This window comes from Streptomyces sp. LX-29 (assembly GCF_029541745.1).
GTDB lineage: Bacteria > Actinomycetota > Actinomycetes > Streptomycetales > Streptomycetaceae > Streptomyces.
The window spans coordinates 7350747-7408417 of the sequence record NZ_CP089746.1; the positions used below are offsets into that span (position 1 = coordinate 7350747).

Annotated in this window: 48 protein-coding genes and 4 pseudogenes (1 of these 52 only partly in view); 29 read left to right on the plus strand and 23 right to left on the minus strand. The window is 71.2% G+C overall.

Translation table 11 applies throughout. From position 1 onward, the window contains the following. From LRS74_RS30515 to LRS74_RS30535, 5 genes are all read left to right on the plus strand, one after another. A protein-coding gene (locus LRS74_RS30515; RefSeq protein ID WP_277744996.1) for an ABC transporter substrate-binding protein crosses the window boundary here: on the plus strand, nt 1-1379 show its 3' portion. It extends 175 nt beyond the left edge of the window; only the last 1379 of its 1554 coding nucleotides appear in the window; the start codon falls outside the window, past its left edge; the stop codon is at nt 1377-1379. Beyond that, on the plus strand, nt 1364-2437 hold the full coding sequence (locus LRS74_RS30520; RefSeq protein WP_277744038.1) for an ABC transporter permease: 1074 nt from the start codon (nt 1364-1366) through the stop codon (nt 2435-2437). The genes LRS74_RS30515 and LRS74_RS30520 overlap by 16 nt, the downstream gene beginning before the upstream one ends. Beyond that, complete coding sequence (locus tag LRS74_RS33695; RefSeq protein ID WP_347178173.1) at nt 2434-4017, plus strand: ABC transporter permease subunit; 1584 nt, start codon at nt 2434-2436, stop codon at nt 4015-4017. Before LRS74_RS30520 ends, LRS74_RS33695 begins: the two co-directional genes overlap by 4 nt. Then, on the plus strand, nt 4014-5684 hold the full coding sequence (locus tag LRS74_RS30530) for an ATP-binding cassette domain-containing protein (protein ID WP_277744039.1): 1671 nt from the start codon (nt 4014-4016) through the stop codon (nt 5682-5684). The genes LRS74_RS33695 and LRS74_RS30530 overlap by 4 nt, the downstream gene beginning before the upstream one ends. A gap of 150 nt (nt 5685-5834) precedes the next feature. Further along, nucleotides 5835-6257, plus strand: coding sequence for a gamma-glutamylcyclotransferase family protein (locus tag LRS74_RS30535; RefSeq protein ID WP_277744040.1), 423 nt, complete (start codon nt 5835-5837; stop codon nt 6255-6257). Here LRS74_RS30535 and LRS74_RS30540 read toward each other — a convergent pair. After that, the gene (locus LRS74_RS30540) at nt 6254-6739 is read right to left on the minus strand and encodes a zinc ribbon domain-containing protein (RefSeq protein WP_277744041.1); all 486 of its coding nucleotides are present in this window, start codon (nt 6737-6739) and stop codon (nt 6254-6256) included. The genes LRS74_RS30535 and LRS74_RS30540 overlap by 4 nt on opposite strands. Before the next feature lie 176 nt (nt 6740-6915). Next, nucleotides 6916-7626 (minus strand): TetR family transcriptional regulator, encoded by a 711-nt coding sequence (locus tag LRS74_RS30545; RefSeq protein WP_277744998.1) that lies wholly within the window; start codon nt 7624-7626, stop codon nt 6916-6918. A 187-nt stretch (nt 7627-7813) separates the two neighbouring features. Here LRS74_RS30545 and LRS74_RS30550 point away from each other — a divergent pair, with 187 nt between their 5' ends. Continuing rightward, entirely contained in the window at nt 7814-8965 is a 1152-nt protein-coding gene (locus tag LRS74_RS30550; protein ID WP_277744999.1) for an acyl-CoA dehydrogenase, read from the plus strand. Nucleotides 8966-9034: 69 nt separating this feature from the next. On the opposite strand, the gene LRS74_RS30555 is transcribed toward LRS74_RS30550, so the two are convergent. Together LRS74_RS30555 and LRS74_RS30560 are read right to left on the minus strand one after the other, a co-directional pair. Beyond that, a complete protein-coding gene (locus tag LRS74_RS30555) occupies nt 9035-9256 on the minus strand; it encodes a DUF397 domain-containing protein (protein WP_277744042.1) in 222 nt (73 codons plus the stop codon). After that, nucleotides 9253-10086: a helix-turn-helix transcriptional regulator gene (locus LRS74_RS30560; protein WP_277744043.1), complete on the minus strand. Its 834-nt coding sequence runs from the start codon at nt 10084-10086 to the stop codon at nt 9253-9255. The genes LRS74_RS30555 and LRS74_RS30560 overlap by 4 nt, the downstream gene beginning before the upstream one ends. Before the next feature lie 242 nt (nt 10087-10328). Between LRS74_RS30560 and LRS74_RS30565 the strand changes: the two genes are divergently transcribed. From LRS74_RS30565 to LRS74_RS30585, 5 genes and pseudogenes are all read left to right on the plus strand, one after another. Continuing rightward, entirely contained in the window at nt 10329-10805 is a 477-nt protein-coding gene (locus LRS74_RS30565; protein WP_277744044.1) for a hypothetical protein, read from the plus strand. A 329-nt stretch (nt 10806-11134) separates the two neighbouring features. Then, a protein-coding gene (locus LRS74_RS30570; RefSeq protein ID WP_277745000.1) for an IS5 family transposase occupies nt 11135-11928 on the plus strand; the annotation gives its coding sequence in 2 pieces (ribosomal slippage) (nt 11135-11453 and nt 11453-11928; 795 coding nt in all). 23 nt (nt 11929-11951) lie between these two features. Beyond that, a pseudogene (locus tag LRS74_RS30575) lies at nt 11952-12331 on the plus strand (transposase); the annotation flags it as partial. 376 nt (nt 12332-12707) lie between these two features. Next, on the plus strand, nt 12708-13046 hold the full coding sequence (locus LRS74_RS30580; RefSeq protein ID WP_277744045.1) for a hypothetical protein: 339 nt from the start codon (nt 12708-12710) through the stop codon (nt 13044-13046). A 92-nt stretch (nt 13047-13138) separates the two neighbouring features. After that, a complete protein-coding gene (locus LRS74_RS30585) occupies nt 13139-14527 on the plus strand; it encodes a DUF455 family protein (RefSeq protein ID WP_277744046.1) in 1389 nt (462 codons plus the stop codon). A 33-nt stretch (nt 14528-14560) separates the two neighbouring features. Here the strand turns inward: LRS74_RS30585 and LRS74_RS30590 are convergent. Further along, nucleotides 14561-14686 (minus strand): annotated as a pseudogene (locus tag LRS74_RS30590) (IS630 family transposase); the annotation flags it as partial. A gap of 487 nt (nt 14687-15173) precedes the next feature. On the opposite strand from LRS74_RS30590, the gene LRS74_RS30595 reads away from it, so the two are divergent. Beyond that, nucleotides 15174-16220, plus strand: coding sequence for a ferritin-like protein (locus LRS74_RS30595; protein ID WP_277744047.1), 1047 nt, complete (start codon nt 15174-15176; stop codon nt 16218-16220). 99 nt (nt 16221-16319) lie between these two features. On the opposite strand, the gene LRS74_RS30600 is transcribed toward LRS74_RS30595, so the two are convergent. The 4 genes and pseudogenes from LRS74_RS30600 to LRS74_RS30615 form a co-directional block, all read right to left on the minus strand. Then, nucleotides 16320-18284, minus strand: a complete 1965-nt coding sequence (locus LRS74_RS30600) for a hypothetical protein (protein ID WP_277744048.1) — start codon at nt 18282-18284, stop codon at nt 16320-16322. 52 nt (nt 18285-18336) lie between these two features. After that, complete coding sequence (locus tag LRS74_RS30605; RefSeq protein ID WP_046930121.1) at nt 18337-18588, minus strand: hypothetical protein; 252 nt, start codon at nt 18586-18588, stop codon at nt 18337-18339. 35 nt (nt 18589-18623) lie between these two features. Further along, nucleotides 18624-19001: an SCP2 sterol-binding domain-containing protein gene (locus tag LRS74_RS30610; RefSeq protein WP_277744049.1), complete on the minus strand. Its 378-nt coding sequence runs from the start codon at nt 18999-19001 to the stop codon at nt 18624-18626. A gap of 375 nt (nt 19002-19376) precedes the next feature. Then, nucleotides 19377-19541 (minus strand): annotated as a pseudogene (locus LRS74_RS30615) (IS5/IS1182 family transposase); the annotation flags it as partial. A gap of 223 nt (nt 19542-19764) precedes the next feature. Between LRS74_RS30615 and LRS74_RS30620 the strand changes: the two are divergent. Then, complete coding sequence (locus LRS74_RS30620; protein WP_277744050.1) at nt 19765-20199, plus strand: phosphotransferase; 435 nt, start codon at nt 19765-19767, stop codon at nt 20197-20199. 208 nt (nt 20200-20407) lie between these two features. Further along, nucleotides 20408-22297: pseudogene (locus LRS74_RS30625) on the plus strand (propionyl-CoA synthetase); the annotation flags it as partial. 213 nt (nt 22298-22510) lie between these two features. On the opposite strand, the gene LRS74_RS30630 reads toward LRS74_RS30625, so the two are convergent. Together LRS74_RS30630 and LRS74_RS30635 are read right to left on the minus strand one after the other, a co-directional pair. Next, nucleotides 22511-23002: a hypothetical protein gene (locus LRS74_RS30630; RefSeq protein ID WP_277744052.1), complete on the minus strand. Its 492-nt coding sequence runs from the start codon at nt 23000-23002 to the stop codon at nt 22511-22513. A gap of 189 nt (nt 23003-23191) precedes the next feature. Further along, the gene (locus LRS74_RS30635; RefSeq protein WP_347178174.1) at nt 23192-25156 is read right to left on the minus strand and encodes a TIGR03086 family metal-binding protein; all 1965 of its coding nucleotides are present in this window, start codon (nt 25154-25156) and stop codon (nt 23192-23194) included. A 152-nt stretch (nt 25157-25308) separates the two neighbouring features. On the opposite strand from LRS74_RS30635, the gene LRS74_RS30645 reads away from it, so the two are divergent. After that, entirely contained in the window at nt 25309-26436 is a 1128-nt protein-coding gene (locus LRS74_RS30645; RefSeq protein WP_277744053.1) for a WYL domain-containing protein, read from the plus strand. 91 nt (nt 26437-26527) lie between these two features. Here the strand turns inward: LRS74_RS30645 and LRS74_RS30650 are convergent, their stop codons facing one another. The 3 genes from LRS74_RS30650 to LRS74_RS30660 all read right to left on the minus strand — a co-directional run bounded on the left by LRS74_RS30650 (nt 26528) and on the right by LRS74_RS30660 (nt 30158). Continuing rightward, nucleotides 26528-27163 (minus strand): peptide deformylase, encoded by a 636-nt coding sequence (locus LRS74_RS30650; protein ID WP_277744054.1) that lies wholly within the window; start codon nt 27161-27163, stop codon nt 26528-26530. 388 nt (nt 27164-27551) lie between these two features. After that, nucleotides 27552-28757 (minus strand): hypothetical protein, encoded by a 1206-nt coding sequence (locus LRS74_RS30655; protein WP_277744055.1) that lies wholly within the window; start codon nt 28755-28757, stop codon nt 27552-27554. A gap of 75 nt (nt 28758-28832) precedes the next feature. Next, nucleotides 28833-30158: a 6-phospho-beta-glucosidase gene (locus tag LRS74_RS30660; protein WP_277744056.1), complete on the minus strand. Its 1326-nt coding sequence runs from the start codon at nt 30156-30158 to the stop codon at nt 28833-28835. A gap of 215 nt (nt 30159-30373) precedes the next feature. Here LRS74_RS30660 and LRS74_RS30665 point away from each other — a divergent pair, with 215 nt between their 5' ends. From LRS74_RS30665 to LRS74_RS30695, 7 genes are all read left to right on the plus strand, one after another. Beyond that, on the plus strand, nt 30374-31771 hold the full coding sequence (locus LRS74_RS30665; protein WP_277744057.1) for an extracellular solute-binding protein: 1398 nt from the start codon (nt 30374-30376) through the stop codon (nt 31769-31771). Then, nucleotides 31768-32676: a sugar ABC transporter permease gene (locus tag LRS74_RS30670; RefSeq protein ID WP_277744058.1), complete on the plus strand. Its 909-nt coding sequence runs from the start codon at nt 31768-31770 to the stop codon at nt 32674-32676. Before LRS74_RS30665 ends, LRS74_RS30670 begins: the two co-directional genes overlap by 4 nt. Before the next feature lie 50 nt (nt 32677-32726). Beyond that, the gene (locus LRS74_RS30675; RefSeq protein WP_277745002.1) at nt 32727-33551 is read left to right on the plus strand and encodes a carbohydrate ABC transporter permease; all 825 of its coding nucleotides are present in this window, start codon (nt 32727-32729) and stop codon (nt 33549-33551) included. A 64-nt stretch (nt 33552-33615) separates the two neighbouring features. Beyond that, nucleotides 33616-35709: a SpoIIE family protein phosphatase gene (locus tag LRS74_RS30680; protein WP_277744059.1), complete on the plus strand. Its 2094-nt coding sequence runs from the start codon at nt 33616-33618 to the stop codon at nt 35707-35709. A 105-nt stretch (nt 35710-35814) separates the two neighbouring features. Next, on the plus strand, nt 35815-36633 hold the full coding sequence (locus tag LRS74_RS30685) for an NAD(P)H-binding protein (RefSeq protein WP_277744060.1): 819 nt from the start codon (nt 35815-35817) through the stop codon (nt 36631-36633). A gap of 346 nt (nt 36634-36979) precedes the next feature. Then, nucleotides 36980-37657, plus strand: coding sequence for a DUF4142 domain-containing protein (locus tag LRS74_RS30690; protein WP_277744061.1), 678 nt, complete (start codon nt 36980-36982; stop codon nt 37655-37657). A 17-nt stretch (nt 37658-37674) separates the two neighbouring features. Beyond that, nucleotides 37675-39117 carry a DUF1996 domain-containing protein gene (locus tag LRS74_RS30695; RefSeq protein WP_277744062.1) on the plus strand — a complete coding sequence of 481 codons (1443 nt, stop codon included), beginning with the start codon at nt 37675-37677 and terminating at the stop codon, nt 39115-39117. Between the two features lie 111 nt (nt 39118-39228). Here the strand turns inward: LRS74_RS30695 and LRS74_RS30700 are convergent, their stop codons facing one another. After that, on the minus strand, nt 39229-40140 hold the full coding sequence (locus LRS74_RS30700) for a helix-turn-helix domain-containing protein (protein WP_277744063.1): 912 nt from the start codon (nt 40138-40140) through the stop codon (nt 39229-39231). A gap of 743 nt (nt 40141-40883) precedes the next feature. Here LRS74_RS30700 and LRS74_RS30705 point away from each other — a divergent pair. The 6 genes from LRS74_RS30705 (at nt 40884) to LRS74_RS30730 (ending at nt 46983) form a co-directional block, all read left to right on the plus strand. Then, a complete protein-coding gene (locus LRS74_RS30705) occupies nt 40884-41711 on the plus strand; it encodes a hypothetical protein (RefSeq protein WP_277744064.1) in 828 nt (275 codons plus the stop codon). Then, nucleotides 41708-43201, plus strand: a complete 1494-nt coding sequence (locus LRS74_RS30710; protein ID WP_277744065.1) for an NADH-quinone oxidoreductase subunit NuoF family protein — start codon at nt 41708-41710, stop codon at nt 43199-43201. Before LRS74_RS30705 ends, LRS74_RS30710 begins: the two co-directional genes overlap by 4 nt. A gap of 165 nt (nt 43202-43366) precedes the next feature. Continuing rightward, complete coding sequence (locus LRS74_RS30715) at nt 43367-44404, plus strand: SCO0930 family lipoprotein (protein ID WP_347178175.1); 1038 nt, start codon at nt 43367-43369, stop codon at nt 44402-44404. A gap of 2 nt (nt 44405-44406) precedes the next feature. Then, nucleotides 44407-44829 (plus strand): hypothetical protein, encoded by a 423-nt coding sequence (locus LRS74_RS30720; RefSeq protein WP_277744066.1) that lies wholly within the window; start codon nt 44407-44409, stop codon nt 44827-44829. Between the two features lie 151 nt (nt 44830-44980). Next, complete coding sequence (locus LRS74_RS30725; RefSeq protein ID WP_277744067.1) at nt 44981-46501, plus strand: MFS transporter; 1521 nt, start codon at nt 44981-44983, stop codon at nt 46499-46501. After that, entirely contained in the window at nt 46498-46983 is a 486-nt protein-coding gene (locus LRS74_RS30730) for a MarR family winged helix-turn-helix transcriptional regulator (RefSeq protein WP_277744068.1), read from the plus strand. The genes LRS74_RS30725 and LRS74_RS30730 overlap by 4 nt, the downstream gene beginning before the upstream one ends. A gap of 37 nt (nt 46984-47020) precedes the next feature. On the opposite strand, the gene LRS74_RS30735 is transcribed toward LRS74_RS30730, so the two are convergent. From LRS74_RS30735 to LRS74_RS30770, 8 genes are all read right to left on the minus strand, one after another. Continuing rightward, nucleotides 47021-47926 (minus strand): UbiA family prenyltransferase, encoded by a 906-nt coding sequence (locus LRS74_RS30735; protein ID WP_277744069.1) that lies wholly within the window; start codon nt 47924-47926, stop codon nt 47021-47023. Between the two features lie 59 nt (nt 47927-47985). Beyond that, nucleotides 47986-49767 (minus strand): NAD(P)/FAD-dependent oxidoreductase, encoded by a 1782-nt coding sequence (locus LRS74_RS30740; RefSeq protein ID WP_277744070.1) that lies wholly within the window; start codon nt 49765-49767, stop codon nt 47986-47988. 50 nt (nt 49768-49817) lie between these two features. Then, complete coding sequence (locus tag LRS74_RS30745) at nt 49818-50630, minus strand: TauD/TfdA family dioxygenase (protein ID WP_277744071.1); 813 nt, start codon at nt 50628-50630, stop codon at nt 49818-49820. Continuing rightward, nucleotides 50611-51585 carry an isocyanide synthase family protein gene (locus LRS74_RS30750; protein WP_277744072.1) on the minus strand — a complete coding sequence of 325 codons (975 nt, stop codon included), beginning with the start codon at nt 51583-51585 and terminating at the stop codon, nt 50611-50613. Before LRS74_RS30750 ends, LRS74_RS30745 begins: the two co-directional genes overlap by 20 nt. A 157-nt stretch (nt 51586-51742) precedes the next feature. Continuing rightward, nucleotides 51743-53110, minus strand: coding sequence for a cytochrome P450 (locus tag LRS74_RS30755; protein WP_277744073.1), 1368 nt, complete (start codon nt 53108-53110; stop codon nt 51743-51745). Between the two features lie 170 nt (nt 53111-53280). Beyond that, complete coding sequence (locus tag LRS74_RS30760) at nt 53281-54540, minus strand: hypothetical protein (protein WP_277744074.1); 1260 nt, start codon at nt 54538-54540, stop codon at nt 53281-53283. 34 nt (nt 54541-54574) lie between these two features. Continuing rightward, the gene (locus LRS74_RS30765) at nt 54575-55102 is read right to left on the minus strand and encodes a hypothetical protein (RefSeq protein ID WP_277745004.1); all 528 of its coding nucleotides are present in this window, start codon (nt 55100-55102) and stop codon (nt 54575-54577) included. A 77-nt stretch (nt 55103-55179) separates the two neighbouring features. Further along, nucleotides 55180-56961, minus strand: a complete 1782-nt coding sequence (locus tag LRS74_RS30770; RefSeq protein ID WP_277744075.1) for a hypothetical protein — start codon at nt 56959-56961, stop codon at nt 55180-55182. Nucleotides 56962-57129: 168 nt separating this feature from the next. On the opposite strand from LRS74_RS30770, the gene LRS74_RS30775 reads away from it, so the two are divergent. Then, the gene (locus LRS74_RS30775; RefSeq protein WP_277744076.1) at nt 57130-57618 is read left to right on the plus strand and encodes a glutathione peroxidase; all 489 of its coding nucleotides are present in this window, start codon (nt 57130-57132) and stop codon (nt 57616-57618) included. Nucleotides 57619-57671: the final 53 nt, after the last annotated feature.

Below are 57671 nucleotides of genomic sequence, written 5' to 3' on the forward strand. Positions count from 1 at the left end.
GCGATCCGCACGGCGTGCAGTCCAACGAGAGCGACTACCTCGTCATCAGCCTGATCTACGACACCCTCACTACCCCCGGCGCCGGCCGCCGGAACACCGTGGCCCGGCTCGCCACCGACTGGCGCGCCGACAAGGACCTCAGGACCTGGCGGTTCACCCTCGCCGACGGCGCCACCTTCCACGACGGCACCCCGGTCACCGCGGAGGACGTGGTCTGGTCGCTGCGCCGACTGCGCGGCACCCCCGCCGGCGCCTCCCGGCTCCCCGGCGTCAAGGCCGCCGGCATCACCGCGGACGGCCGCCGCACGGTCGTGCTCAGGTCCGACTACGCCAACGCCGAACTGCCGCTGCTCACCCGCCTCACCACCTTCGTGCTCAAGCGCGACACCGACGCGAAGGAACTGGCCAAGGCGCCCGGCACCGGACCCTTCCGGCTCGACTGGTACCGCGCCGGCAACGCCCGGCTGGTCCGCAACGACGACTGGTACGGCGGCGAGGTCCGCCTCGACGCCATCGAGGTGAAGATCTTCGAGAGCCCGCAGGCCATGGCCAGCGCGCTGCTCGCCGGCCAGCTCGATCTCGCCTCCAACGCGGGCGCGGTCGCCGCCCGTACGGTCGCGGGGCGCAAGGACATCCAGGTGGTGCGCCGCCCGAACGACCTGGCGCTGCCCATCGTCATGCGCACCGCCGACGGCAGCCCGTTCGCCGACCCCAGGGTTCGCCAGGCGCTGCGGCTGGCCGTCGACCGCGAGGCCATGGTCAAGCAGGTCCTCAGCGGCTACGGCAGGGTCGGCAACGACGTGCTGGGCACCGGCGACCCGGCCTACGACACGGGACTTCCGCAACGCACCCGGGACCTGGACCGGGCCCGACAGCTGCTGAAGGAGGCCGACTTCGACCTGTCCCGGACCTACCGCCTGCACACCACCGAGGACGTCGCCGGCCTCGCCGAGTCCGCCACGCTCTTCACCACCCAGGTGCGCGAGGCCGGAGTCAAGGTGGAGGTGGTCAAGCAGGAGTCCGCCAAGTTCTGGGACCAGACCTGGCTCAAGGGCGACCTCTACACCACCTACTGGGGCACCAACGACTCCGTCGTCTTCTTCGCCAGCAAGACCATGGTCTCCGAGTCCGCGACGAACGAGGCCGGCTGGCGCGACGCCGAGTTCGACCGCACGTACCAGAAGGCGGTCGCCACCGCCGACGCGGGCGCCCGCGGCAAGGTGCTCGACCGGCTCCAACGGATCGAGTACGAGCGCTCGGGCTATCTGCTCTGGGGTATGGCCGACGGCATCGACCTGGCCGCCGCCCCCGTGCGTGACCTGCCCGAACTGCCCGGCTACGGGCGGGTCCAGCTTGAGCGGGCATGGCTGGCCCGCTGAATCCGGCGAAGGCGGCGGCGCACCGGCAGCGCCGCCGCCCCGCGAACGACCGGCACGACACGGACCGGGAGGCCAGCCCCCGCACGCCGCCGCGCGGCGCGCGCCTGGCCGCCCGGCTCGTCCGCGGGGCGCTGCGCTGTGGCGCCCTGCTGGCACGGCGGGCCCTGCTGCTCGCCGCGCTGCTCGCGCTGGTCTTCGCCGCCGTCGAACTGCTGCCGGGAGACGCGGCGGACGCCACCTCCGGCCACGGCGAGAGCGCGGCCGAGATCGCGGAGCGGCGCGCCCTGCTCGGGCTCGACCGGCCGGTGACCGAACGGTTCCTGGACTGGATGACCGCCCTGCCGACCGGGGACTTCGGCACCTCGGCCCGCGGCGAGCCGGTGCGCGCCCTGCTGTCCGGCCCGTTCCCCAACACCCTGCTGCTGGGCGGACTGGCACTGCTGCTCACCGTCCTCGTCTCGGTCGCCCTGGGCTGCTGGGCCGCGCTGCGCCCGCACGGCGCGGTGGACCGCACGATCTCGGCCACCGCCACCGCCGTGCTCGCGCTGCCCGAGTTCGTGGTCGCCGTCGGCCTGGTCCTCGTCCTCGCCCTCTGGACCGACCTGCTGCCCGCCGTCACCACGGCGAACGCGGAGGGTCGCCCCGCCTCCTGGGAGATGTTGGTGCTGCCGGTGCTCGCGCTGTCCATCCCACAGATCGGCTGGAACACCCGGATCGTCCGCGCGGCGCTCGCCGACGAGGCCAAGGCCCCGCATGTGGAGACCGCCGTCCTCGACGGCCTCCCGGCGCGTCGCGTCCTCACCCGCCATGTCCTCCCCGGCGCCCTCCCCGCGATCGCGGCCGGCGCCGCCACCTCCACCGGCATGCTCCTGGGCGGTGCGGTGGTCGTGGAGACCGTCTTCAACTACCCCGGCGTCGGCGGCGTCCTGGCCTCGGCCGTCACCGACCGGGACACCCCTGTCATCGCGGCGGTGGTGATGCTGACCGGCGCGGTCATCAGCGGAGTGCTGCTGATCGCGGACCTCATTCGGGACCGAGCCGCGGGAGGCCGTTTATGACCCGCCGAACACAGCCACCCGCCGCCGGCGACCCCGGCGGTCCGATACCCGCCGCCGGCGACCCCGGCGGTCCGATACCCGCCGCCGGCGACCCCGGCGGTCCGGTACCCGCCTCGGCGTCCCCGGCCCGCGACGCCCCGGCCGGACACCCCGGCCGCCCGGGGGGCGCGGCCGAGCCGGGCGAAGGTCCCCACCAGGAGGACACGGACACGGAGAGCACCGACGACCGCGCCATCGGGGCACCCGGGAGCGGGTCCGAGCGGGCCGACGGAGGGAGCGCGCCCGGCACGGCCGACGACCTCGCGCCTCATCCCGGCGGGACTCCGGCGCTCGACGTCGACGGTGTGCCCCGTCCGGGTGCCTCCGGCGACGGAGCGGGACCCTCCACGGGCGACGGCGAGGCGGGCGGCGGCGCGGACGTGCGCCCGGCCTCCGGCGGGGCCGGGACGGAGGAGGGCCGAGCGGCGGGCGAACCCACGGCCACCGGTCGGCGGCCCGTCCGGCCCCAGGGGCGGCGGACCCGGCCCCCGGCGCCCGGAGGCGGTGCCCGCGACGTGTGGACGAAGACAGCGGTCGCCGAGGCCCTCGCCCCCGGGACGGCCGACGCCGCGGCCGTGCTGGCCGGAGGGGCCGGGGCGCGAGGCGCCGACGGTACGGCGGTGCCCGGCCGGCCCCTGGCCGGTGCGGCCGGCGGGCCCGGGGCGGAGGCCGGCCGTCGGCGGTTCGGCCGGGCCCGGGGCCGGCGCGCCGGGGAGGGGCCCGCGCGTCGTCGCGGGGTGCGGGCGCTGCTCGGCGTCGCGCCCGCGCTGGTGTTCGTGGCGGTGGCGCTGGCCGGGCCGTGGCTGGCGCCGGAGGCCATCGACCAGCCGGTCGTCGTGCCGTACGGGGAGGCGGGGGCCGACGGGGCGCCGCTCGGCGGCGACCAGCTCGGCCGGGACGTGTGGTCCCGACTGCTGGCCGGCGGGCGGGAGCTGATCGTCACCTCGCTGGTGGTCGCCTTGGCGGTCACCGCGCTCGGCGCGGTCCTCGGCACGGTCGGGGCGCTGCGCCCACGGCTCGGGCGACTCCTGGAGCGGGCCGCGGACGTGCTGATGCTGCTCCCCGCCGTGTTGGGCATCCTGCTGCTCACGCTGTCCTGGCCGGACGGCGGCCGGTTCGCGGTGATCGTGGCGGCGGTGTGCTTCGGCACCCCGTACGCCGTCCGGTTCGTGGCCGCCGCGGCCGCGCCGGTGGCCACCACGGGCTATGTCGAGGCGGCGGTGGCGGGCGGCGAGCGGCTGTGGCACCTCGTGGTGCGGGAGGTGCTGCCCAATCTGCGCGCCACCGTGCTCGCCCTCTTCGGGCTGCGCTTCGTGGCCGCCGTCCATGTCGTCGCCACCGCCGGCTTCCTCCAGGTCGGCCCGCACCCCCCGGCCGCCGACTGGGCGCTGATGATCCGGGAGAACGCGCCCGGCATCCTGCTCAACCCCTGGGCCGTCGTGGCCCCCAGCATCGCCATCGGGCTGCTGGCGATGAGTGTCAACCTCACCGCGGACGCCCTGGCGCCGCGGGCCGGCCGGAAGGCGGCGGTGGTCCGGTGAGCCACGAGAAGGACTCGACGTCGGCGTATCCGACGGCGGACCCGGGCGGGGCCGACCCGCTGGTGCGGGTGGCGGGGCTGACCGTCACGGCCGCCGACGGCGGCGTCCTGCTGGCGGACGGCGCGCTGACCGCGTGGGCCGGGCGGGTGACCGCGCTCGTCGGCCCCTCCGGATCCGGCAAGACGACCCTGCTGCGGGCCCTCGTCGGGCGGCTGCCCGACGGCACCACCCGGACGGCCGGGACCGCCCGCGTACTGGGCCGGGACGTGCTCGACTGCGCCCCCGCCGAGCTGCGGGAGCTGCGCCGGCACCAGCTCGCCTACCTCGGCCAGGACCCCGGTTCGGGCCTCCACCCGCGGATGCGGGTGGGCCGGATGCTCGCCGAGACGGCCCGCGACCCCTCGAAGCCGGCCCTGCTGCGCCTGCTGACGGAGGTACGGCTGCCCGGCACCCCGGAGCTGCTGCGGCGCCGTCGCGGTGAGCTGTCCGGGGGCCAGCAGCGGCGGGTGGCGCTGGCACGTGCGCTGGCCCGCGGGCCGCGGGTGCTGCTGCTGGACGAGCCCACCGCCGGCCTGGACGCCGCGCTCCGCGACGAGGTGGGCGACCTGCTGCGGCAGCTGGCGGCCGAGCACCGGCTCGCGGTGCTCCTCTCCTGCCACGACCCGGAGTTCGTGGGACGGCTGGCGGACGAGGTGGTGGACCTGGGCGCGGGTCCGGGGCCGGCCGCGGGCTCGCCGGTCAGCGGCTCGGCGGCCGGGGGCGCCCCGGCGGGTGGAGGCTCGGAGGTCGGGGGCTCGGCGAGCGCGGGCCGTGCCCGCGTACCCTCAGCGGTCGCCCCGCCCGACCCGTCCGGATCGCCCGACCCGTCCGGAGCGTCCGACGCGTCGGGTGCCCCGGGGGGCGGCGAGGCGGACGCGGCCGAAGGGGCCGCGGCCTCGCCGGCCCTCGCGCGCGGCCTGTCCGCGCGGGGGCTCACCGCCCACGTCGGGCGGCGCCGGGAGATCGCGGTGCTGCACGGGGTCGATCTCGACGTGGAGGCCGGGGCGTCGGTCGGGGTCGTGGGCGCCTCGGGGGCGGGGAAGACGACGCTGCTGCGCGCGCTGGTGGGACTGCAGCGGCCCTCCGGCGGCTCGGTGTCACTCGACGGCGTGGCGCTGAAGCCGGGGGTCGGGCGGCGCAGCCGCGAGCAGCGGCGCCGGGTCCAACTCGTGCCGCAGGACCCGCTGGGCGCGCTCAATCCGGCCCTGCGCGTCTCCGCGGCCCTGGGGCGCCCGCTGCGGTTGCACCGCCGCTGCGAGCGGGGCTCGGTGCCCGGCCGGGTCGCCGCTCTCCTGGAGCGGGTCGGTCTCTCGGCCGAGCACGCCGACCGCTTCCCGCACGAGCTGTCCGGCGGGCAGCGTCAGCGGGTCTCCATCGCCCGCGCCCTCGCCGCCGACCCGGACGTCCTCGTCTGCGACGAGGTGACCTCGGCGCTCGACCGGGAGACGGCGGACGCGGTGATGGATCTGTTGCTGGAGCTGCGCGCGTCGCAGGGCCTCGCGCTGGTGCTGGTCAGCCACGATCTGCGGCTGGTGGCGGAGCGCACCGAGACCGTGTTGGTGCTGCACGACGGGCGGGTGGTCCGGCGGGGGGCGACGTCCCGCGTGCTGGGCTGCCGGCCGTCCTGACCCTCGTCGGGGCCGCGGCGAGGCGGGGCCGTCGACGCGACGGGGCGAGGACGGCCCTCGGCGGAACCATCCGCCACCCGGCGCCGTTCGGCGGGTGAACCGTGCCGCCGCGAGCGCGGCAGAGTGGAGTCGGAGAGGGGAGAAGGGCACGTGACGGAGGATTCGCGTCGAGCGTCGGAGCCCGCGGACGCACTGTTCGCCTACGGGACGCTGCAGTTCCCCGAGGTCCTCACCGCCCTGTTGGGACGGGTGCCGGAGCACGGCCCGGCAGAGGCCCCGGGGTGGCGGGCCGCGGCCCTGGGCCGCCGGCTCTATCCGGGGCTGATACCGGACGCCGACCGCTCCGCCCCGGGGGTGCTGCTGACGGGCCTCACCCCGGCCGAGTGGCGGATCCTCGACGCCTTCGAGGCCGACGAGTACGAGCTGCGCTCGGTGCGGCTCGCCGATGGGCGAGAGGTCCCCAGCTATGTCTGGCGAGGCGGTGAGGAGCTCCGGGAGACCTGGGACGCGACCCGTTTCCGCACCGCGTACCTGGCGGACTTCCTCGCCCGCGAGGGGCTGCCGAGCTGCTAGGCGGCCATCCGGAAGACCAGCTCGCCCGGCTCGGCCTGGGGGAGGAGGCCCTCCGCGTCGAGCCGGACCAGCGTGCCCGGGCGCACCGTGTCGGGGAAGACCCCGGCGAGGGTGGCGCGCAGTCGGAAGCCCTCCGCCATGTCGATGGTGGCCACCGTGCGCAGGCTGCCGGTGCGGCGGCGGACGACGGAGGTGTGGCGGACGGCCCCGGTGCCGGCGCTGTGCTCCCACGTCAGGTCGGTGGAGGCGCAGATCGGGCACAGCAGGCGGTGGAAACAGGCGGTCCGGCACCAGCGGCAGCGCTGGAAGTACAGCTCGCCGCGGCGCAGCCCGTCCAGGTAGACCTGGCCCGGCCAGCCGCCGTCGGCGGGCGGTGCCACGGGGGCGTCGGCGGTCGCCTCCAGGACCGGGGGTGCGTCCGGGGCGAGCCGAACGGCTGGGGCGGGGGCAAGCTCGGTGATCTCGGCCACGGTGTGGAACACGGTGTCATCTCCCTGCGCTGGGCCGGAGGACGGAAGAGAAACGGACGCTCACCGCGAGCGTATGGCACTGAGTGTCAACTGTAAAGGCACTCAGTACCCACTGAGTGGCTCAAGGGGCCCGATCGGTGCGGTCATCGGCGCTCCGGAGGGGTCCCCGGGCGCCGCGGGGCACGTCTTCAGCCGTTCGCCCCGCCTGTGCCGTCGAGTCCGGACTCGATCCCGCGGACCACCTGCCACAGGGGTGTCCCGCGCTTGGTGATCACCACCACGACGTCCTCGTCCTCGGCCTCGGCCGCGTCCCCGGCCGGGGACGCGGCGGCGGGGCCCTCGCCCGCCGCTCCCCAGGAGTGCTGGACGAACTCCAGCGCGTGGTCCACTCCCGCCTCCGCGTCGTCCTGCCCGCCCGAGCGCAGCCAGGACCGCAGCGCGTTGTTGTGCGCCGCGACCACCGCCGCCGCGATCACGTCGGCGTGCAGATCGCCGTCGGAGCGGCCCGCGAAGCGCCGGCGGAGATAGTCGGCGAGGGCGCGCTCGTAGCGCCAGACCACCGACAGTTCATAGGTGCGCAGCCCCGGCACGCTCTTGGTGAGCCGGTACCGCTGCACGGAGAAGGTGGGGTTCTCCGCGTACATCCGGAGCACCAGCCGGGCGGCGTCGCAGACCCGCGCCACCGGCTCGGGGTCCTCCTCCGCCCCGTCCAGGAAGGCCGTGAGATCGGCGAGGCAACCCTCGTGGTCGGGGAAGACCACGCCCTCCTTGGAGGGAAAATAGCGGAAGAAGGAGCGGCGCCCGACGCCGGCCAGCGCGACGATGTCGTCGACCGTGGTCGCCTCGTAGCCCCGCTCCAGGAAGAGCTGGAAGGCGGCGGCGATCAGCGCGTCCCGCATCGACGGCCTGGTGGCCGAACTCCCTGGTCCCTGGCCTGCGCCGCGCTCCTCGCCCATGCCGGGAACATAGCACCCGAAATGCCGGCCGCATTGTCGGATGGCACTGAGTGTGCATACTTGAGGGTACTGAGTGCCGTAATGTCGTGGACTTGACGTCGTCCACCGCGAGGAACCGGGGTTGCGCAGCATGAACAAGGACTTCGACCTGTACCGGCCGTTGGAGGAGCACGAGATGCTCCGGGAGACGGTGCGTGCGCTGGCTGAGGCGAAGATCGCGCCGTTTGCGGCGGAGGTCGACGAGGAGGGTCGGTTCCCGCAGGAGGCGCTGGACGCGTTGGTCGCCAGTGAGCTGCACGCGGTGCATGTGCCGGAGTCGTACGGGGGTGCGGGGGCGGATGCGCTGGCGACGGTGATCGTGATCGAGGAGGTCGCGCGGGTGTGCGCGTCGTCCTCGTTGATTCCGGCGGTGAACAAGCTGGGGTCGCTGCCGGTGATCCTGTCGGGTTCGGAGGAGCTGAAGAAGCGGTATCTGGGTCCGTTGGCCAAGGGCGATGCGATGTTCTCGTACTGCCTGTCGGAGCCGGAGGCGGGTTCGGACGCGGCGGGGATGAAGACGCGTGCGGTGCGTGACGGTGATCATTGGGTGCTCAACGGTGTGAAGCGGTGGATCACCAATGCCGGGGTGTCGGAGTACTACACGGTGATGGCGGTCACCGACCCGGAGAAGCGGTCGAAGGGGATCTCCGCCTTCGTGGTGGAGAAGTCGGACGAGGGTGTGTCGTTCGGGGCGCCGGAGAAGAAGCTCGGGATCAAGGGTTCTCCGACGCGTGAGGTGTATCTGGACAATGTGCGGATTCCGGCGGATCGGATGATCGGTGCGGAGGGCACGGGGTTCGCGACGGCGATGAAGACGCTGGACCACACGCGGGTCACGATCGCGGCGCAGGCGTTGGGGATCGCGCAGGGGGCGCTGGACTACGCGAAGGGGTATGTCCAGGAGCGGAAGCAGTTCGGGAAGGCGATCGCGGACTTCCAGGGGATTCAGTTCATGTTGGCGGACATGGCGATGAAGCTGGAGGCGGCCCGGCAGCTGACGTACGCGGCCGCGGCGCGGTCGGAGCGGGTGGATGGCGATCTGACGTTCTACGGTGCGGCGGCGAAGTGTTTCGCGTCGGATGTGGCGATGGAGGTCACCACGGACGCGGTGCAGTTGCTGGGTGGGTACGGCTACACGCGGGACTACCCGGTGGAGCGGATGATGCGGGACGCGAAGATCACGCAGATCTACGAGGGGACCAACCAGGTCCAGCGCATCGTCATGGCGAGGAACCTTCCCTAGCGGTTTTTTTGGCCCTCTCGGCACAAAGACGCCCCGGCCGGATCGGCCGGGGCGTTTCTTGCTTGGGGCTCAGGCGTCCGGGAACTCTCCCGCCTTCACGCCCTTGATGAACGCGCCCCAGGCGGTTATGGGGAAGGTCAGGGCGGGGCCCTCGGGGTTCTTGCTGTCACGGACGGGAACGGCGCCGGTGGCTGCGAATACGGGGGCCCATTCTAGGCAATTTGCGCCCCCGTTACCGCTATAGGTTGACTTGACCCACTCTGGGCGTGAGAGGTCGAGAGTGGCGCTCATGTCGGCATTGCCTCCATAACGGACCTGATGAACGTCGCCGATTCCTTCGGCGACAGAGCGTATGCCCTAAGGCGATCGTAGGCCCGCTGGTGATCTCTCACGCTCCTCGCGTCTTCGATCAGTGTTCTGGTTGAGATGCTCTCCTCCCAGGAGACTTGCGTCCCGTTGTCCAGGGTGAGCAGCGCCAGCGAGCCCCCTACGAACGCATGTCCCCCGTGTGCGAACGGTAGAACCTGAACGATGCTGGTCGGCATCAGCGCCAAGTCCGCCAGGGTGGACAACTGGGCCCGCATGACCGCCGCGCCTCCAAAAGGACGGCGAAGGACAGCCTCATCGAGAATGATCGAATGGTCTGGCGCGGCGTCCGCCCGTAACAGCGACTGACGAGCCATTCGGGCTGTAACCAGCTCTTCGATCTCGTCCGACGTAGCCCGGGGGTTATAGGTCCTGAACAGTGCGCGGGCGTAGTCCTCCGTCTGCACAGTGCCTGGCACGATCTGGCCGCTGTACTCCTGTATGGCTTGGGCCGTCGCCTCAAGTTCCATGCGACGTCGGAACTGATCGGGATGAACTTCTTTGCAGGCGAGCCGGTAAAGCTCCTGGAAGATCCCGTCTGTGCCAAAGGCGGCATCCAGCATGGCCGGTAGGTGGGGAGGTGGCATGCGCTCCGCCATCTCGATGCGTTGCAAGTGGCTCTTGCTGACCTTGACCACGCTGGCCAGGGCGTCGAGAGTCATCCCGTCGGACCGCTCTCGGTATGCACGCATCTTGGCCCCGAACAAGTGTCGGGCGGACCGATCCGGTGTCAGCTCACGTGGCCTGGCAGGCATCCCAACTCCCATCTCCCCACTTGGCATTGGGGACATCGATGGCTTTCCAGAGTACGCGCGCGCCGCAATGCTAGCGCCACAAAGAGTCACGATCGCCTCGCGTGGCCACACACGTGAGACCCCCGCGACGCGGCGAACGTCCGGGGGCGTGGCCACCAACCAAGCGGAGTTGATGACATGAGCAAACGTACCGTGCTGGTCTTCGAATCGTGCGCGGGCTGCGGGTACACGGAGGTGTCCGGGTGACTCTCCGGCAACTGCCCCCGGACGAACACGGCCGGTCGGCGTTCGTGATCACTGACAACCCCGACAGCCCGCTCAGCCGCATGGCCGACGAGTTCGACTCGGTGGCAGAAGACGAGAAAGTGTTCATGTGCAGTCAGCTCCTGGGGCACGCCCGTGACTTGCTCAAGCAGCCGAAGGTGACCGTGGAAGAACTGCGGTTCCTCGCTGAAAGGCTTGTTGAGGGGCTGCTCATGGCCATCAACGTGGCCGAGAGCCGAGACTCCCGCTCGGCGCCGATCACCCCCATGCCCATGATCGGTGATCCGGTGATGGACACGGTGACCGGCAAGGTGGGTCTGATGATGGGCTGGGAGGGCCCTCAGCAGGTACGGGTGACCCTGTATCCGCCGAATGGGAAGGGCACGCCCTGGGACACCGCCGGCTTCCGTCAGCCGACGCGGGAGGAGTGGCCCGCCTCGATCTTCGGACCGTAGAAGACTCCTGGTCCCCGCCGTCCTCGGCTACCTCGGCGGGGACCAGGTTCAACGCCCGTCCCTACCGTGTGCCAGTCACCCCCCGAAGGCGACACCGGTAGGGGCGGGTACAAGTGCACCACAGATGGATATCACGAGGTTGGAAGTGCGCACCGACTGGATGAGCCTCCCCGCAGCCGTCAGGGACACTGTGGAGTCGCGTACGGGCCCAGTGCTCTCGACGGCGACCATCGAAGAGGGGCTGAACTGCTCTCTCGCTGTCATTAAGACCGTGTCCTATGTGGTGAGGCGGGCGTTGACCGGTCACGGGGCGGGGTACGTGGGACTGGATCGTGCCGGATGGGCTGTGGGAGATCGCGAAGCCGCTGATCCCACCGTCGAAGGTTCGGCCACAGGGCGGTGGGACGCAGGACACGCCTGACGAGACGGTGTTCGCCGCGATCATCTACGTGCTGGTCAGCGGCTGTGCCTGGCGGACTCTGCCGCCGTGCTTCGGCATATCGAAGTCGACCGCTCATCGCCGGTTCCTGATCTGGTCGCGCGCTGGCGTGTGGGGAAGGCTGCACGAGGCGTTCCTGCACCGGCTCGACGACGCGGGTCTGATTGACGTGACCCGCGTCGTCCTGGACTCCGCCCATGTACGGGCGGAAAAGGGGGCGAACTCACAGGCCCGTCGCCCGTGGATCGGGGTAAGCCGGGTTCTAAGATGCACGTCCTGTCGGACCAGAACGGGCTGCCCCTCGTCGTCGGCATCTCCGCCGCCAACACCCACGACAGCGAAGCCCTGAAACCCATGGTGACCGGTCACCAAACGAGACACGATCCCCACCGCGGCCGCCACTTCAAACCCCAGCGCCTGCACGCGGACAAGGCATACGACGTTCCCCATCTGCGGAAATGGCTCCGCGGCAAGCGCATCGGCGTCCGCATTGCACGCAAGGGCATCGAGTCCAGCGAACGCCTCGGCCGCCGCAGGTGGGTGATCGAGCGCACCATGTGGTGGCTGACCGGCTACCGCCGACTCTCGCCCCGCTACGAACGCGATCCCCGCAACTACCTGGCATTCCTCGGACTTGCCGCCGCAATCTGCTGCTACAAGCGACTCGTCCGCCTCACCACATAGGACACGGTCTAAAAGGGGGCCACACGGGCCCGTCGCCGGTCGACCGGGGCCGGGCCGGCTCCAAGCACCACCTGATCACCGACGGGCACGGCACCCCTCTTGCCGTCATCCTCACCGCCCCCGCCGGAGACCGGACTCGGTCTTCGCCGACTGCGGCTACGACCACGACATCTACCGCGACCAAGTACGCGAGCGTGGGATCGTTCCCGCCATCGCCCGCCGGGGAACCCGGCACGGCACCGGACTGGGCACCTACCGATGGGTGGTCGAGCGCACCTTCGCCTGGCTCCACGGCTTCAAACGCCTCCGCATCCGCTGGGAGCGATGAGCCGACATCCACGAATCCTTCCTCCGCCTCACCTGCTGCCTCATCACCCTCAGACAGATCAACTCATTGTGTTAGGCGTTGTTAGCCGAACGAGTCGGATTGACACTGCGTAGCTAAGGTAGCTGCTCTCAGAATCCTTTCACCTGGGCAAGCGAATTGGTCCAATCGAGTGTCCTAACCGCCCTGGAGCGACTCTCCGCTTGACGGAGAGTCGCGGCCCTGCACACAATTAATCCGCGATCAAAAAGCTCGCGCGAGGCAGGGCCTATCTGCTCCGAAAGCGATGGGCGCTTCAGAAAGATACGGTGGGTGCCAACGGAGTCTTCGAACTCAACCGCCGAATCACAAGACTTATTGCAATTCAATAAAGCGCCCGCACTCTACTAGGGTAAACATTTGCCCGCAGGGGGCTTCGCAAAGCATCTCACTACATCCAGGAAGGATCACTCTGATGGCCGAAGTTAATTCTGCATACGGCGCTTGGCTCGCCTATGTCATGGACGCCAAGCGCATCGACACGGAGAAGTTGGCCGAAAAGGCAGGCATCCAGCCGACCCTCATCGACCGACTGATCCGAGGTGAGCTCTCGCCAGAAAACGCTCGCGAGGAGGTATTCAAACTCGGAGAGATCCTCCTGAGCTCCAAGCCCAGGGAGCAGATGGAGAAGGTGCTGCAAGCCCTTGAAATTCATGTGGATCTGCGCAACTGGGCAAAATCCTGCGACGGAGGCTGCTGTCAGTGGAACATCGCAACCGAAGTCTCCTACGATTCGGCGCTAGAAGTCAGCTGAACGCGTATCGCATGCCATCAGGGGCCGGTCATTGATCGGCCCACACGAGGGTGAAGATCTTCTCAGTCGAACCGAAAGAGAGGTAGTGGTTCATGCCTAAGGTTATCGAACAGGTCGCGCGCCACTTGACTATTGATCAGACATCGCACGCTCTTTGGGAGCTCTGTTATTTCGAGCGAGCCTCCGCGCACATCCTTGCCGGATGGATCGCGAAGATTTGCGAACTCGATGTCAAATTTGCGTTGGGGCGACACCTCTCACAGGACATGCATCACGCCGCCCAACTGCGCCGACGATTCGATAATTTGAACGACCTCGCCGGGGGTTCGCATCATGTTCCTTCGGGATGGCAGAGTGTAATGGTGGCGGTGGACCAAGCTTCCGACACGAGAAACCTCCTCGTGGGCCTCTATGAGGTTATTAAGGGGCACCTGCATGAGCTGTCCACTCATTATCTCGCCAATGCGGATCCAGTCGCCGATGCACACACTGTCGCCCTAGTGCGCGTAATTGACTCCGATAACTCAGAGCGTAGAGAGTGGGCCAAGCAGGCTGCAAACAGCCTGCCCCATAATCACGACTCAAACCAGTTTCAAAAGTATATCGATGAGCTCTGGCGGCATCGCTCGACCGAAGATTGCGTAGATTCCGAGCATGCGCTGTGGTCACCGCTGGATCGGGTGCCGCAAGTAGGAAGGGCGCAGAACCTCCGCAGGGGAGAGCCCGGTGCGCTGCGGCTTGTTCCCGCTGATCCCTTCCGCAATCCGAAGGACATCGGAATCTTTCTGCACAATTTCCTCAACGAGGAAATTTCAACGCTTGAACTCGTATCGCGGAACTCGTATGAGCATCCTGGCATGCCTTCCAAATTCCATCTGGATATGGCTCGCCAGGCCGGCGACGAGGCTCGGCACGCGCTACTTCTTCAAGAATTGGCTGCTCAATATGGCGTAACATACGGCGACTACCCCGTGTACGTTTCATCGTATGAGGCGCAGTATCAATTCCAGGCATGCGAGCCTGGTGGCAGGCGGGAGTTGCTGTGGCGAATTCTGCTTCGGCAGGCCTTTCATGAAGGGCTCGCGTTGGACAGCCTCGCATTCGAGGTTCGAAAGCGCGATTTTCTCGGTCAACCTGAGATGGCTCGCATTTTCGGATTCCTCCTGTCTGACGAAGTTTTCCACGCGCAGTCGGGGCTTTGCTGGAGCCGCTACCTCTGCGATAGCGAGAAGAAATCCGCGACGGAGGAAATGGCGGCAGCTCACGAATATTTCGTGGAGAGAGTGAAGAGGGCTCGAGCGCGCTTTGTTGCAGATCATATGGACAAGGCCATTGCCGAGGTGGAGATGCTTGACTGCATCGCGGAGAATCTCCCGGCGCTGCCCTTTGAGCGTGAGATTAACGTTCGTGCGCGAGAGCAAGCTGGTTATACGCCGGAAGAAGTCCAGCAGGTCATCGACTGGGGATACGCCCGCCACTGAGGATCCGCCCGGGCCCGCCGACACGACGAGCGATCGCCCGTCGTCCCGGCGGGGCCGGTAGATCGGCCTTGAGCGGTGGTCGGGTTTGTAGCAGATCAGCGCCGCGATCGAGACGCGTCTGCGGGCGCGGCCGTGAACCCGCGCCACAGGACAAGGCACGGCTGTTCCAGAACGGCACGATCGGCGACAAGGTCTTCGCGTACGCGATCGACGACGAACCCTGGTGGCGCCGCCAGAAGGTCCCCTTGATCTGCGCGTTCTGCACGGCTCCAGTGGTGGCCCAGCGCACCACCGTGGGCCGACGACCCGGACCAGATCGGCGCCACCGCCCCCGTCATCCAAACCGGCCCCGCAACCCCCGTCGATCAGTTCGGCGTGAACATCTCCACGATGCGATCGCTGCTGCCCCCTCTGGCCCAACAGTGCGCTCGTCATCGCACGGTTCCTGCAGAAGCGCCTACCCCCGCCACTCTCGTTTTTTGTTCGTTTGCTTGAGTGCCTGTTTGTGGATCAACCATACGGGTGGAGTCTGGGGGCACGCTTCTGTGCGGCGATGAGGTGCGAGCATCCCGCTTCAAGATGGACCGGGATGCTCACCAACCGGAAAGGGTACGCCGTGGCCACAGTCCTCGACTATGAAAGCAACATGATCGTCGAGCTGATGGAGGTCCCTGCTGAGGAACACGATAGGCAGTGGCTGAAAGAAGCGCTGCAGCAGGCCGTCATGTTGGAGCTCGCGACGCTTCCGCCTTATTTGTGCGGTCTTTGGTCAATCGAAGATTCCAGCCGTGACTCAGGCGTTTTTGCGACGATCCACGAAATCGTCTTCGACGAGATGTCCCACCTGGGCCTGGCGTGCAACATGCTCACCACCATCGGCGGGGAACCGCGCATCGCCGATGAGAGGCTGGTGCCGAAGTATCCGGGTCCGCTGCCCGGCGGCGTACGTCCGGAGTTGACGGTTTCGCTCACAGGCCTGAGCAAGCAATCGCTCGACATGTACTCCCAGATCGAGAAGCCCGACGACCCCGTCGTCGAGGACAGGGAGATCCACACATCGATCGGGGCCTTCTACACGGCAATCCTCGAAGCCTTCCGTAATCAGCAGCACCTGATCTCGGGCACCCGACAAGTGGTCAAACGCATGTTCGGCCACGGCAAGGGGAACGATGTCGTCGCACTCAGGTCGTTCGGTGACGTCGAGGCCGCCATCAAGATCATCAAGGAGCAGGGCGAAGGTACTGCCGCATCGCCGCAGAACCCGTTCCCCGGACGGCCCGGAGAGCTGGCTCACTTCTACTCATTCCGAGAGATCTTCCACGGCCGCAAGCTGATCGCTGTGTCGCAAGACCCGCCCAGGTTCGACTTCCAGGGTCCAGAGATTCCCATGCCGAACACCCTTCCCATGGGAACGGTGCCGCAGGGCGGCTGGGAGCAAGGCGGGGTGACGGTCTCCAGTGAGGTGAGAAGGCACCTTGACGCCTTCAATCTCCACTACAGCTCGCTGCTGTCGTTCCTCGAGAAGGCGTGGCAGGCAGAGCAGTCCAGTACGGCAAATGCGCGGTTGAGCGACGCCATCGGAGAGATGTCCGAGCTACAGGGGCCGGCGCAGGAGCTGATGGGCATCCCGCTGCCCGATGGTAGCGGGAAGACGTACGGTCCAGAGTTCCGGTACGTCGAGGCCAGGACATGAGCGAAGCCGACATACGGCGGCACGGTCGGCGACCGCGACGCCCCTGTCGGAGGCATGACGTCGGCCGTCGGCCAGCGTCATGCCCCCGAGGGTCGTTGATCAGACCCCGAACGACTCGCTGGGGCTCACCACGGCGGTGAAGCCGTTGGTCGCGATGACTCGTACCAACAGCTCTCGACCGGAGTCGAACTGGCTCGGGTCCAGTGTGACGGACGGCCTCTTGAGCCCCACACCGACCGTCTGCCAGGTCCGGCCCTCGTCGCCGCTGATCTGGATGGTGAACGTGTGGCTCTCCTCGACGGGTCGCTCGAGATCGGCTGCGACACTCAGCCTGTGGCGGTCGACAAGCTCGGTGCGCACGGCACGCGTGACCGGCGGTGCCGCCCCGGCGCGGAAGGTGTCCACCACCGCCCCGCCGACGACCAGTTCGACCACGGACACCTCCGGGCCGGCGGTGACCGTCGCGTCCACGATGCCGACTCGGTCCTCGCCGGGGCGGAGTTCGGAGTCGAGCTTGACCGGTGCGGAGTGTTCTTGCACCACGGCGCCGTCCGCGGTGGTGAACCGCAGCGTCACGGGGCTGTCCGGTACGGGAGCGGTTGGTGACACGTTCGGAGCCGGGTTGACAAACGCGATCTTCCCCTGGCCTTGCGTCAGGTTGACCGTGCTGACGACGTTGACCACGATCTGTCCGGGCGCAGGGCCGCCGCCACCGTCGGCGAACGACGGCAGGGCGTTCTCGGCCACCAGGCGGCGCCGGATCCCCCCGTAGGTGTAGACGGACAGCCACTCACGGTCGCAGTAGGTCATGATGTCATGCCACTGGGTGCCGGGCATGGCGGTCATGGGAAGCGTGTTGGCCGGATCGCCGACGTCGAAACCCGCGAATCCCGCATCGGTGTTGGACAACTGCCCGGCGGGGAAGGGGTAGTTGTTGAGGTCGTTCGCGGTCTCCCCACAGAATCCCGGATGCAGCCTCCCCAACGTGTGCCCCAGTTCGTGGCCTCCGTACCAGTCGCCGTACGACCCGTCCACGTCCCAGCCGAAGGACCCACTGCCGGGTACTCCCGTAGGACCGCAGGCCACGACGGCCGGGTCGGGACTGGTGGCGGGGACGCTCGCCGAACTGCCTCGCATGAAGAAGCCCGTGTCGCTGACCATGCCGTAGTAGTGGGTCCGCGCGTCGGTGCCGGCGCTGACATCCTGGGTGCGGATCGCGGCCAGCTGCGCGTTGATGTCGCTGGAGATGAATGGCACGGCCGCCGTGGCGGCGACCACGGCCTGCGAGTTCAGCACCTGGGCCACCGGATAGGCCCGGCCGAGCCATGACACCAGCAGGTCGAAGTCGATGTTGCGCGGAGCATGGGTCACCGGCGGTGTGCCCTGCTGGTAGGTGAACCTGACGATCCGCACACGCAGTGGGGGGCCGGGCTGGAAGGTCACCGTGGGTCGGCGTTCGCCTCCGAGCGCGATCGGGTTTCCGGTCACGCTGTCGGTCACGCCGGACAGCCAGACTGTGGCCTGTCCGGCAGCGGTGGCGGCGGCCGGCAGCACGAAGTTGAGACTGCGGTTGGCGTCGTCACGGGCGCGGGTGAGGTTACCCGCATCGGCGGGATTGAGGGTCACCGTGTTGGCGGAGGTAACGACCACCGGCGCGGCCGACGGCCTCCGCACCGACAGCTGGCCCGTGACAGTGATGGGTGCGCTGCCGTAGTAGCTCAGATACGCCCGCACCACGGTCCGCTTATCGGCCACCAGCGGTACGGAATGGCCGAGGTCCTGCACCCCCTGTGTGACTTCCAGGGCGTCCATCTGCAAGGGGTGGGTGCTGGTGTTTCCGGCGGACAGATCGACGCGGACCACCTCGGCCGAGTCGTCGGGGTGGGTGGCCTCGACCGCGCGCCCGGTGACGAGCGCGTTCGCCATGACCTGGATCATCAGGCGCTTGGCGGTGCGGACGGCCTCGGACTCGTCCGCGCTGGACTGGATGGTCAGCAGCTCGTTCGCCGCGGGGTCGGGTCCGACCCACAGGCACGCCATCAGGCTTCCCTGCATGGACGACAACCGCTGAACGTAACCTTGTGTGACAGCCATGACAACACGCGCCCTTCGCCCGTCACACAGGGTCGATCTCGACCGAGGTAATCTTCGCGTCGCCGTCGCCGTGCCCGGCCGCAACCACGCGATAGTTGGTCGCCGCCGCGGCGAGCGACTGGACGAGGTTGGCCGCGTACGCGGTATCAGCGGCTGACCCGTCATTACTGACAGCCAGCACTTCGGAGTTGTCCGGTGTGGGACCTATCCAGACGCAGGCGGTGGTCTGCGACAGGATGGACAGTCGTTGAACCGGTCCGGTCGTCGTAGCCATGGCAGGGAACCCTTCGGTGGATGACGGAATGGCTGTCAGAGCGGCCTGTCCAGCAGCCCCAGTTCGAGGGCGCCGTCGCTGAAGTAACGCAGGTCGCCGCGGACCCGGATTCCGCCGGAGAGGAACTGCTCTCGTGCGTCGACCTGTCCGTCGATAACGGCACGGATGACTGCGGCGTCGCCGATTACTTCGACCAGGGTGGGCCTGCCCACGCCGGCCGCTACGTTCTCCGAAACGTTGACCTCGTTCGACCCGCACTCCAGAACGTACGTTCCGCCGCCCTCTCCGGACAGATGGAGCACGATGTTTCCCGGCCGCAAAGACCGGTTCTTCGCCAGCTTGTCAGCGAGGTTCTGCAGCGACTCTTTCATGGTTCCCTCCGGCCGCCTTCGGCACGTCAGGCTCTCATTCATGAACCACTCCCGATCAATGCCACAGCGCTATGCTCTGCCTTGACAGGGAGCGGAGAAGCGAGCTGGCACGGGATCAACTGCAATATTCACGCCATACGTGATTGCGACCCGATGTGCTCATCACCGACCCAGCACGTGTCGAACGCGGTAATGAGATTGTTGATTGATTCGTGCAGCCGGCGGCGTCGTGGTGCCGCCAGCTGGTGCCGCTACTCCATGCTAGGCATGACGGGGATATCGTGCAGCCTGTACGGGAACCGACCGTTCAGGCGGGTCGAGCCAGAGACGGACGAGCCGGTGCCCGACCCGGCGGTCGGGTTGCCGCCGACGACGCCCACGCCCGTGACAACCGATCCACCGAGCGTCAGAGCACAGACGAAGCCAAGGACGCACGGCGGCAACGGTCATCGTGCCGTGGAAGACATATGCACGCTTGTCGAAGCGACAGGCCATGGCGCGGAAGCTCTTGAGGGCATGGATCGATGGCTCCACCTCGTTGCGGCGCTTGTACATCGTCTGATCGAAGCCAGCGGGTACGCCTAAGAACCGCTGAGGGCGATGCGCTGTTCGTCAAGGGCGTACGCAAGGACGATCGCGAAGGCCGCAAGGCGCAGGTCTGGGAGGTGACCGCGAATTCCTGGGTCGCAGGTATCGGTCTGAGCCTCCGTTGGCACGTGGAAGCGGAGGGGGGTTCCTCCTGGCCTTCGACTACATCGACGGACGGCACGCGGAGCTTGGGCCTGACTCGGACGACTACGAGTGCGTGGCCGATCTTCTCCAGCGCATGCAGAGGCTTCCCCTGCCTGACACTTGGGTTCCCTCGCTGAGCGAGCGGTTCGCTTCCTTCCTGCCTCCGTGGAAAGCCGAGCTACTGAAGGGAGAACACCTCCTTCACACCGATATCAACCCACACAACGTCCTGATTACTGACGGCGGTCGCGCCCATCTAGTGGATTGGGCCATGCCTGCTGTGGGACCGGTCTGGGTCGATGCCGCCTACACCGCCGTGCGGCTGATGGAAGGCGGCACCCCTCCTGTGACGGCTCGCCGCTGGCTGGACCGCTTCCGCTCCTGGCGACAGGCCGACGCGGAAGCCGTCAGGGCCTTCGTCGAGGGCACATGTCGGCACTGGGAACACGTGGCCGGGAACAAGGCTGCGCGGCACGGCAATGCCCGCTTCCGTGCACTGGCAGAGTGACCTACCAGCCCCAGGGGCAGCCTGGGAGAGCGCCCGTCGTAGGTGTGTCTGTGCAGTTCAGGGCACTGCTAGCGGTAAAGCACGCAGATCTACGAGGGGACCAACCAGGTCCAGCGCATCGTCATGGCCCGCGACCTCCCGTAGCGTGAGCGGCGTCGCGTGGCCGGGTGCCGCGCGGCGTCCGTCCGCGACGACGAGGGAGGCCACACCGATGGGCTCGTACTCCGACAGCTACCGGCACAGCCTGGCGGACCCGACGGGATTCTGGCTGGACGCGGCGAAGGCGATCGACTGGACACGGCCGCCCACCCGCGCACTGGACGACACCGACGCCCCGCTGTACCGCTGGTTCCCCGACGGGGAGTTGAACACCTCCTTCAACGCGCTGGACCGGCACGTCGCGGCGGGCCGGGCCGGGCAGACCGCGCTGATCTGGGACTCGGCCGTCACCGGCGCCAGGCGCAGCTACACCTACGAGGAGCTGCGTGACGAAGTGGCCCGCTGCGCCGGCGCGTTGCGGGGCCTGGGGGTGGAGCGCGGCGACCGGGTGGTCGTCTACATGCCGATGGTGCCCGAGGCCGCCATCGCCATGCTGGCCTGCGCCCGCCTCGGCGCGGTGCACTCCGTGGTCTTCGGCGGCTTCGCCCCCAGGGAGCTGGCCGCGCGGATCGAGGACGCGCGACCCAAGGTGATCGTGGCCGCCTCCTGCGGCATCGAGCCGTCCCGCGTGGTGGAGTACCTGCCCATCGTGGACGCCGCGCTGGAGACGACCGCGCACCAGCCGGAGACGGTCGTGGTCCTCCAGCGCGAGGCCGCGCCGGCGACGCTGCGCCGCCCCCGCGACGTCGACTGGCACGAGCTGATGGCGGACGCCGCCCCCGCCGAGCCGGTGCCGGTCCCCGCCACCGACCCGCTCTACATCCTCTACACCTCCGGCACCACCGGAAAGCCCAAGGGCGTCGTCCGCGACACCGGCGGGCACGCGGTCGCGCTGGCCTGGTCGATGGGGGCGGTCTACGGCGTGCGCCCCGGCGACGTCTGGTGGACCGCCTCCGACGTCGGCTGGGTGGTCGGCCACTCGTACATCGTCTACGCCCCGCTGCTGATCGGCGCGACCACCGTGCTGTACGAGGGGAAGCCGGTCGGCACCCCGGACGCGGGCGCGTTCTGGCGGGTGATCGCCGAGCACCGGGTGACGGCTCTGTTCACCGCGCCGACCGCGCTACGCGCCATCAAGCGCGTCGACCCCGAGGCCCGTGAGCTCGCCGGGTACGACCTGTCGACTTTCCGGACGCTGTTCCTGGCGGGAGAGCGGCTCGACCCCGAGACGTACCACTGGGCGCGCGAGAAGCTCGGCACGCCGGTGGTCGACCACTGGTGGCAGACCGAGACCGGCTGGCCGGTCGCCGCCAACCCGCGGGGCCTGGAGCCGCTGCCGGTCAAGCCGGGCTCGGTGAGCGTGCCCGTGCCCGGCTACGACGTGCGCGTCCTGGACCAGGCCGGCGCGCCGCTGCCCGCCGGGGAGGAGGGCGCCATCGCGATCCGACTGCCGCTGCCGCCGGGCACGCTGCCCACCCTGTGGGGCGACGACGCCCGCTATGTCGAGGGCTATCTCTCCCGCTACGAGGGCTACTACCTCACCGGCGACTCCGGCTACCTCGACGAGGACGGCTACCTCTTCGTCATGGGCCGCACCGACGACGTGATCAACGTGGCCGGCCACCGACTGTCCACCGGATCGATGGAGGGGGTGCTGGCCGCCCACCCCGCGGTGGCCGAGTGCGCCGTGATCGGTGTGCGGGACGAACTCAAGGGGCAACTTCCGCGCGGGCTCGTGGTGCTGAAGGCCGGTGTCGACGTCGACGAGGCGGTGCTGCGCGAGGAGCTGATCGCCGCGGTGCGCCGGGAGATCGGCCCCGTGGCCGCCTTCCGGCAGGTGTCGGTGGTCGACGCGCTCCCCAAGACGCGGTCCGGGAAGATCCTGCGGAAGACGATGCGGGGCATCGCCGAGGGGCGTGACGAGCCGGTTCCCTCGACCATCGAGGACCCCTCCGTCCTGGACGCGCTCCGCCCGGTGCTGCGCGACGAGGGACTGTAAGGGCCCGTCGCCGTTCCCCGAGGGGACGCCCCCCGAGCGCTCGGAACCCGGAGGGCGCCGCCCGTGGGCCGGGCCCGGCCCCGAGCCCCGGGCCCGGCCGGCCGTACGACCACGGGCCGACCACGGGCCGCCCGCGGGCCGCCCGCGGGCCGCCCGCGGCGTCGGACGGGCGGGGGCGTCCCGCCCGTCCGACGCGCACGGTGTGGAGGTCCGTCAGTCGAAGACGAACGGGCCGGGGGACTGCGCCGACGTGGCGGTGCAGTTGACGGTGATGAGGCCGAAGACGACCAGCTTCAGGGACTTGGCCTCCAGGCGGTCACCGGGGGCGACCGTGCCGTTCAGCGGGCCCGTGCTCACGTCGTCGCCGGTCTTGATGGCCGGGTTGGCGTTGCCGGTGAAGGTGGTGGTGCCGGAGCCGTTCTTGGTCAGGGTGAGCGTCGACTTCACCGCGCCCGCCGGGATGTCGAGCGGCGCCTTGACCGCCGACGAGCTGAGGTTGATGGTCGCCGAGGTGCCGTTCTGGGTGGCGGTCAGCGTCGCCGCCCCCGCGCCGTAGCTGCCGCACTCCGCGGTCAGCGTGGCGGTGGTGGGGTCGACGGCCGCCGCCGTGGGGGCCAGCGCCAGGGCGCCGACCGCCAGGGCCGCGGCGCAGGATGTCGTGCCGATCACGAGCGTGCGGGGTCTACCGGGCTTGCTTCGTGTCATGGAGCTTCCTCCGATGTGGGGGAGTGCCGCGGGTGCGTTCGCCGACCCGCTCCATTCGCCATGGCCATGGCAAGCCCTGTCATTGATGCGTAGGCCATCGAAGAAGGCAAGAGTGATTCCCGGTGATTTTTCCGGCGCCCCCGGGCGGCGAGGCGGAATCACCCGGGGGCGGCCGTACGGAGCGCCCCGTCAGCGCGCCGGCGGCAGGTTGTAGGTGAGGCGGAAGGTGTTGCCGGGGTCGTAGGCGGCCTTCACCTCCGTCAGCCGCCGGAGGCCGGCCGCCCCGTACAGCGCTTCCAGTCGCTCGCCGGTGCTGCGCTCACCGTCCCCGTAGACGAAGTTGACGGCGCGTCCGACGACCCCAGGGGCCAGTGCGTCCAGCAGGGCCCGATGGGCCTCCCGGATCCGCTCCCGGTCGTCCGCGCCCACCATCGACAACACGCTGACCAGGAAGCGGGCGTCGCGGTGCGCGACCGCGTTCGCCACCACCGGCCGGCGGCCCAGCGCCCCGCCGAGGTGGCGGATCTGCACCACCGACCAGACCGGCGAGCCGGGCCCGGTCAGCTCCACGACCGTCCGGGCCGCCGAGGCGTCCAGGCCGCTGACCATCGCGGCGTCGCCCTGGTACGGGTGCGGCTGCTCCGGGTCGTCGTAGATGGACCCCGACTCCGCGTACGGCATCTCGCGGAGCGAGTCGACCAGCCGCGGGCCGACCGCCCGCAGCGGCGCCACCAGCCGTTCGCCCTCGGCCGGGTCGCCGGTGTAGGCGATCCGGATGTGCGCCACATAGCGGCCGCGGAGGTGCTCGGGGACCTGCGGCAGGTCGGGGAAGGGGACCATCCCGATCGACGAGGTCAGCTCCTCGGGCACGGTCTCGGTCCAGCTCAGATAGGTCCGCAGGGCCTCCTCGGCCAGCTCGGCGTCGAACATCAGCCCGCCGCCGTAGAGCCGGGCCACCGGGAACAGGTCGACCTCCATCGCGGTCACCACCCCGAAGTTGCCCACCCCGCCGCGCAGTGCCCAGAACAGGTCCGGGTCGCTGTCCGCCGTGACATGGCGCAGCCGTCCGTCCGCGGTCACCACGTCGAGGGAGCGCACATGGTCGGCGGCGTAGCCGTACTCCCGGGACAGCAGGCCGAGCCCCCCGCCGAGGACGTAGCCGACCGCGCCCACGTGCGGCGCCGAGCCGTTGAGCGGGGCCAGGCCGTGCCGCGCCGCCTCCGGCACCACCCGCGCCCAGCGCGCTCCCGCCTCGAACCACGCCGTGCGCGCCTCCGGGTCCACCCGCACGCCGGTCATCCGTCGGGTGCTGATCAGCACCCCGCCCTCGGCTGCGGCGGGCAGCCCGTGCCCGGTGGCCTGGACCCCCACCGGAAGCCCGTAGGCGCGGGCGAACTCCACCGCGGCGCGCACGTCCTCCGCCGTCCGCGCCCCGACGACCACCGCCGGGCGGTGTCGGAAGGCGGTCTGAAAGCCCGCCACCTCGGCGTCGTAGCCGTCCTCGCCGGGCCGCAGCACCGGCCCCGAGACCCGCGCGGCCAGCGCCGCCGCGGCACGGGCCGGGTCCGGTGCCCAGTCGGGACGGCGGCCCAAGAAGGCCGCCAACCGGCCGTAGGCGTCGGCGCCCTCGAGGGCCGGCAGCGCGGCGTCGAACGGGACCGGGCCGCCGCGCCGCTCGGCCGGCAGCGCGAGGCGGGCGAACGCGAGCGCGAACTCGGCCAGCTCCGCGTCGAGCGGCTGGGTGTCGCCGAGCGCCCGCGCCAGGTCCCAGGCGTGCGCGACCGCCTCCATGACGTATCCGGCCAGGGCGATCCGGCCCGGCGCCTCGCCCCAGGGCACCGAGACGGCCGCCGTCAGCCGGGCGTCGTCCGCCCAGGCGGCCACGAGCCGGGCCCGCGCCTCGGCGTACGCCTTGGGCCAGCCGTCGTCCGACACGCCCGGGGCCTCGGCCGGCACCTCCAGCGCCGCGCCGCCCTCCCCGACGTGCGAGATCCGGTGTGTCCCGCCCACCACATGGCTCAGCAGGGCCCGCACGTCGTACTCCGCGCACGGCGTCGGCTCCGTGAGCAGCTCGGGACGAACCGCGTCGATGAGGGCGGCGAGCTGGTCGGCGGCGCGCTCGAAGTGGGGGCGCGGGTCGGTCATCGCGTGCATGCGGGTAACTCTCCGTTCGTCGCGACGCCCGGTCCGGGCGTCGCGATGACCTTCCCGCCATAACCTGACACCCGCCGTCATGTTTTCCGCCGGCCTTCCGCGGCGCCGGCCGGGCGGCGGCCACCGGTCGCGCCGTCCGGCAGCATGGGCGGGTGAAATCCGATCGTCTGCTCTCGGTCCTGCTGCTGCTCCAGACCCGCGGCCGGGTGCCCGCCGCCGAGCTCGCCGCCCGGCTGGAGGTCTCGGTCCGCACCATCTACCGCGACGTGGAGTCGCTCTCGGCCGCCGGCGTGCCGGTCTACGCCGAGCGCGGCCGCCACGGCGGCATCGCGCTGCTGCCCGGCTTTCGCACCGATGTCACCGGGCTGACCAGCGATGAGGCGCGGGCGCTGTTCGTGCTGGCCGCGCAGGGGACGCACAGCGCGCTCGGCCTCGAAGGGGCGTTCGGCTCCGCGCTGCGCAAGGTGATGGCCGCGCTCCCCGCCCCGCACCGCCCCACCGCCGAACTCACCAGCCGCCGCATCCTCGTCGACCCCGACCGCTGGCTGTCCGGACCAGCGGGGCGCCCCGACCTCGACACCCTGCACGACGCCGTCTTCGCCGACCGCCGGCTGCGCATCCGCTACCGGCACGGCGGCGAGAACCGGCCGCGCACCTACACCGTCGACCCGTACGGGCTGGTGGCCAAGGCCGGCGTCTGGTACCTGATCGCGGACCGACAGGGCACGCCGCAGCTGTTCCGCGCGGACCGGGTGGCCGAGGCGAGCCTCACCGACGCGCCGGTGCGCCGCCGCGACGGGGTGGAGCTGGCCGACGTCTGGGAGGAGCTGCGGCGCCGGGTGGAGCGGCTCCCGGAGGGGCTGTGGGTACGCACCAGGGTGCGCCGCTCCCGGCTGGACATGTTCATCCGCATCATCGGCGCGGCCCGGCTCGCCGGGTTGCCGCCGACCGTCCCGGCCCCGGACCACGCCGAGGACACGCCCGAGACCGGGGGCGCCGAGGGGATGGAGGGGACGGAAGGCGCGGCGGGCGAGGGCGAGGCGGACGGGCGCGGGGCGGACGAGGACGCGGCGGAGGACGGCGACGAGTGGGTGCCGGTGGCGGTCTCCTGTCCCGTCCCCGTCGCCGCACGCCAACTGCTCCAGTTCGGGGCGGACGTCGAGGTGCTCGGCCCGCCCGAGGCCCGCGCGGCGGTCGCGGAGGCCGCCGCCCGGTTGGCGGCGATGTACGCCGACGACATCCGGGCGGCCGGGGCGACCGGTGGACCGGACGGCGGCTGACGGCTGACGCGCGGGGGCCTACGGCGGGTGTCGGGTGTCGGGTGCCGGGTGCCGGGTGCTGGGGCGCCAGGTGTCAGCGTGCGCCGGACGGTCAGGGCAGCTCGAAGCCGAGCGCGCGGGCCGCGGCCGCCGGGGTGGGCTGCGTCCAGCGCTCCTCCATGGCCCGCGCGGACGCGAGCGAGCGGGTGATGGCCCGGTCGAGGTAGAGCATCCCGTCCAGGTGGTCGGTCTCGTGCTGCACGATGCGCGCGGGCCACCCGGCCAGCTCCTCGTCCAGCTCCTGTCCCCGCTCGTCCTGCCCGCGCAGCCGCACGCGCGCGTGCCGCGCGACGACCGCCTGCCAGCCGGGGACGCTCAGACACCCCTCGTAGAAGGCCGCTCGCTCAGCGTCGACCGGCTCGTAGGACGGATTGACCAGCACCCGGAAGGGCAGCGGCAGCCGTCCCCGGGCCCGGGCCACCTCCTGCTCCACCTGAGCCGGGTCCTCCACGACGGCCAGCCGCAGCGGCACCCCGATCTGCGGCGCCGCCAGCCCCACACCGGGCGCCGCGTGCATGGCCTCCCGCATCGCGGTGATCAGCCGGTCCCACAGGCGGCCGTCCAGCTGACCGTCGTAGGGCACGGCCGGGCTCCGGAGCAACGGGTCCCCGGCGGTGAGGATGGGCAGCGGTCGGGGGCCGGCGAGCAGGGTCTCGACGAGCTTGGGCAGCGCGCTGATGGTGGCCATACGACCAGCCTGGCAAGGGTGGTCGGGCCAGGGCAAACCGGAATGTGACAGCGGTGCGAACACGGTCCGCGGCGGTCGGGTCACCGGACGGCGAGCACGCCTGCCACGCCCGCTCCACGACGCTGTTCATGACGACAGCGGCGTGCCGCACGGGGCCGAGCGGCCGTACGCGCCCCGTGTCCGCCTGCGGACACACCGTGGCCTCCGTCAGGTGCGCCGCCTCTCGACGGCGCCCGCGCCGCGGCGCCGCCCTGCGCACCCGCCGTTACGGCCGCGGGCTGGGCGGGCGTCGAGCCGGGCTCCGCCGGCCGCACGCGGAACCGAGGCTCCGGCCCGGGGCGGGGCACTCCGCGGACCAGCCGGTCCCGCATCCGCCCCCCCCCACGGCTCAGCCCGTCTTGCCCGGCGGCTTCGGCGGCGGGACCGCCGTCTTGGCGGGCTGGGGCGCGGGTGCCGACCCGGTGGTTACGGGCTGCTCCTCGAACTCCTTCCCGGAGCCGCGGATGTTGGCGAGCACGGTCTTGCCCTGCTGGTCGACGAGGCGGGTGACGGTCTCCTGCAGGATGCCGAAGGCCAGTGCCCAGGCCACGATCTGCGGGCTGGTGTCCAGCGCCTTGAGGCCGGGGACGAACTGGCCGCCGATGAGCAGGATGCCGATGATGGCGGACAGCGCCCCCACCGGAAGGCGCAACAGCAGCAGCATCATGGGGATCTGGTACGGAGCCCCCGTGCCCTGCAAGTTCCGCAGCGAGAGCGCCCCCGCGAAGGCCGCGGCGAGCGCCCCCGCGAAGGCGACCAGCAGCACGTCGCTGCCGTTCGCCTCGTGGCCGATCGGGCACTCCAGCGTCTTGCCCGGCTCCGGGGTGAAGCACATCTTGACGGCCACGCCGTTCACGTCGACGAAGCCCCAGACGACGAACAGCGTGGTGAGCACCGACATGACGAAGACGGAGAGCATGAGGATGTTGCTGAAGCTGCGCACCCGGGCGCGCTCGATGTTCTCCGCGTGGTTGGCGGCGTCCAGGGTGCGCGCCGCCAACTCGCGGGCGCCCGGGGTCAGCCTGCCGTTGGTGCGGCGCAGCTCGGCCCGTAGCGCGACCAGCCGCCAGTCGTCCGGCCGCAGATGCTGCTCGGCCTGGGCCACCACGCCCGCGCTGAACCAGGCCAGCCCCCTGCGGGGCGCCAGCCGCAGGAGCTGCACCTCGACCTCGTTGATGTTGGCCAGCGCGCGGTCGGGCTGGGAGCCGGTGAACCGGGACCTCCAGTCGTGGCTCTCGACCGCGGCGCGCGCGGCCCGCAGCTGAGTGTCGATCTTGTCGGCGATCGCGGTGTCGGACGGCGACAACCCCGCCTTCCGCATGGCGTTGACCTGCGCCTGCTGAGCCGCGATATGGGCGCTGTACCGCTGGCACCAGGAGGACTTCCCCAGCCCGGCCACATCGCCGTTCTCGTCCGGCCGGTGTCTGCCGGCGTGGGCTTTCCGGCCCGCGCGGCCGTTCCTGCCGGGTCTGTGCCCGCCGGCGTGGCCGTTCGCGTCGGTCTCGTGCCTGTCGGCGCGCTTGTCGGCGTGCTCGTCGGGGTGCTTGTCGGCCATAGGACGACGCCTCCGCTGAACGGGTTCGCGTAGGTGCCCCATCACCCATTAGATCACCGGACCGCCGAGATCACCTCACCACGCGGCCCGCAGGATGCGCTCGGCGACCCGCACCGAGTCCACCAGCGGATGCAGCGCCAGCGCGCGCAGCGCCGCCGCCCGTTCACCGCTCTCCGCGGCCTCCATCGTGCAGCGCTCCACCGCCTTGAGGGAGAGCATCAGCCCGAGCTGGTCGGGCGCGACCGCCCCGGCCGCCAGCGGGCGTGGGCCGCCGGCGTCGACCAGACAGGGCACCTCCACCACCGCGTCCTCGTCCAGCCCCGGCACCGCGGAGCGGTTGCGCACGTTCAGGATCAGCGTGGCCCGCTCGTCGCGCGCGATGGCGCGCATCAGTGCCAGCGCCACCCGGTCGTAGCCGCCGCCCTCCAGGTCGCAGGAGTCGCGCTCCCAGCCGCCGCTGGCCTCCCGGCTCGCCGCCAGATAGGTCACCTCGCGCTCCAGCCGGGTGCGCTCCCACAGCGCCAGCGCCTCCCGTGGGCGGTCGGCCGCCTCGGCGTAGAAGCCCGCCTGCTGCTCGCGCAGGAACTCCCCGCGGGTGGTGGCCGCTTCGCGGATCGAGGCCACCGCCTCCCGGTTGAAGTAGTAGTAGTGCAGATACTCGTTGGGCAGCGCGCCCAGGGTCCGCGTCCAGTCGGCGCCGAACAGCCGGCCCTCCTCGAAGGACTCCAGCGCGAACGGGTCGGCGAGCAGCTCCGGCAGCCGGTCCCGGCCGTCGACCAGCATCCGGCGTAGCCAGCCGAGGTGGTTGAGGCCGACGTAGTCGAAGCTCACCCGGTCCGGGTCCGCCCCCAGGGCGCGGGCGGCGCGCCGGCACAGCCCCACCGGGGAGTCGCAGATGCCGATCACCCGGTCGCCGAGCACCCGTTGCATGGCCTCGGTGACCATGCCCGCGGGGTTGGTGAAGTTGATGACCCAGGCGTCCGGGGCGAGCGCGGCGACCCGCTCGGCGATCCGCACCGCCTCCGGCAGCGTCCGCAGTCCGTAGAGCACGCCTCCGGCGCCGACCGTCTCCTGGCCCAGCACCCCTTCGGCGAGCGGGATCCGCTCGTCGCGGGTCCGCCCCTCCAGGCCGCCGACGCGGATGGCGGAGAAGACGAAGTCGGCGCCGCGCAGCGCCTCGTCGAGGTCGGTGGTGGCGCGCACCGAGGGCGCGGCGGGCCCGCCCGCCGGGTGGTCGGCCGTCTGCCGGGCGAGGACCGCGCCGATGGCGTCCAGTCGCCGTGGGTCGGTGTCGTACAGCACCAGTTCGGTGCGGCGGCCGTCCTCGCTCGTGTCCTCCAGCAGGGCTCGGTGCACCAGCGGCACCCGGAACCCGCCCCCGCCCAGCACGGTCAGCCTCATCCGGCCACTCCCTCCACATCGACCTCGCGGACCGCGGCGAGCGTGGCCGGATCCGCGTTCTTGACTGCCTCTTGCCGTCTCCTGCTGCCGATCAGTGTGCCAAGGAAGCGGGGGACTGCCCCTTGCCCCGCGCCACGAGGGAGGTGCAGGGTGACGCGCACCCGCGGCGACGGCGCAGGGCGGGCCGGGGGAGACCCGTGGAGAGGGGAGACGGGATGAGGGGGCGCAGACGGGAGCGGAACCGGGCTCTGCCGGCCGCGTTAGCCGCCGGCGTGCTGGTGCTGGCGGCGGCCTGTGTGCCGGGCACCGACGGCTCGGCGGCGGGCCGGCCGGGTACCGGCGTCGGCACCGCCGTGCCCGACCCGGCCAAGGCCGGCAAGGTCACGCTGACGGTCTGGGACCAGGAGGTCCAGGGCGGTCAGAACGACGAACTGGAGCAGCTGAACCGGGAGTTCCAGAGGAAGTACCCGAACGTGACCGTCAAGCGGGTGGCGCGCGGGTTCACCGATCTGAAGGCCACCCTGAAGCTCGCCCTCTCCGGCAACAACCCGCCCGACGTCGTCCAGGCCAACCAGGGCTACCCGGACATGGTGGCCTTCGTGCAGGCCGGGCTGCTGGCCCCGCTGGACGACTACGCGGGGATCTACGAGTGGAACACCCGCTATCCGACCGCCCTGCTCAACCTCAACCGGGTCTCCGCGGACGGCCGCCGCTTCGGCACCGGCCGCCTCTACGGCATCTCCCAGACCGGCGAGTACATCGGCCTCTACTACAACAAGGACGTGCTGACGAAGGCCGGGCTGCGGCCGCCGACCACCTGGGACGAGTTCACCGACGGGCTGGCGCGGCTCAAGGCGGCCGGCGAACTACCCGTCCAGTTCGGCAACCTCGACAAGTACCCGGCGATCCACACCTTCGGCGTGCTCCACGGCCGGCTCGGCGCGGACCGCGCCCGGGCCACCGTGTTCGGCCGTGGCGACGGCTTCGACACCGCCGCCACCCGGGAGGCGGCCGCCACCCTCGCCGACTGGGTCGAGCGCGGCTATCTGCCGGCGGGCGCCAACGGCCTGGGGTACGACGACGCGGCCAAGAAGTTCGCCGCCGGCTCCGGCGGCTATCTGATCACCGGCACCTGGCAGCTGGCCGAGCTGAAGCGGGCCATGGGCGACCGGCTGGGCTTCATGCCGCCGCCCCCGACCACCGCCGGCGGCGCCCCGGTCACCACCGGCGGTCAGGGCCTGGCCTGGTCCATCGCCGCACGCTCCCGCCACCGCGAGGTGGCCGCCGCCTATCTGGACTTCCTCACCAGCCCGCACGCCGCCGACGTGATGACCCGGCACGGTGTGCTGCCCGTCGTGCCCGGGCCCGCGGCGCGCCGGGCCGGGCCCGACACGGTCGACGGACAGCTGGTCGCCGGCTGGGAACGGCTGAGCGCGGCCGACGGACTCGTCCCGTACCTCGACTACGCCACCCCGACCTTCTACGACACGCTCTCGGAGTCCCTCCAGGGCGTCCTCGCCGGGAACCTCTCCCCGCGCCGGTTCGCCGCCACCCTGCAACGCGACTACGGCGCCTTCCTCAGGGAGCGGCGGACCCGGGCGGCGGACCGGTGAGCCGCCCACCCCGCCGGCGGGCCGGCCGGGGGCGGGCGCCCGGCGAGCCGCGCGCCGTCGGCTACCTCTACGTTCTCCCGGCCCTCCTCCTCTACGCGGCCTTCCTGCTCTACCCCTTCGGCCAGTCGGTCTGGCTCTCCTTCCTGCACTGGGACGGGCTGACCCGCGCCACCCCGGCCGGCCTCGACAACTACCGCGATCTGTTCACCGACCCCGAGTTGCGCGCGCCCTTCGCCCACGCGCTGCTGCTCCTGCTCTTCTCCTCCGCGCTGCCGGTGCTCATCGGGCTGCTGCTGGCCGCCGCGCTGTCCCGGAACCGGGTGCGCGGCACGACCTTCTTCCGCACCGTGCTGTTCCTGCCCCAGGTGTTGGCACTGACCGTGGTCGGCGTCGCCTGGCGCTCCATCCTCGCCCCCGACGGCCTGCTCAACGACACGCTGCGGGCGCTCGGCCTGGGGCGGCTGGCCCGGCCCTGGCTGGGCGACTACGACTGGGCGCTGCCCGCCGTCGGCATCGTGGGCACCTGGGTCGGCACCGGGCTGTGCCTGGTGCTCTTCCTCGCCGGGGCGCAGCGCATCCCACGCGAGCTGTACGAGGCGGCGCGGCTGGACGGCGCCGGGCCGCTGCGCGAGTTCCGCGCCGTGACCCTGCCCGGGCTGCGGCCGCAGCTGGCGGTCGCGCTGACCCTGACCATCGCGGCCGGGCTGCGCAACTTCGACCTCATCTACATCACCACCGGCGGCGGGCCGGGCGACGCCACCTCCGTGCCGGCCTACGAGGTCTACCACCGGGCCTTCGAGACCAACCAGGTGGGCTCCGCCGCCGCCGTCGGCGTTGCCCTCACCGTCCTGATCTTCGCGCTGACCGTCACCGTCGCCCGGCTGGCCGAAGGACGGCGCCCATGAGCCCCCGAGAGCGCGGCCGCGCCGCCCCGACCGCCGCCCACGGCGGCGGGGTGACCTCCCGGTTCGAGCGCGGCGTCACCTACGCCGTCCTGGGCGTCTTCACCGTCCTCGCGCTCACCCCGGTCGTCGGCGTCCTCACCACCGCCCTGGGCCCGCCCGACTCCCTCGACACCGGCTTCTCGCTGCCGACGGACGGGCCGCACTGGGAGAACTTCGCCGACGCCTGGAGCCGCGGCCGCTTCGGCACCTATCTGGGGAACTCCGCCCTGGTGGCGGTGGCGGTGGTGCTGCTCAGCACCGCGCTGGCGGTCCCGGCCGGCTACGCCTTCGGGGTGCTGCGCTTCCCCGGCTCCACGGCGCTGTTCTACCTCTTCGTGATCGGCCTGACCCTGCCGCAGGAGGCGCTGGTCGTCCCCCTCTACTTCGATCTGCGGCACCTCGGGCTGACTGACGGCTACGCGGCGCTGATCCTGCCGCAGACCGCCCAGTCGCTGGCCTTCGGCGTCTTCTGGATGCGCGGCTACTTCCGGAGCGGCGCCCTCCCGGTGATCGAGGCGGCGCGGGTGGACGGCGCGGGGAGCTGGACCACCCTGTGGCGGATCCTGGTCCCGATGTCCCGCCCGGCCGTCTCCACCCTGGTCGTGCTCACCTTCATGTGGACCTGGAACGAGTTCCTGATGGCCCTGGTGATGGTGAGCGACGAGGCGCACCGCACGGTCCCGCTCGGCCTCGCCTTCTTCCGGGGGCAGCACGCCTCGGACGCCGCGCCGCTGGCCGCCGCCGCGGTGCTGATCGCCCTGCCGGTGGTGGTGGTCTACGTGCTGCTCCAGCGCCGCCTCATCGCCGGGGTGCTGGGCGGCGCCGTCAAGGAGTGACCGTACGGTCGGGGTGGGCCACCGCCGTGTCGAAAAAACCGACGAATGGTGGCAGAGTGGCGCTATGGCTGAACGGCGAGCGACGTCGGCCGCCGAGTCGGTGCCGGACGACTGGCCCGCCCGCCCGGAACTGAGCCTGGCCCTCAACCGCATGGGCTGCTTCGACTGGGACCTCGACAGCGGCCTGATGTATGTGGACCCGCCCGCGCTCGGGGTGCTCGGCATGACCGCCGACCAGTACGACGGGCACCCGTCCTCCCTCGGCCGTACCCTGCCCACCACCGAGACCGCCCGGCTGGACGCCGTGGTCTCCCAGGCCCTCAAGGACGGCAGCGAGCGCTACAGCACCTACGTCCGGGTCCGACACGAGGACGGCGAGCAGAGCTGGGTGCACACCCAGGCCACCATCCAGCGGGACGAGACGGGGCGGCCGTACCGCATCATCGGGATCTTCCGCGACGCCCCCGGCGAGCCCGGCGGCGAGTCCGGGCGCCCGGACCTGGCCGAGGAGCGCATCCGGGTGACCAGCGTCGTGGAGCGGGTCACCGCCATCCTCGCGCACGCCAGGACCGTGCCCGACGTCATCGACGTGCTCAACGACGCCCGCGCCCTCGGCCACCTGGGCCTCGCCAGCGTGATCCTCGGCCTGGTCGAGGGCGGCCGCATCCACATCGTCGCCGAGGGGCAGCTGGGACAGCCCATCCCGGAGTTCGACTGGACCGGGATCGACGACCCGTTCCCCATGAGCGAGGTGGTGCGGACCCTCAAGCCCCGGTTCATCGAGACCCGCCAGGACTTCGCCACCAGCTACCCCGTCCTGTGGCCGCACCTGGATCCGCTGGGCGTCTCCCGCGCCGCCTATCTGCCGCTGATCGCCCAGGGCCGCCCGATCGCCACCCTGGGCCTGCTCTACAAGGACAAGGAGGGCTTCGGCGCCGAGGAGCGCAACCTCATCGTCACCCTCGGCACCAGCATCGCCCAGGGCCTGCAACGCGCCATGCTCTTCGAACAGGAGCACGACCTGGCCGAGGGGCTCCAGCAGGCCATGCTGCCGCGCCGCATCCCGGCCATCCCCGGCACCCATATCGCCGTCCGCTACCGCTCCGCCCGCATCGGCCGCGACATCGGCGGCGACTGGTACGACGTCATCCCCCTGCCCGGCGGCCGGGTCGGGGTCGCCGTCGGGGACGTCCAGGGCCATGACACCCACGCCTCCGCCGTCATGGGCCAGCTCCGCATCGTGCTGCGGGCCTACGCCGCCGAGGGACACAGCCCCTCCACGGTCATGGCCCGGGCCTCGATCTTCCTCCACGAGCTGGACACCGACCGCTTCGCCACCTGCGCCTACGGCGAGGTCGACCCGCCCACCGGGATGGTGCACCTGGTGCGCGCCGGCCATATCGACCCGCTGCTGCGCCACACCGACGGCACCTGCCGCCGGCTGCCGCTGGCCGGTGGGCTGCCGCTGGGCCTGTCCGCCGAGTTCCGCCGTCTGGAGTACCCCGTCACCACCGTGGAGCTGGACCCCGGCGAGACCCTGCTGATGTGCACCGACGGGCTGGTCGAGGTGCCCGGAGCGGACCTGGACGACGGCATCCAACAGCTCACCCAGATCGTCCGCGACGGCCCCTACGACATCCAGCAGCTGGCCGAGAAGCTCTGCGCCGTCGTGGAGGACCGCGGCGGCGAGGACGACATGGCGCTGCTGCTGCTGCGCCGCCGCGGCACCGATGTGCCACAGTCCAGCGGCAAGCTCCAGCAGCACGTCGCCCAGGGCGACCCGGACGCGCTCTCCTCGGCCCGGCACATGATCCGCGCGGCGCTGCGAGCCTGGGGCGCCGGCGAGCGCACGGACGACATCGAGCTGGTCGCCGACGAGTTGATGACCAACGCGCTGCTCCACACGGACGGCCCCGCGGTCGTGACGGTCCGGATGCTCACCGGCTACGAACGCCGGCTCCGGGTCGAGGTCGAGGACACCTCCAGCACCCTGCCCCGCCGCCGCGAGGCCGGGGAGTCGGGGGTGTCCGGGCGCGGGCTGCTCCTGGTGGACCGGCTGGCCGACGTGTGGGGCGTGGAGTCGCGCGGCGGCGGGAAGGTGGTGTGGTGCGAGTTCGTCTGCCCGCCGCGCGCCGCCGGCCAGCTGTCCCGGCCCTAGCCCGGGCGCGTCCCGGGCGGCGCGGACCGGCCGTGGACGCACGGACATCCCGCTGAGCGTTTAGACGATGGTCGGGGCACGGCCGGCGGCGGTTGACTCATCGCCATGACTGACAAGCCGATCGTTGTTCTCGGCGGCACCGGCAAGACCGGCCGCCGCGTGGCCTCCCAGCTCCAGGAGCGTGGTCACCTGATCCGTGTCGCCTCGCGCTCCAGCGCGCACCGCTTCGACTGGTACGACCGGTCCACCTGGGCCGCCGTGCTGGACGGCGCGGCCGCGGTCTATGTGGTGGACTCGGAGAGCCCCGACGCGGCCGAGCAGCTGCGCGGTTTCGGGGCGCTCGCCGCCGAACGGGGCGTGGAGCGCCTGGTCTACCTCTCCGTGCGCGGCGGAGAGCAGGCCGGCGACCAGGACCTGCTGGCGAAGGAGGCCATCGTGAAGGAGGCCGGACCGGCCTGGACCATCCTGCGGCCCAGCTGGTTCGCGCAGAACTTCAGCGAGCTGTTCATCCTGGCCGACGGGGTGGCCGCGGGAGAGCTGCGCCTGCCGACCGGCGACGGCCTGGAACCGTTCGTCGACGCCGAGGAGATCGCGGCGGTGGCGGTGGCGGCCCTCACCGAGGACGGCCACGGCGGGCAGACGTACGAGCTGTCCGGGCCGCGGCCGCTCTCCTTCGGCGAGGCGGTCGCGGAGATCGCCGAGGCCACCGGTCGGGAGATCCGTTATGTCCCGCTCACCGAGGAGGAGTACGCGGCCGAGCTCACCGCGCAGGGCCTCCCGCCGGAGGTGGTCACGCTGCTGAACGAGCTGTTCCGACGGGTCCGGGAGAACCGTGACGATTATCTGTCCGACGGCGTCCAGCGCGTTCTCGGTCGCGAACCCGCCGACTTCGCCACGTACGTCCAGCGCACCCGCTTCTTCTGAGGGCTCGGTTCGCCCCCGGGGCACCGCGGACGCCCCTCCCGCGCCACTGCGGACGTACCCCCGCCCCGTACGCACCGGCGAGTGAGCCGAAGGGCGCGCGGCTGCCGTAAGGGAGAGCGCGCGGAGCCTGTGAGGAACGAGCAGGCGAGCACGGTCGACCGTCGGCAGTCGCTTACAGCGCCCGGAGGCGAACCGAGCCTCAGAAAAAGGTGTGGCGGCACGGTAGCAGGGATTCCGTGCCGCCACCGTTGTTTGCTCATTCGGTGACCAACCCTCACCGGCACCGCCGCACCCGGCGCTAGCGTCCCTTCGCATCCCATCCGGCAGCGAAGAGGAGGACAGCCCCGTGCTATCCGGCGTGCGGCGTTTCGTCTCCGGCAGATCGACCGCGTCCCGCTACGCGCTCGCCACCACCCTGGTGGTGGGTGCGCTGGCGGCGACGCTCGTGGCCCTGCTGATCCCCGTGCAGTCCTTCGGCAGCGGCGGGGGCACCGCCGGCGCCGCCGCGCCCGCCGGGCAGGCGAGCGAGGACGACGGGCGCGGGGTCATGAGCACCCAGTACGGCCCGCTCACCCCCCTGGACCGGGAGTTCGTCCGCAAGGTGCGACTGGCGGGGCTGTGGGAGCTGCCCGCGGGGCGCCAGGCACAGCAACGCGGCAGCACCAGGGCGGTCAAGGTGGCCGGGGAACACCTCGTCGAAGGTCACACCGAACTCGACCGGATGGTGATCCAGGTCGGCGGCGCCGTCGGCGTCGACCTGGCCAACCAGCCCAGCGAGCAGCAGCAGGACTGGCTCCGACAGCTGGAGGAGGCCAGCGGCCGAGAGTACGAGCGGCTCTTCGCCAACCTGCTGCGTCGGGCGCACGGCAAGGTCTTCAACCTCGTGGCGCAGGTGCGTGCCAACACCCGCAACTCCATGGTCCGGTCCCTGGCCACCCGCGCCAACACGATCGTCCTCGACCACATCACGGTGCTCGAAGAGACCGGGCTTGTCGACTTCGACGCGCTGAACGACACCCGATGACGAAGCGAAGTGAGCTGATGAGAGAACAAAGCCATAAACGCGCGCGGTTCGCCCGTCCCTATGTGGTGCTGGCCTCGGTGCTGGCGCTGGGCGCCGGCGGCGTCGCCGTCATCGCGGCGAACGCCTCGGCCGGAAACTCCTCGGGCCCCGAGGCGGGGCGCGACACCGGTGGCGCGAACACCCGACAGCGCGCCCAGACCATCGACTGCCCGGACGTGGGGGATCGGCTGCGGGACGTCCCCGCGGCTTCTCGCCGGACCGTCGACCGCAACCTCGCCCAGCTCGATGTGCAGGTCGCCGACGCCTACCGGCGACTGACCTCCGGGCGGGCCACGAGCGGCACCGTGCTCATCGAGCTGAAGGACAAGCGCGGCGCCACCATCGGCCGGATCGTCAACGCGCTGCGCTCCGCCTCCGCGGACACCTCAGGGCTGACGAGGATGAGCGGCTGCCAGGTGAAGTGGGACACGGTGCGCACCACCGGTCAGACGGGCGGCCAAGGGCCGGGCCAGGGCGCTCCGGGCCAGGACCAGGGGCAGGGGGCTCCAGACCAGGGCCAGGGCCAGGGGCAGCAGGGTCAGGGCCCCTCGCGCGGCGACTTCGTCGACATCAGGAACGTCCGGCCCAACGTGAACGAGCCCGGATTCCGGGGAAACGGCTCCACCGGCACGTTCACCTCGGAGTGCGGCCGCAACGAGAACGGCAGGTTCAACTCCGACAACGTCATCGTCGCCCCCGGGGTGAGCAACGGCGCCCACCACATGCACGACTACGTGGGCAACGACTCCACTGACGGCTTCTCCACCAACGAGAGCCTCGCCGCGTCCGGCACCACCTGCGGCAACGGCGACCAGTCCACCTACTACTGGCCGGTGCTACGGGTGCGCGACGGCCGCCAGGAGCGGGACGTCAACGCGCCCGGCGGTGGCATCGAGGGCAACGTCGGCACCATCCTCACCCCCTCCGAGGTGTCCATCGAGTTCCGCGGCAGCCCGGTCAGCCGGGTCACGCCGATGCCGCGCTTCCTGCGCATCATCACCGGCGACGCCAAGTCGTTCACCAACGGCACCGCGAACGCCAACGCCTCCTGGACCTGCACCGGCTTCGAGAACCGCGAGCTGACGGACAAGTACCCGATCTGCCCCGGCGGCAGCAAGGTGGTGCGCACCTTCCGCTTCCAGAGCTGTTGGGACGGCCGGAACATCGACAGCGCCAACCATCGCACCCATGTCGCCTTCGCCGACGACAACGGCGTCTGCCCCCAGGGCTTCCGGGCCATCCCGCAGCTGGTGCAGCGGATCACCTATGACGTCCCGGGCGGCGCCGTCTTCGCCGTCGACAGCTTTCCCGAGCAGTTGCACAAGCCCGTGACCGACCACGGCGACTTCATCAACGTGATGTCGAACCGCCTGATGGCGCGCGCGGCGGGGTGCATCAACAGCGGCCGCGACTGCGGCTGATCCAAGGGAGAGCCGGCTACGGAGACGGCGGACCACCCACACGGAAGAGAGAGGAGGTCACACAAGCGGCGGCCCCGGCGTGATGCCGGGGCCGCCGCGTCGTCGTTCGCCCTACAACCCGTTGACACGGGCCTCGCGCGCGACACCCAGGCCAAGCCGGCCACCCGCCATGCCTCCCACGGTTCCGGCCACGCTCCCCGTCACGCCGCGCGCCTTGCGCGCCATACGGGAGCGGTGCCGACGCACCTGCGCCATCAGCCGCCGGCTGCGCAGGGCCAGCTCCAGCTCGAACCGGGTCCTGGGGTCGCGCAGCCCCGGACCGAAGAGCTTCTCGATCTGCCGCAGCCGATAGCGCACGGTCTGCGGATGCACATGGAGCGCCTTGGCCGCCTCCGGCGCGCCGCCGCCCTCCAGCCAGGCGAGCAGGGTCTCCTCCAGCCGTTCGCTCTGGCGGGGGGTCAGCCCCGCCAGCGGCTGGAGCCAGCGCGTGGCCAGCGCCCTGGCCAAGGACTCGTCCTGCAACAGCAACAGGGTCGACAGATGGTCGTCGACGAAGACCACACGGGCCTCGGGGCCGCCGCTCTGCGGGGTCAGGCTCAGCAGCCGCCGCGCCCAGCGCAGCGAGGCGCCGGCGTCGTAGAGCGGGACGGTGTGTCCGACGGCCGCGGTGCGGCCGCGCAGCGCGGACTCCAGGGTGAGCCGCGTCTCCGGATCGGGGTCGGGGACGAGCAGGCAGGGCCGGTTCTCCACCATCCCGACAAGGTTGTCACCCAGCGCGGCGGTCAGCCGCGGCAGCTCACCGGGTGCGGCGAGGGCGACGGCGAGGACCGTGTCGGGCAGCGGCCACCGGGCGGCGTGCGCCAGTTGCGGCAGTGACCGCTCGCCCGCGGAGGCGGTGTCCCGGGTCAGCGCCTCGAACAGGACCTGGCGCGCCCGGTCGGCCGGGTCGGCGACCGGCGGGGCGGCACGGAGGGGGGTCACCGGGGTCACGGGGGTGACCTCGGCGACGGGCGCCAGGGACACCGGCCGCACATGACCGCGCGGGTTTACGCGCGTCGACGTACGGTCAGAAACGGTCATGGGCCGGTCATCGGGCGCCTCGCGCAGCCCGAGAGCCAGCAACAGGGCCTGCTCCACGATCCGTTGGGCCTCTTCAGGGGACGTTTCCGGCAGAAAAGCGGGAAAGCCTGGTTTTGCACTCCGAAGTGCGTCTGTGACCGATTCCGCGAAAGATGGGATTTCACTGCGGAGAACGCAGTGCCACTCGCTTTTCGGGCGCGACCACATTCGGTTGAGTAGTTCGCACATTTTTACCTCGATCTGGCCGGGGCTAGAGACGCCCGGTGAAACAGGAGTTGAGGGTCCTCCTCTTGCGCCCTGATGGGCGCTCCTCAGCGCGGTCGGTGCTGGCTGCGGGATCTCCCCGCGGCCGACATCGGGTGGGGGGCAACCGAAGGTCGCGAACCGCAGAATGCGTGCATGGGGACACCTTCCACTCTCGGGGGTGGTCGGGATCGGCGTCCGGACCGCCCGGATGGGCATCTTCCGCAGCCGCGTGGCGCGGCGACTGCGTGCGCCGAAGAATTTGTCACACCGCGATAAAGCTTGTGAAGCTTCTGGGTAGACCCGAGATACTTCAGCACTCCGGCCGGTGCCGCTGGCAACTCGGCCGGCCACCCCCCGACCTGGGCGTCGAGGTGCTTGTGAAGTGCTCGGCGCCGCGCGCTCGGAAGGCTTCGATGACCCTTTCCCCGACGCAGTCGCACGTGCAAACAACAACAGAGGCATACGCGCCGCACCGCCCCCGCCGCAGGGGCCGCCACGCCGGGCCGCCGCCTCGGCCCGGTGGCGGGCGACGCGCCGCCGGCCGCACCACCACGGCCCGCCGCCCCGCCCCGCCGCCGCTGGTCGGCCGCGCCGGCCCCCGCCCCGCCATGGTGGGCCTCTTCGCCGCGGCCGTGGTAATCACCCTGGCGGTGGCGGGCAGCGCCGGCGCCTTCACCCGCTTCATGGACTTCCTCGACTTCGGCGCGGGCGTGCTGGCGCTCGTGTCGCTCAGCTCCACCGTGCTGTGGGGCCTGGTGGCCACCGATCGGCTGCTGCTCCAGTCCTCGCACCGGCTCGTCGCCCAGGCCGTCCACCGCGGCCTCGGCGTCTCCGGGCTGGGCTTCCTGGGCCTGCACATCTGGGTCAAGGTGGCCCGGGGGCAGGCCAGCGGCTCCTCCGCCGTCCTGCCGTTCACCGACAGCTCCCAGCCGGTCCTCATCGGCCTGGGCACGCTGGCCGGCTATCTGTTCGTGACGGTCGCGGTGACCGGGGCGCTGCGCAGCGCCTTCGCCCCCAAGGGGCGCTCCCAGTGGTGGCGGGCCGTGCACATGTGCGCCTACCTGGCCTGGGGCGCCGCCCTGGTGCACGGCCTCAAGTCGGGCCGGCTGGCAGCCGGTTGGGTGACCTTCGCCTACGGCCTGTGCCTGGTGGGGGTCGCCGCGCTGCTCGTCCATCGGCTGCGCGCCCGGACCGGACGCGATGGATCGGCGGCGCGGGCGAACGCCGCCGATCCCCGCCCCGGTGGCCGGCGCCGGTTCCGGCGGTGACCGGCCCCTGGCCGACGCTCGCCTGTGTGGGCCCGCCACGGCTGTTGGCGGGCCTGGACGAGGTGGCGCGGCTGGACCGGGTGGCGCACCTGACGGTGCACGGCGCGCTCCCCGAGCTGCGCGCGGACGAACTGGTGGAACTGGCCGAGAACATCGACCTGCGCGGCCGGGGCGGAGCGGGCTTCCCGTTCGCCCGCAAGCTGCGGGCGGTGACCGCCTCGGCGCGCCGCCGCGACGGCCGGACGGCGGTGGTCGTCAACGGCAGCGAGGGGGAGCCCAGCTGTCTGAAGGACACCGCGCTCTGGCTGCACACCCCCCACCTGGTGCTGGACGGGGCCCAGTTGGCGGCCGAGGCGCTGGGCGCCGAGGAGGTGGCGGTCGGGGTGACCCGGCCGGACGTGGAGCGCTCGATACGGGAGGCCATCGCCCAGCGCGCCCCCTCCGGCGGCTGCCCCATGCGGGTGACCCTGCTGCCCGAACGCTTCGTCACCGGCGAGGGGACCGCGCTCACCAGCGGGCTCAACCGGGGCCCGGCGCTGCCCTCGGGGCGCAAGGTGCGCTCCAGCGACAGCGGCCTGTCCAGCCTCCCCACCCTGCTGTCCAACACCGAGACCTTCGCCCAACTCGCCGTCGCCGCCCGGCTGGGGGCGCTGCCGTACCGCGAGGCCGGACTGCCCACCGAGCCCGGCACCCTGCTGCTCACCGTCGCCGGCCGGCAGGTGGTGGAGACCCCCACCGGGGTGCCGCTGACCTACGTCCTCCAGCTCTCCGGCACCGACGCCGGACAGGGCGTCCTGGTCGGCGGCTACCACGGTCGATGGCTGGGCCCGGAGGCCGCCCGCGCGGCGACGGTCTCCCGCGCCTCGCTGTCCGCGTACGACGCGGTGCTGGGCGCGGGAGCGGTGCTGCCGCTGCCGCACGACACCTGCCCGGCCGGGGAGACGCTCCAGGTGGCGCGCTGGATGGCGGCCGAGTCGGCCGGGCAGTGCGGACCGTGCGTGCTCGGGTTGCCCGCGATGGCCGACGCGCTGGCCCGGGTGGTGTACGGCGGCGGGCGGACCGCCTTCGAGGCCCTGCACGGCCGGGTCAGGGCGGTCCGGGGCCGGGGCGCCTGCAGCCACCCCGACGGCACGTCCTCGTTCGTGGCCTCCGCGCTCGCGGCCTTCCCGGAGGAGTTCGAGGAGCACGCCTTCGGCTCCGGCTGCGGCCGCGAGGTGCTGGGCGCCCTGCCGCTGCCCGCCGAGGAGGGCGGACCCGAGCCGGCGGCGCCGTCCGCGCCGGCACGCGGCGGGGGAGAGGAACGGCTGATGGTGGACTGGACGCTGTGCCAGGGGCACGGGCTGTGCGCCGACATCATCCCCGGCGTCATCCAGCTCGACGCCGACGGCTACCCGGCGCAGGCCAGCATGCCGCTGCCGCGCCGGCAGCGCCCCCGCGCCCTCCGCGCGGTGCGCCGCTGCCCGGCCCTCGCCCTGCGCATCCAGGAATGAACTGTTACCCGCCTGTTGCGGTTTTGACGCGATGTGACAAATTCCCCGGCCTTTGAACATCCGCGGCCTCGCCGCCCGTATCAAGGGGGCACACGGCGCGGCAGAGCCGGACCGAAGAACCCGAACGCACCACCAGAAGCGAATCGAAGGCGAAGGGAAACGCACATGAGGAACATGAGGAACAAGCGGCACGCGGCATTCGCCGGAGCGGCGGCCACCCTCATCATGCTCACGGCCGGTGCCTGCGGCGGCGAGGATAACAAGTCCCAGGAGAGCAACAACAAGGTCCAGCCGGTCGGTGACACCAAGGACATCGGCAAGGACGGTTATGGAAAGGGGAAGGATTACGGGTCCGACGGTTACGGGTCCGACGGCTACGGCAGCGACGCGGGCTCCGCTGCCGAGGGCGAGGGGGCGGACGTCAAGCCGGCCGAGCAGCTCTCCGTGCGGGAGGACGCCAAGCTGGGCGAGATCGTGACCGACAGCCGGGGCTTCACCCTCTACCGGTTCGACAAGGACACGCCCAAGCCGCCGAAGTCCAACTGCGACGGCGACTGCGCCACGGCGTGGCCGGTCGTCCCCGCCGACGACGCCTCGGCCGCGGCGGGCATGGACTCCTCGCTGCTCGGCTCGGTGGTCCGCTCCGACGGCAGCAAGCAGCTCACCCTGGGCGGCTGGCCGGTCTACCGCTTCGCCAAGGACACCAAGGCCGGCGACACCAAGGGCCATGGCGTGGGCGGCACCTGGAACGCCCTCGCCCCCGACGGCAAGAAGGCAGGTCAGGCGGGCGGCGGCGAGCAGGGCGAGGGCTGGGAGCAGGATGCCGGCGCCGCCGACACCGAGCTGACCACCACCGAGGACCCCAAGCTCGGCACGATCATCGTCGACGGCAAGCGGATGACGCTCTACCGCTTCAACAAGGACAGCGCCTGGCCGATGAAGTTCGCCTGCAACGACGCCTGCCTGGACACCTGGAAGCCCGCACCGCCGGTCGACAAGACCAAGGTCGAGGGCGTGGCCGACAAGCTGGTGACCACCGTCACCCGGCCCGACGGGACCAAGCAGCTCGCCATCGACTGCTGGCCGGTCTACACCTTCACCGGTGACGCCAAGCCCGGCGACACCAACGGCCAGGGCAAGCAGGGCCTCTGGTTCGCCGTCACCAAGGACGGCAAGAAGGCGGGCGTCGCGGCCGGGGAGTGACGATGACCCCGCCTCCGCGGCACCCCGTCCTCGCCGTCACCGCCCTGTGTTGCGCATTCCTCCTCAGCGGCTGCGGCGGAACGGGAAACGCCGCCGAATCCGACCGGGAATCCCCGGCCCGTCCACAGTCCCTACGGAATATCGCCGACGCCATCGGATGCACGGCCCGGATCAATGTCGAAGCCGAGGAACTGACACAGGGCGGCTGCACCACCGAGCGCGGCACCTATCGCATGGTGACCTTCGCCGCCGATTCCGGACAGCGCGCCTGGCTCACCGAATCCGAGGCGTACGGCGGGAAATACCTCATCGGAAAGCGATGGGTCGTCGTCGCGCAATCCCTGGAATCCCTGGACGAGTTGCGCGGGAAGATCGGCGGCACCATCGAGGCGGCGGCCGGCCACAACGGCATGGCGTCGCACTGAAGCGCGGCCCGCGCGCACCCGTTCCCTCCCCCTCCCGTCCCGGGCACCACGGTGTCTTGGCAGCGGCGCACCGCCCCCGCTACGGTGACCGTCAGCTCCACTGACGAATGTGACGGAAGGACAGTCGACCTCCGAACGGTGGGATCGGGCAGTGGCCAAGTGGCGAACGCTGGTCGCGGTGTCCCTCGCGACCTTCATGCTCCTGTTGGACGTCACGGTGGTGAACGTGGCGCTCCCACAGATCCAGCGGGACCTGGACGCCGACTTCGACGCCCTGCGATGGGTGATCGACGGCTATGCGCTGGCCCTCGCCGCCACCACGCTGACCTTCGGCTCCCTCGGCGACCGGATCGGCCACCGGCGCACCTTCCGCTGGGGCCTGATCGTCTTCTCGCTCTCCTCGCTGGCCGCCGGGCTGGCCACCACCCCGCTCGCCCTCAACCTGTGCCGGGGCGTCCAGGGCATCGGCGGCTCCGCGCTGCTCGCCCCCTCGCTCGCCCTGCTCGGCGCCGCCTACCGGGAGCGCGACCGGGTGGTGGCGCTCGGCGTCTGGGGCGCCATCAACGGCGGCTCCCTGGCGATCGGCCCGCTGGTCGGCGGCGCCTTGGTCGAATCCCTCGACTGGCGCGCCATCTTCTGGATCAACATCCCTGTCGGTGCCCTGGCCTGGCTGATGGTGCTGCGCGGCACCCCGGAGAGCCGCCGTGACCGGGTGCCCGGCCGCCTCGACCTGCCCGGACTGCTGGCCCTGTCCGGCGGGTTGACGGCGCTGGTCCTCGCCCTCTTCGAAGGCAACGCACGCGGATGGACGAGCCCGCTCATCCTGGGGCTCTTCGTCACCGCCGCGGCACTGCTCGCCCTGTTCACCACGGTCGAGCGGCGCGCCGCGGACCCGCTGCTGGACCTCGGCCTGTTCCGCACGCCCAGCATCACCGGGGCCTCGCTGGCCGTGCTGGCACTGGCCACCTCGGTCTTCGCGATGCTCACCTTCTTCGTCCTCTACCTCCAGAACGTCCTGGGACACGACGCGCTGGAGACCGGGCTGCGGCTCATGCCCATCACCACCGGCGCCTTCCTGGCCGCCGGACCCGGCCTGGCGCTGGCCCAGCGGCTGCCGATACGGGCCGTCCTCAGCGGCGCCCTGGGATGCGCGGCCGCCGGGCTGCTGCTGATGTCCGCCAGTGTGGGGCCGGGCGACGACTGGACCGCGATGCTGGCCGGCGGGGTGCTCATCGGGCTGGGCGTCGGCGCGTTCAACCCGGTCGTCGCCCGGGTGGCGCTGGGCACCGTGACCCCGGCACGCGCCGGGATGGCCTCCGGGCTGAGCAGCACCTGCCGGGTGCTCGGGGTGGCGCTCGGCGTCGCGCTGCTCGGCACCGTCTTCGACAGCCGGGTCCGCGACCGGTTCCAGGAGCTGGTCCCCTCCGCCGCACCGGGGACCGCGGACGCGGTCACCTCGGCCGGGCTTCACGAGGTCGCCTCGCGGGCGCCGGTCGGGACGCGCGAGCAGGTCGCGGCCGCCGCCGAGCAGGCGTTCGTCTCCGGACTCGACCACATCCTGCTGCTCGCCGCCGCCCTCGCCGCCGCCGGGGCGGTCGCCTCGGCCCTGCTCGTCAGGGGGAGCGATTTCCTCGCCGAGAGCGAAGCCACGCCCGCTACCCTGAGTTCATGAACGCGCCTTCGCCTCTCGAAGACCTCTCAGTGGCGCCGGGCCTGCCACCGGGAGCGGTGCCGGAAGCGTTGGGCGAGTGCATCGGCTACCTCCTGGGACGCTCCCACGCCCTGATCCGCTCGCGCGCCGAACTCGCCTTCGCCGAAAAGGGATTGAGCGTCAAGGAGTACGGGGTGCTGTGCATCCTGCACGCCGAGGAGTCCTCCTCCCAGCAGGCGCTGGCGGAGCGCCTGGGAGTGGATCGCACGACCATGAGCTCCACGGTCGACGGCCTCGTGCGGCGTTCCCTGGTGCGCCGCACCCGCAACCCGCGCGACCGGCGCGCCTACCGGGTGTGGATGACCGCCGAGGGATACCGCACCGCCGAGGAGATCGAGGAGCGGGCGGCCGCCATCGACAAGGAGTTCACCGACCGGCTCTCGGAGGACGAGGCGCGCCGACTCAAGGAGCTGCTCGGGAAGTTGATCGCGTCCTGGGGATGACCGCCCCGACCGCCCCGATGCGAAGGCGGTCGACGGGTCAGCGGTGCGAGAGCACCAGCGCCGCGGAGGAGAGCACGCCCCAGGCGATCGCGGTGAGCCAGGCCGGCATTCTCCGGGCCGGCGGCCGCAGCAGCGCCACCGCGGCCTCCAGCGGCTTCCCCCGCACGGCGATCCAGATCGCCGCCAGCTCCCACAGCACCCAACCGGCCGCCACCCCGAGCCCGAGCAGGCCCCAGGACGGGTCGCCCAGGGCGAGCAGCGACAGCGTGCAGGCGACTCCGCCGACCGTCACCATCGCCGCGCCCACCGCGACGGCGTTGGCGAGCCCCAACGTCAGCGCGGACGTGCGCAGCCCGGCCTCGGCGTCCTCGGGGATGTCCTCGGCCGTGTTGACCAGGATCACGCCCTCCTGGAGCACGCTGTATCCGGCGATGAGCGTCAGCAGCTCCCAGGGCGGCGCTGCGGCGTACACCCGCGTGACGATCAGCATCGGCAGCGTGAAGATGATGACGCACAGGGTCAGCACCTGCCACAGCCCGCGCGCCTTCAGATGCAGCGGTCGCACCGAGTACTGCGCCGCCCACAGCAGTTCGAGCACCACCAGCGGTATCAGGTCCCAGTGTCGGGTCCACACGGCCAGCAGGGTGCCGAGCACCACCGCGGCCAGCCAGGTGAGCCGCATCTGCCAGCGCACATTGGCCACGCCCAGCCGGTGGACGGCGCCGGAGAGCCGTACCTTGTACTTCGCGTCGAGGTCGCGATCGGCGAGGCAGTTGATGATGTCGCCGAACTGGAAGAGCAGATAGGCCAGCACGAACGCGCCGACGAACCGCCAGGAGACCACGGCGCCGAAGTCCGCGGCCATCAGCAGCGTGGGGATCATCACGATCGGGAACGCCGCCACCATGAACTCCGGCCGACGGATCGTCAGGGAGTCCCGCAAGACACCGCGCCACGGGCGGCGCGAGGCCGCCCGTGGCGTAGAGACGTGCGCACACATGATCAGCTCACATGGATCATTTCTGCTCGCACCAGGCGCTTGACGAGCTGGATCTGCGGCGGGCTGAGCCGCTCACACAGCTCCCCGTAGCGCACCGACCCCTCGTTCAGCAGCTCCCACAGACCGGTGCCGCCGTCCCGCTCCAGCGCTCGGACCCCCATACGGTCGGGGCCGTCGGTGAAGTGGAAGCGCTGACACGGCACGGGCTCGGACAGCGGGGCGGGAGCCATGTGGGAGTTGGCTATCGGGTCCTCCCAGTACTTCGCCATCGCGGCCTTGGCCTCATCCGGCAGCTCGTACGGCTGCGGCAGCTCCATGCCCTTGAAGCCCGGGATGTCCAGGCCCAGGGTCTGCCGCATGGCGACGTTCGGGGCGAGGGTGAGCACGGCGTCCGGGGCCGGGTCGGCCACCGCGCTGCCGAAGGCCCGCATGTACGGGCCGTCCCGCTCCAGGTCCTCCATCTCACCGCTGCCGTGGGTCATGACCCGCAGCAGGTCCGGCACCAGGGCCGTGTTGAGCAGCGCCTGGAAGGTCTTCTCCCGGATGTCCAGGTCCGGGCTCGACCCCTTGGAGTTCCAGTAGACGCTGTCCGGGGTGTACTTGCCGATGGCGTGGTACCACTGGTCGATGGCGAGGGCGAAGGTGTCCGCCATGCCCCGCCACTCGTTGTCGTAGTCGTGCCACAGCTCGTGCTTGACCTCTTCGGAGAGGTCCGGGTCGAAGGTGGACCGCAGCAGCAGCGCCGCCCCCATCGCCTGGGTCACCGCGAACGAGGCGCCCGAGGAGAACAGCGGGTCCACGAAGTACGAGGCGTCGCCCACGGCCAGCCAGCCCTGCTCGTAGGAGGCGAAACGCTCGCTGATCCGTGAGTAGTTGGTGGCGGTGAGCATGTGCTCCCGGACCGGCCGGGCCCGCTGCGTCATCTCCTTGAGCAGCGGCACCTGCCGGATGGTCTCCAGGAAGCGGGTCGGATCGGTGTAGTCCTTCTCCTTGTTCTCCAGCACGGCGGGGTTGGTGACGATGCCGATGGAGTGCACCGTCTTCCGCTCGCCGTCGACGAGCTGCCGGGTGGGGATGTACCAGATCCAGCCGTCGGTGAAGCTGAAACAGCCGATCGGCGACCAGGCGCGGTCGCGGAAGATGTTCCAGTCGCCGGGCAGGTTCTCGGTGAACTCGCAGTCCAGGAAGTGCGACCAGATCGCGATGTTCTTGTAGCCCGAGAGCCAGTCCCGACGCTTGCGCTCCCCGAGCGGAGCCACGTTGTTCTGGCGGCCAGAGGCGTCGACGAAGAACCGTGCCCGGACGCTCCGGCCGTCCTTGAACGTCACGGTGCACAGGTCGTCGCCGGACTCGGCGGGCTCGAAGGTGGCGATCTCCACCCCCTCGAAGACGTCCGCGCCGCAGTCGGCGGCGTGGTTGAGGAGGACGTGGTCGAACTCGGCCCGGTTGACATGCATGGACCAGCGGGGAACACCGTCGGAGATGACCGCGGCATGTTCGAAGTAGGCGGCTGAGGGGTCACCGGGACCCCAGTTGTAGACCCCGCCGTACTTCTGGATCCAGCAGTCGCTCTCGAGCACCTTCTCCAGCGCGCCGCTCTCCTGGATGACCGGAACCAGCGGATGGGCGAAGGACTCACCGATGTGTTCGCGGGGGAAGATCTCCCGCTCCATGATCGCGACGCTTAACCCCGCGTCGCGGCGGAGGAAGGCGGCCAAGGTCGATCCGGCCGGACCGCCTCCCATGATGACGACGTCGTACTGGTCCTGCATGTGGCCTGTCAAGACCCGCTCCTTTCGAGCGGCCGTGCATCTGGCAGATGTCGCTGGACGTACTAGAGGATCTGGATGCGCTGCAACCATCGGGAGGAATCGCCGACGAAGGCGTTCCGGCCATGGATCAGGGAGTGGTTCTCGGCGATGAGAATGTCGCCGCTCCGCCATCCGTGCGCATAGCAGTATTCCGGACGGTGGGTGATGTCCCGGATCTCCTCGATGAATGCCTCGTGTTCCGCCTCCGGAATTCCCTCCGGTTCCACGGAGAGCGGATTGAGGAACTTGTCCGCGGGCAGCGGCTCGGCGTACCGAAGCACCTTCTCACCGGACTGCGGATGGACGTCGACGAGCGGCCGGGTCACCTTTCCGCCGTAGTGCGCGAGCTTGTCGGTCCGGTAGGTGATGCTGATGTCGTCCCACCGCTGCCGAAGTTCCGCGCTGGCATCCTGGTAGACCAGGCGGGTGTCGCAGAAGACCGTTTCCCCGCCACCCGCCTCCGGTGCCTCATGGCACTGGAACATGAAATAGTGCGGGGTGGCCTTGGCGAATGCGCCGTCCCAGTGGAAGGGCACCGATCCGCGCGCGAACAGATAGTTCTTCGGGTCCTCCTGGATGTTCAGATCCAGGACCGCGCCGAAGTCCCACTGCAGAATCTCGCCCCAGGTCTCGCAATAGGCGACCCAGTCCTCCTTCTCCAGCAGCTTGAAGCCACGGAGGACGACCACCTTGGCCTCGTCGGTCCACTGCCCGAGGGTTTCCGGGGCGATGTCGCGGAAATCGGCGTCCCCGGTCGGCGATTCGAGGAGCACGCCGAAGGGGCTGAGCGGGGTGCGCTTGAGGTCGGTGACAGCGCTATCGGACGGGTTCGGCATTGATGCTGACTCCTACGGAACCGGGTGCGGGGGCGACGTAGTGGCTCGGCCGCTTGTTGCGCCAGACGAGGGTGGCCGACATCTCCTCGGCCGTCTCCTTCCGCACCAGGCGGAAGCCGCTGCCGTCGTCGAGGGCGACGGAGTGCCAGGGGGTGAACCAGTTCTCCGAGGTCTGCAGCAGCTGGAAGCCGATCTTCTCGGCGTGGCACTGCTGCGGGTGGATGGAGAGACGCAGGGAGCGCGGGAAGCGCTCGGCGACCAGACGGCTCCAGGCGTCGCTGCGCTGGATCACGGAGTAGGCGGTGCCCTTGGCCTGCTCCCGCATCCGGTTGCGGCTGAGCCCCGCGTTCTCGGGGAGCCCGGACTGGTCTTCGAAGACGAACCGGTGGATGCCGTTGAACAGGTACTTGGCGTTCTGGTCGGTGCTGACCTGACGACGGAGCTCTTCCAGCGGCGTCGCGTACTTGAACGTCAATTCCTCGCGCATCAGCGAGTAATCGGCCGGCGGGAAGGCGTCGTCGAGCGAGTACAGGTCGATGTTCTCGCAGCCGGAGGTCTCGATCATTCGGACCAGTTCGGCGCGGTACTCATCGATGGTCTCGTCCGGGACCCTCACCAGGTCGCCGAACACATGGCCGTCGGAGGCTATTCGGACCCGGGCGCCCGGGGCGTGGAAGTGGCTGAGCTGCTCGCAGAACGCCTGCAGGAATTCAACGGCGAGTCGCTCGCCCTGGTCGGGCAGATGGCCCAGGACCTTGTTGGGGTTGGGTGATTTGGCCGGGAAGGCGAGGATGACGAACTCTATGGGTAACTGCTGGCTGAGGAAGTACTCCAGCTTGTCCCGGTGAATGTCGATGCATGTCTCGCAGGGGTTCTCGGCGCACGGATCCTGTGGATTCTGCGTGCGGCGGAACCGGAAGACGTGCTTAAGGATCTGGGCGGCAAGGTCGCTCATCCAGGACTCTCCCCCGTGGATACCTTCTGGACGGGAATGAACTTTTCTTCGATTCGCACAGTGAAGCTCAGGCTAGAGGCTAACTCGTGCTGAGGGCAACGTTTTCCGTTGAGTCGATCTATCAAACTTTGATGATCATCGAAACGGAGTCATTGCTTCAGGCGTGCTCCAGCCGTACGGGAAGGCCGTCCCGCGGGATCGGCAACGTGCTCATGTCCACCGGCATGGTGTACCCCGGCGGCACGCTCCAGCGGTGACGCAGCAACAGTTGGTGCAGCACCGCCTTGATCTGGAGCCCCGCGAACCGCTGACCGATGCACTTGTGCACCCCGCCGCCGAACGGCGCCCAGGCCAGCGGATGCACCTTGTCCTCGCGTCGGTCCTCGGCGAACCGCCCGGGGTCGAAGCGCTCCGGGTCCGGCCAGTACTCGGACAGCCGGTGGGTGGCGTGCAGCCCGAGCACCAGTCTGGTGCCCGCCGCCACATGGTGGCCCAGCAGCTCGGTGTCCCGGACCGCCCGGCGCATGAGCACCGGCACCGGGGTGTGGAGGCGCAGGGCCTCCTTCATCACCAGGTCCACCGCGACCAGCCGGTCCAGGTCCGCGTAGCCCAGCACCGGGGTGCCCACCGCCCGGCTCTCCTCCCGGGCCCGATCCTGCCACTCGGGGTGTCTGGCCAGGTAGTAGAGCATCGCGGTCAGTGTGATCTTGACGGTGTCGTGGGCCGCCATCAGGAGGAAGACCATGTGATTGATCACATCGTCGTCCGTGAAGCGCAGCCCGTCGTCGGTGCGCAGCCGGCACAACACACTGAACAGGTCCTCGCCGGTGCCGGCCCGCTTCTCCGGCAGCTTGCGGGCGAAGAAGTCCTCCAGCGTCCGGCGTCCGCGCAGCCCGGCCGACCAGCGGCTCAGCGGCAGCGGGAACCGGATCACCGCGGGGCCGGCCCGTACCGTGTCGATGAAGGCGCGGCTCACCCGGTCCGCCTCGGCGCCCAGCCGCAGCCCCAGGAACACCTCGGTGGCCAGGTCCAGCGTCAGCTGCTTCATCGCCGGCAGCACCCGGAAGTCGGGCCCCGGCCGCCAGCCGGCCAGCCCCTGGGTGATGCCCGCGTTGAGTGCGGTGAGATACCCGGCGAGCTGGTCGCGGGTGAACGCGCCCTGCATCACCCGTCGGTGGTCCAGGTGCTCGGCGAAGTCCAGCAGCATCAGTCCGCGATGGAAGAACGGCCCGATGAAGTACTCCCAACCCTCCCCGCTGGCATACGCCTTGTGCGGATTGGTCAGCACCTCGGCCAGGGCGTCAGGGCCGGTGAGCATGACCAGCCGGGTGCCGAACGCGCGCGTCCAGGTCACCGGGCCGTAGCGGGTGTACTGCTGGAGCCACCAGGGCAGCGGATCGCGCACCAGTGTCAGCGACGTACCGATCACTGGAAGCCCGGCGGTGCCCTGGACGGCGGTCAGCCCGCTCTGGCGAGGCGGTTGGGCAAGCGCCCGCGGCCGGGATATTCGTGCGGTAAGAGACATGACCCGCCTTCCCCCGTGTTTCGTCATGATGGCGCGTCAAGGCCACTGTAACGGGCGGCCTTCGAAGGGCATGGGCGCCAGGGGCACCTGTACAGAACAGACACAAGCGGAGCAACCGCTGCTGCATGAGCGGCTGGGTCGGGCGTCCGGCCGGACCCTCGGCGCGGGGCTCAGCCCAGTCCCAGCTCCGTCACCAGTGCGGCGAACCGGGCCGCCGCGGGGGAGTGCGGCGCGATGAGCAGCACGCCTTCGACGAGCTCGGCCCAGGCGCCGTAGTCCTCACAGGTGCGCAGCAGCGACAACGCCTCGGGTCGACTCGCCCCGTGCCGGCCCACCGCGGTGCCCATGGTGGGCAGCGCGTCCAGCAGCAGCTGCCAGGTGGCGGGGGCGGTCAGGTCCCGGATGGCCAGCAGGCCGTCGGTCAGCAGGGTGAGTTCGGCGACCGACAGCCGACCGGGGCGGCTGCGGCGGGGGGTGGACGGGGCAGCCATGAACACCGGCGTCACCGGGGTCGCCGGGGTCGCCGGTGTCAGCGGGGTCACCGGGGCCGCCGTGCTCACCGAGGTCGCCACGGGAGGCGCCGCGGGCGCCGACGCCGCCGTGCGGACCGCTGCCGGGTGCGGAGGCTGCGGCTCCGGGACGGCCGCGGGCAGCCGACTGATCACCTCGTAGGCGAAGGCGGCCGCATGGTGGGAGGCGACCGGCTGCCAGCGCTCGTCGTGCGCCTCGCCCTTGTCGTCGAGCAGGTCGGAGATCCCCCGGACCACCAGCGCCGGGACCTCCTCGTTCACATGGGCGCCGGCCAGGAAGCCGAAGCCCTCCATGTCGACCGCCACGGCGTCGCCCGCGCTCCCGGTGAGCCGCCGACCCACCTCCGACAGCTGGTGCCCCACCACCCGCCCGCCCGCGGCGATCGGCTTGACATGGGCCCGTGGGCCGTCGGCGGACGCGCCCGGGAGCCGCCGCCGCCAGGCCCCGTCGGCCGCGACGAGCTGGGCCAGCTGCACCAGGGAGTAGGCGGAGTGATGGGTCTTCTGACGGGGCAGGAAGCCCGCCTCGGTGTCCTTCCCCGTCTCGTAGTCGTACACCACGTCGGCGGCCACCACATCGCCCAGCGCCACGTCCTTGCGGCCCCCCGCCACCCCGACGAACAGCAGCGCCCGCGGCGCGAACAGGGCCACCGAGCGCTCGGCCGACACCGCGGCCTGCGGATTCCCGGGACCCGTCATATGGATGGCGACCCTCCGCTCCACCGGGCCGTCGCGGAAGCCGCCCAGCTCGAACCACGAGCCGCGGGCGGTGACCGTGCGCAGGCCCCGCAGCGGTTCGCGCACCGCCTGGTACTCCACGCCCAGCGCGGTCAGCACGACCACGTCGACCCGATCCCCGTCCGCCGCCGGGCTCCGCTCTCCAGTCTCACCGAACCGCACAGCTCCCCCTTGTGAACACGGGCCGACCATGGTGTCACGGGCCGCGGAGGTCCGCGTAGAGCGCTATCTGCACCCCCAGCAGGACGATCAACGCCACCTCGAGGACGGACAGCGTGAACAGCGCCGGATTGACCGGGCCCTGGACCCAGTAGACGATCAGGGACGCGGCCGGCGCGGCGCAGAAGATCAGCAGATCGACGGCGAGTTGCAGTCGCTTGCGGGAGACCCGGCGTCGGTCGCTGCGGTGCGCCGTCTCCCAGCCGAAGACCCCTCTGGGCTGACCCCCGGCGAGGGTGGCGAGCCGCGGGCCGAGGTCCTCGCGGACATAGCGCCCGATGGCCGAGATCTTCTCGTCGTTGACCAGGTAGGTCCAGCCGAGGAGCACGGTGGCCGGCGGCAGGAGCAGCAGCAACTCGGTCTGGCCGTCGTTCTGGAGCGTGAAGGTGATGATGGCCGCCATGGAGGCGAGCGTCGCGTAGAGCAGATTGTCGCGGAACCCGATCCGCGCCCGTTGCTCCTCCTTCACCTGCTCGTACTCCACGATGAGCAGCCGGCCGGCCATCGCGTCCTCCTCGCTCGCCACGGTTCCCCCTGTTCGCTCGCTGCGGTCGCTGTCGCACTCGTCGATGTCGTCCCCGTTCAGCCGAGGTCCTCATGCGCGGCCCGGCGCAGCGCGGCCTGCAGCGTGCGGATGTGCGGGCGGTCGGCGGGGTCGGCGGCGAGCGCGCGGTGCAGGACGCGAGGGAGGTCCTGGGGGAGGGGGCTGGACGGGCCGGGGGCGGGGCGGCCGGTGACCAGGCGGGCGCAGACGACGGCCAACCGGTGGACGTCGGCGCTCTCGCCGGCCGCCGTGTCTCCCGAGGCGGGCACCCGGCAGGCGAGCCCGAGGTCGCGCAGGGCGAAGCGGGTGGCCGTCGGCCCGCCACCGAGGACGACGATCCCGGACGGGCCGAGGCGGCGATGGCTGAAGCCCAGCTCGTGCAGGCCGGCCAGGGTGTCGCAGAGCGCCGCCAGCCCTGTGAACAGCCGGAACCGGCGCCAGGGGTCGAGGGGGCGGCCGTCGGCGTCGAACGCGGTGGCCAGGGTCTCGCACGGATGCCCCGTCACCTCCTGGCGTGGCCAGACGACGCTGAGCACCGGCGCCCGACCGGGCACATACCGGTCCAGCCGCGGCAGCCCCGGCACCCGCTCTCCCAACGCGGGCAGCACGTCCCGTTCCTGGGCCAGCGCCTGGCGGGCGTCGCGCGCCCCGAGGGTGTCCCGGACCGCCGTGACCTGGCGCAGCCAGACGTAGGCGGCCCGCGGTCCCTCGCCGCGCAGGGCCAGGGACTGCCGCTCGATCAGGGAGCCGTCGGCGGAGTGATGCTCCTCGCGGGTCTCCTCGTGCAGGACGTAGGACTCTCCGCCGAAGAGCACGCGCGGCCTGCCGCCGCCCCCGGTCCCGCCTCCGCCGCCGTTCCCGTTCTCGACTCCGCTGTCGCCACCGCCGGCCGTCGCGGGAGCCGATGGCGTGCGCCCGGCATCGCCGAGCCGGTCGCCGGACCGGTGGCCTGCGGGGTCTCCGTACGGGGCACCGGCCAGGTCGCCGGCCAGGTCGTCGGCCAGGTCGTCGGGAGTGGACTCCAGGGCGAGCTCGCGGACCAGGGCGACGGCCAGGGCCGCGGCGTGCCGGGCGGCGGCCTGCCGGGCCGCCCTCGGCCGGGCGTCGGCGGCGTCCGCCGTCCGTTCACCTCCGTCCACCCGATCGCTGATGCCGCGCACGATCAGCGCGGAGAGCGCATGGTTGAGATGGGCCGCGTGGACCACCCCGGCCCCCTCCGTCTCCACGGCGACCGCGTCGTTGTAGCTGCCGCGCAACCGCCGCGCGAGCGCCGAGGAGACGGACCGCAGCACCACGTCGCCCGCCGCGATCGGCTCCAGATGCACCCGCGGCGGGCGCTTCCGGGCGGCGGCCGGCAGCAGCCCGACCCAGGAGCCGGTCCGGTGCAGCAGACGGACCCGCTGCTCCAGATGATGGGGCGCCAGATAGCCCGACGGCCGCGCCTGGAAGCCCTCGTCCGACTCCCGCCCGCCCTGGTAGGCGTGCACCTTGGTCGCCACGACCACATCGCCGACGGCGATGTCCTCCCGCAGCCCCCCGGCCACCCCGACGAACAGCACCGCCCGCGGCCGGAACAGGGCCGCCGCCCGTTCCGTGATCACCGCCGCGCCCTGCGACCCCGTGCCGATCTCGGCCAGCGCGACCCGCCACGCCGTGCCGGGCACGGTGCCGACCTCGAAGAGGGTGCCGGCCCGGTGCGCACACGGCCTCAGGTCCTCCAGATACGCCCTGACGGCCGCGTACTCCAGGGGCAGCGCGGTCAGCACGACCACCACGGGCGCCCGGCCGGGGGTGTCCTCCACCTCGTACACCGCGGTCATACACCTCGGCCTTCGGTCGCGGTCCGAACACTGCCGACCACATGATGTTACCGGGAACAGTGGGGGTGGAGCGGGTGAAAGGTCAGGTGGAGCGGCCATGACCGGTGCGTCGCGGGGTGGTTGACTGGGGTCCGGAAGCGACGACCGACGAAAGCGGGTCTGACAACGATGAGCCTGTACGACATCCCCCTGCGCACCCTGTCCGGCGAGCCGACCACGCTCGGCGCGCACCGGGACAAGGCCGTGCTCGTGGTCAACGTGGCCTCCAAGTGCGGGCTCACCCCGCAGTACGAGGGCCTGGAGCGGCTCCAGCAGCGGTACGTGGAGCGCGGCTTCACCGTCCTGGGCGTGCCCTGCAACCAGTTCGCCGGGCAGGAGCCGGGGACGAGCGAGGAGATCCAGACCTTCTGCTCCACCAGCTACGGCGTCACCTTCCCCCTCCTGGAGAAGCTCGACGTCAACGGCGAGGACCGACACCCCCTCTACACCGAGCTGACCCGCACCCCGGACGCGGCCGGTGAGGCCGGCGACGTCCAGTGGAACTTCGAGAAGTTCCTGCTCTCCCCGCGCGGCGAGGTCGTCGGCCGGTTCCGCCCGCGCACCGAGCCGGAGGCCCCCGAGCTGGTGGCCGCGATCGAGACCCAGCTCGCCGGCTAGCGAGCGGCTGCCCGGCGGGCGCGGTCGGTGCGCAGCAGGCCCGCTCCCGGCGG

What these genes read in the sequence shown, in the direction of transcription:
- LRS74_RS30520 (WP_277744038.1), top strand. Translation starts at nt 1,364, where the DNA reads ATGGCTGGCCCGCTGAATCCGGCGAAGGCGGCGGCGCACCGGCAGCGC.
- LRS74_RS33695 (WP_347178173.1), top strand. Translation starts at nt 2,434, where the DNA reads ATGACCCGCCGAACACAGCCACCCGCCGCCGGCGACCCCGGCGGTCCG.
- LRS74_RS30545 (WP_277744998.1), bottom strand. Translation starts at nt 7,626, where the DNA reads ATGCGGGACGCGCTGATCGCCGCCGCCTTCCAGCTCTTCCTGGAGCGG.
- LRS74_RS30550 (WP_277744999.1), top strand. Translation starts at nt 7,814, where the DNA reads ATGAACAAGGACTTCGACCTGTACCGGCCGTTGGAGGAGCACGAGATG.
- LRS74_RS30555 (WP_277744042.1), bottom strand. Translation starts at nt 9,256, where the DNA reads ATGAGCGCCACTCTCGACCTCTCACGCCCAGAGTGGGTCAAGTCAACC.
- LRS74_RS30560 (WP_277744043.1), bottom strand. Translation starts at nt 10,086, where the DNA reads ATGCCTGCCAGGCCACGTGAGCTGACACCGGATCGGTCCGCCCGACAC.
- LRS74_RS30580 (WP_277744045.1), top strand. Translation starts at nt 12,708, where the DNA reads ATGGCCGAAGTTAATTCTGCATACGGCGCTTGGCTCGCCTATGTCATG.
- LRS74_RS30585 (WP_277744046.1), top strand. Translation starts at nt 13,139, where the DNA reads ATGCCTAAGGTTATCGAACAGGTCGCGCGCCACTTGACTATTGATCAG.
- LRS74_RS30595 (WP_277744047.1), top strand. Translation starts at nt 15,174, where the DNA reads ATGATCGTCGAGCTGATGGAGGTCCCTGCTGAGGAACACGATAGGCAG.
- LRS74_RS30605 (WP_046930121.1), bottom strand. Translation starts at nt 18,588, where the DNA reads ATGGCTACGACGACCGGACCGGTTCAACGACTGTCCATCCTGTCGCAG.
- LRS74_RS30610 (WP_277744049.1), bottom strand. Translation starts at nt 19,001, where the DNA reads ATGAATGAGAGCCTGACGTGCCGAAGGCGGCCGGAGGGAACCATGAAA.
- LRS74_RS30630 (WP_277744052.1), bottom strand. Translation starts at nt 23,002, where the DNA reads ATGACACGAAGCAAGCCCGGTAGACCCCGCACGCTCGTGATCGGCACG.
- LRS74_RS30635 (WP_347178174.1), bottom strand. Translation starts at nt 25,156, where the DNA reads ATGCACGCGATGACCGACCCGCGCCCCCACTTCGAGCGCGCCGCCGAC.
- LRS74_RS30650 (WP_277744054.1), bottom strand. Translation starts at nt 27,163, where the DNA reads ATGGCCACCATCAGCGCGCTGCCCAAGCTCGTCGAGACCCTGCTCGCC.
- LRS74_RS30655 (WP_277744055.1), bottom strand. Translation starts at nt 28,757, where the DNA reads ATGGCCGACAAGCACCCCGACGAGCACGCCGACAAGCGCGCCGACAGG.
- LRS74_RS30660 (WP_277744056.1), bottom strand. Translation starts at nt 30,158, where the DNA reads ATGAGGCTGACCGTGCTGGGCGGGGGCGGGTTCCGGGTGCCGCTGGTG.
- LRS74_RS30665 (WP_277744057.1), top strand. Translation starts at nt 30,374, where the DNA reads ATGAGGGGGCGCAGACGGGAGCGGAACCGGGCTCTGCCGGCCGCGTTA.
- LRS74_RS30680 (WP_277744059.1), top strand. Translation starts at nt 33,616, where the DNA reads ATGGCTGAACGGCGAGCGACGTCGGCCGCCGAGTCGGTGCCGGACGAC.
- LRS74_RS30685 (WP_277744060.1), top strand. Translation starts at nt 35,815, where the DNA reads ATGACTGACAAGCCGATCGTTGTTCTCGGCGGCACCGGCAAGACCGGC.
- LRS74_RS30695 (WP_277744062.1), top strand. Translation starts at nt 37,675, where the DNA reads ATGAGAGAACAAAGCCATAAACGCGCGCGGTTCGCCCGTCCCTATGTG.
- LRS74_RS30715 (WP_347178175.1), top strand. Translation starts at nt 43,367, where the DNA reads ATGAGGAACATGAGGAACAAGCGGCACGCGGCATTCGCCGGAGCGGCG.
- LRS74_RS30720 (WP_277744066.1), top strand. Translation starts at nt 44,407, where the DNA reads ATGACCCCGCCTCCGCGGCACCCCGTCCTCGCCGTCACCGCCCTGTGT.
- LRS74_RS30730 (WP_277744068.1), top strand. Translation starts at nt 46,498, where the DNA reads ATGAACGCGCCTTCGCCTCTCGAAGACCTCTCAGTGGCGCCGGGCCTG.
- LRS74_RS30745 (WP_277744071.1), bottom strand. Translation starts at nt 50,630, where the DNA reads ATGCCGAACCCGTCCGATAGCGCTGTCACCGACCTCAAGCGCACCCCG.
- LRS74_RS30750 (WP_277744072.1), bottom strand. Translation starts at nt 51,585, where the DNA reads ATGAGCGACCTTGCCGCCCAGATCCTTAAGCACGTCTTCCGGTTCCGC.
- LRS74_RS30755 (WP_277744073.1), bottom strand. Translation starts at nt 53,110, where the DNA reads ATGTCTCTTACCGCACGAATATCCCGGCCGCGGGCGCTTGCCCAACCG.
- LRS74_RS30765 (WP_277745004.1), bottom strand. Translation starts at nt 55,102, where the DNA reads ATGGCCGGCCGGCTGCTCATCGTGGAGTACGAGCAGGTGAAGGAGGAG.
- LRS74_RS30770 (WP_277744075.1), bottom strand. Translation starts at nt 56,961, where the DNA reads ATGACCGCGGTGTACGAGGTGGAGGACACCCCCGGCCGGGCGCCCGTG.
- LRS74_RS30775 (WP_277744076.1), top strand. Translation starts at nt 57,130, where the DNA reads ATGAGCCTGTACGACATCCCCCTGCGCACCCTGTCCGGCGAGCCGACC.